Annotated in this window: 48 protein-coding genes and 3 pseudogenes (2 of these 51 running past the window's edge); 17 read left to right on the top strand and 34 right to left on the bottom strand. The window is 74.3% G+C overall.

The window, feature by feature from the left end; genetic code table 11:
• The 5 genes and pseudogenes from Q2K16_RS27710 to Q2K16_RS27690 all read right to left on the bottom strand — a co-directional run.
• A pseudogene (locus Q2K16_RS27710) lies at nt 1-46 on the bottom strand (ArsR/SmtB family transcription factor) (its annotated part extends 281 nt beyond the left edge of the window); the annotation flags it as partial.
• Between the two features lie 245 nt (nt 47-291).
• Complete coding sequence (locus Q2K16_RS27705; protein ID WP_302741089.1) at nt 292-2763, bottom strand: glycoside hydrolase family 2 protein; 2472 nt, start codon at nt 2761-2763, stop codon at nt 292-294.
• Complete coding sequence (locus Q2K16_RS27700) at nt 2760-3605, bottom strand: carbohydrate ABC transporter permease (RefSeq protein WP_302746636.1); 846 nt, start codon at nt 3603-3605, stop codon at nt 2760-2762. The genes Q2K16_RS27705 and Q2K16_RS27700 overlap by 4 nt, the downstream gene beginning before the upstream one ends.
• A gap of 56 nt (nt 3606-3661) precedes the next feature.
• Nucleotides 3662-4675, bottom strand: coding sequence for a carbohydrate ABC transporter permease (locus Q2K16_RS27695; protein ID WP_489671817.1), 1014 nt, complete (start codon nt 4673-4675; stop codon nt 3662-3664).
• Nucleotides 4676-4723: 48 nt separating this feature from the next.
• Complete coding sequence (locus Q2K16_RS27690; protein WP_302741088.1) at nt 4724-6001, bottom strand: ABC transporter substrate-binding protein; 1278 nt, start codon at nt 5999-6001, stop codon at nt 4724-4726.
• A gap of 385 nt (nt 6002-6386) precedes the next feature.
• Here Q2K16_RS27690 and Q2K16_RS27685 point away from each other — a divergent pair, with 385 nt between their 5' ends.
• Nucleotides 6387-7406, top strand: coding sequence for a LacI family DNA-binding transcriptional regulator (locus tag Q2K16_RS27685; RefSeq protein ID WP_302741087.1), 1020 nt, complete (start codon nt 6387-6389; stop codon nt 7404-7406).
• Between the two features lie 28 nt (nt 7407-7434).
• Here the strand turns inward: Q2K16_RS27685 and Q2K16_RS27680 are convergent, their stop codons facing one another.
• Nucleotides 7435-10005 (bottom strand): putative bifunctional diguanylate cyclase/phosphodiesterase, encoded by a 2571-nt coding sequence (locus Q2K16_RS27680; protein ID WP_302741086.1) that lies wholly within the window; start codon nt 10003-10005, stop codon nt 7435-7437.
• Between the two features lie 178 nt (nt 10006-10183).
• Here Q2K16_RS27680 and Q2K16_RS27675 point away from each other — a divergent pair, with 178 nt between their 5' ends.
• Nucleotides 10184-10558, top strand: coding sequence for a PH domain-containing protein (locus Q2K16_RS27675; RefSeq protein WP_302741084.1), 375 nt, complete (start codon nt 10184-10186; stop codon nt 10556-10558).
• A gap of 33 nt (nt 10559-10591) precedes the next feature.
• Here the strand turns inward: Q2K16_RS27675 and Q2K16_RS27670 are convergent, their stop codons facing one another.
• On the bottom strand, nt 10592-11518 hold the full coding sequence (locus Q2K16_RS27670; protein WP_302741082.1) for a 2-hydroxyacid dehydrogenase: 927 nt from the start codon (nt 11516-11518) through the stop codon (nt 10592-10594).
• 167 nt (nt 11519-11685) lie between these two features.
• Between Q2K16_RS27670 and Q2K16_RS27665 the strand changes: the two genes are divergently transcribed.
• The 3 genes from Q2K16_RS27665 (at nt 11686) to Q2K16_RS27655 (ending at nt 16462) form a co-directional block, all read left to right on the top strand.
• A complete protein-coding gene (locus Q2K16_RS27665; protein WP_302741080.1) occupies nt 11686-13491 on the top strand; it encodes a GAF domain-containing SpoIIE family protein phosphatase in 1806 nt (601 codons plus the stop codon).
• 70 nt (nt 13492-13561) lie between these two features.
• On the top strand, nt 13562-14725 hold the full coding sequence (locus tag Q2K16_RS27660; protein ID WP_302741078.1) for a PQQ-dependent sugar dehydrogenase: 1164 nt from the start codon (nt 13562-13564) through the stop codon (nt 14723-14725).
• Between the two features lie 102 nt (nt 14726-14827).
• On the top strand, nt 14828-16462 hold the full coding sequence (locus Q2K16_RS27655) for a metallophosphoesterase (RefSeq protein ID WP_302741076.1): 1635 nt from the start codon (nt 14828-14830) through the stop codon (nt 16460-16462).
• A 42-nt stretch (nt 16463-16504) separates the two neighbouring features.
• Here the strand turns inward: Q2K16_RS27655 and Q2K16_RS27650 are convergent, their stop codons facing one another.
• The 6 genes from Q2K16_RS27650 to ligA all read right to left on the bottom strand — a co-directional run bounded on the left by Q2K16_RS27650 (nt 16505) and on the right by ligA (nt 27324).
• A complete protein-coding gene (locus tag Q2K16_RS27650; protein ID WP_302741074.1) occupies nt 16505-18862 on the bottom strand; it encodes a transketolase-like TK C-terminal-containing protein in 2358 nt (785 codons plus the stop codon).
• A gap of 153 nt (nt 18863-19015) precedes the next feature.
• Nucleotides 19016-20515, bottom strand: a complete 1500-nt coding sequence (gatB, locus tag Q2K16_RS27645; RefSeq protein ID WP_302741072.1) for an Asp-tRNA(Asn)/Glu-tRNA(Gln) amidotransferase subunit GatB — start codon at nt 20513-20515, stop codon at nt 19016-19018.
• Nucleotides 20516-20528: 13 nt separating this feature from the next.
• Nucleotides 20529-22004: an Asp-tRNA(Asn)/Glu-tRNA(Gln) amidotransferase subunit GatA gene (gene gatA / locus Q2K16_RS27640; RefSeq protein WP_302741071.1), complete on the bottom strand. Its 1476-nt coding sequence runs from the start codon at nt 22002-22004 to the stop codon at nt 20529-20531.
• 94 nt (nt 22005-22098) lie between these two features.
• Nucleotides 22099-22404: an Asp-tRNA(Asn)/Glu-tRNA(Gln) amidotransferase subunit GatC gene (gene gatC, locus Q2K16_RS27635; protein WP_302741070.1), complete on the bottom strand. Its 306-nt coding sequence runs from the start codon at nt 22402-22404 to the stop codon at nt 22099-22101.
• Between the two features lie 181 nt (nt 22405-22585).
• On the bottom strand, nt 22586-24997 hold the full coding sequence (locus Q2K16_RS27630) for a putative bifunctional diguanylate cyclase/phosphodiesterase (protein ID WP_302741069.1): 2412 nt from the start codon (nt 24995-24997) through the stop codon (nt 22586-22588).
• Nucleotides 24998-25185: 188 nt separating this feature from the next.
• Nucleotides 25186-27324 carry an NAD-dependent DNA ligase LigA gene (gene ligA / locus Q2K16_RS27625; RefSeq protein ID WP_302741068.1) on the bottom strand — a complete coding sequence of 713 codons (2139 nt, stop codon included), beginning with the start codon at nt 27322-27324 and terminating at the stop codon, nt 25186-25188.
• Nucleotides 27325-27506: 182 nt separating this feature from the next.
• On the opposite strand from ligA, the gene Q2K16_RS27620 reads away from it, so the two are divergent.
• Nucleotides 27507-28019, top strand: coding sequence for a type II toxin-antitoxin system PemK/MazF family toxin (locus Q2K16_RS27620; RefSeq protein ID WP_302741066.1), 513 nt, complete (start codon nt 27507-27509; stop codon nt 28017-28019).
• Between the two features lie 83 nt (nt 28020-28102).
• On the opposite strand, the gene Q2K16_RS27615 is transcribed toward Q2K16_RS27620, so the two are convergent.
• The 7 genes from Q2K16_RS27615 to Q2K16_RS27585 all read right to left on the bottom strand — a co-directional run bounded on the left by Q2K16_RS27615 (nt 28103) and on the right by Q2K16_RS27585 (nt 34649).
• Nucleotides 28103-29116 (bottom strand): ADP-ribosylglycohydrolase family protein, encoded by a 1014-nt coding sequence (locus tag Q2K16_RS27615; RefSeq protein WP_302741064.1) that lies wholly within the window; start codon nt 29114-29116, stop codon nt 28103-28105.
• 66 nt (nt 29117-29182) lie between these two features.
• The gene (locus Q2K16_RS27610) at nt 29183-29551 is read right to left on the bottom strand and encodes a VOC family protein (RefSeq protein WP_302741062.1); all 369 of its coding nucleotides are present in this window, start codon (nt 29549-29551) and stop codon (nt 29183-29185) included.
• Nucleotides 29552-29587: 36 nt separating this feature from the next.
• Entirely contained in the window at nt 29588-30595 is a 1008-nt protein-coding gene (locus Q2K16_RS27605) for a methionine synthase (protein WP_302741060.1), read from the bottom strand.
• 44 nt (nt 30596-30639) lie between these two features.
• The gene (gene mnmA, locus Q2K16_RS27600) at nt 30640-31713 is read right to left on the bottom strand and encodes a tRNA 2-thiouridine(34) synthase MnmA (protein ID WP_302741059.1); all 1074 of its coding nucleotides are present in this window, start codon (nt 31711-31713) and stop codon (nt 30640-30642) included.
• 159 nt (nt 31714-31872) lie between these two features.
• A complete protein-coding gene (locus Q2K16_RS27595) occupies nt 31873-33048 on the bottom strand; it encodes a cysteine desulfurase family protein (RefSeq protein WP_302741057.1) in 1176 nt (391 codons plus the stop codon).
• Nucleotides 33049-33153: 105 nt separating this feature from the next.
• The gene (locus tag Q2K16_RS27590; protein ID WP_302741055.1) at nt 33154-33822 is read right to left on the bottom strand and encodes a class F sortase; all 669 of its coding nucleotides are present in this window, start codon (nt 33820-33822) and stop codon (nt 33154-33156) included.
• A complete protein-coding gene (locus Q2K16_RS27585; RefSeq protein ID WP_302741054.1) occupies nt 33819-34649 on the bottom strand; it encodes a DUF4397 domain-containing protein in 831 nt (276 codons plus the stop codon). Before Q2K16_RS27585 ends, Q2K16_RS27590 begins: the two co-directional genes overlap by 4 nt.
• A gap of 250 nt (nt 34650-34899) precedes the next feature.
• Between Q2K16_RS27585 and Q2K16_RS27580 the strand changes: the two genes are divergently transcribed.
• Both Q2K16_RS27580 and Q2K16_RS27575 read left to right on the top strand, forming a co-directional pair.
• Nucleotides 34900-35502: an RNA polymerase sigma factor gene (locus Q2K16_RS27580; RefSeq protein WP_302741053.1), complete on the top strand. Its 603-nt coding sequence runs from the start codon at nt 34900-34902 to the stop codon at nt 35500-35502.
• The gene (locus Q2K16_RS27575) at nt 35456-36373 is read left to right on the top strand and encodes an anti-sigma factor (RefSeq protein WP_302741052.1); all 918 of its coding nucleotides are present in this window, start codon (nt 35456-35458) and stop codon (nt 36371-36373) included. The genes Q2K16_RS27580 and Q2K16_RS27575 overlap by 47 nt, the downstream gene beginning before the upstream one ends.
• Nucleotides 36374-36525: 152 nt before the next feature.
• Here Q2K16_RS27575 and Q2K16_RS27570 read toward each other — a convergent pair whose 3' ends face one another.
• From Q2K16_RS27570 to Q2K16_RS27555, 4 genes and pseudogenes are all read right to left on the bottom strand, one after another.
• Nucleotides 36526-37485, bottom strand: coding sequence for an electron transfer flavoprotein subunit alpha/FixB family protein (locus Q2K16_RS27570; protein ID WP_302741051.1), 960 nt, complete (start codon nt 37483-37485; stop codon nt 36526-36528).
• An 11-nt stretch (nt 37486-37496) separates the two neighbouring features.
• Nucleotides 37497-38275, bottom strand: a pseudogene (locus tag Q2K16_RS27565) (electron transfer flavoprotein subunit beta/FixA family protein).
• Between the two features lie 202 nt (nt 38276-38477).
• On the bottom strand, nt 38478-38900 hold the full coding sequence (locus tag Q2K16_RS27560) for a hypothetical protein (protein WP_302741049.1): 423 nt from the start codon (nt 38898-38900) through the stop codon (nt 38478-38480).
• Nucleotides 38897-39694 (bottom strand): GNAT family N-acetyltransferase, encoded by a 798-nt coding sequence (locus Q2K16_RS27555; protein WP_302741048.1) that lies wholly within the window; start codon nt 39692-39694, stop codon nt 38897-38899. Before Q2K16_RS27555 ends, Q2K16_RS27560 begins: the two co-directional genes overlap by 4 nt.
• A gap of 11 nt (nt 39695-39705) precedes the next feature.
• On the opposite strand from Q2K16_RS27555, the gene Q2K16_RS27550 reads away from it, so the two are divergent.
• The 3 genes and pseudogenes from Q2K16_RS27550 to Q2K16_RS27540 all read left to right on the top strand — a co-directional run.
• Nucleotides 39706-40128, top strand: a complete 423-nt coding sequence (locus Q2K16_RS27550) for a YidH family protein (protein ID WP_489671816.1) — start codon at nt 39706-39708, stop codon at nt 40126-40128.
• On the top strand, nt 40125-40445 hold the full coding sequence (locus Q2K16_RS27545; protein WP_302741047.1) for a DUF202 domain-containing protein: 321 nt from the start codon (nt 40125-40127) through the stop codon (nt 40443-40445). Before Q2K16_RS27550 ends, Q2K16_RS27545 begins: the two co-directional genes overlap by 4 nt.
• A gap of 27 nt (nt 40446-40472) precedes the next feature.
• Nucleotides 40473-40835, top strand: a pseudogene (locus Q2K16_RS27540) (PLD nuclease N-terminal domain-containing protein); the annotation flags it as partial.
• Between the two features lie 138 nt (nt 40836-40973).
• Here the strand turns inward: Q2K16_RS27540 and Q2K16_RS27535 are convergent.
• The 4 genes from Q2K16_RS27535 to Q2K16_RS27520 all read right to left on the bottom strand — a co-directional run bounded on the left by Q2K16_RS27535 (nt 40974) and on the right by Q2K16_RS27520 (nt 45435).
• Nucleotides 40974-41792, bottom strand: a complete 819-nt coding sequence (locus Q2K16_RS27535) for an ABC transporter permease (RefSeq protein ID WP_302741046.1) — start codon at nt 41790-41792, stop codon at nt 40974-40976.
• Nucleotides 41789-42754 (bottom strand): ATP-binding cassette domain-containing protein, encoded by a 966-nt coding sequence (locus Q2K16_RS27530; protein ID WP_302741045.1) that lies wholly within the window; start codon nt 42752-42754, stop codon nt 41789-41791. Before Q2K16_RS27530 ends, Q2K16_RS27535 begins: the two co-directional genes overlap by 4 nt.
• Nucleotides 42755-42898: 144 nt before the next feature.
• Complete coding sequence (locus Q2K16_RS27525) at nt 42899-44521, bottom strand: acetolactate synthase (RefSeq protein ID WP_302741044.1); 1623 nt, start codon at nt 44519-44521, stop codon at nt 42899-42901.
• A gap of 140 nt (nt 44522-44661) precedes the next feature.
• Nucleotides 44662-45435 (bottom strand): enoyl-CoA hydratase-related protein, encoded by a 774-nt coding sequence (locus Q2K16_RS27520; RefSeq protein ID WP_302741043.1) that lies wholly within the window; start codon nt 45433-45435, stop codon nt 44662-44664.
• A 100-nt stretch (nt 45436-45535) separates the two neighbouring features.
• On the opposite strand from Q2K16_RS27520, the gene Q2K16_RS27515 reads away from it, so the two are divergent.
• A complete protein-coding gene (locus tag Q2K16_RS27515; protein WP_302741042.1) occupies nt 45536-46078 on the top strand; it encodes a DUF6232 family protein in 543 nt (180 codons plus the stop codon).
• 128 nt (nt 46079-46206) lie between these two features.
• On the top strand, nt 46207-46689 hold the full coding sequence (locus Q2K16_RS27510) for a DUF6232 family protein (RefSeq protein WP_145922612.1): 483 nt from the start codon (nt 46207-46209) through the stop codon (nt 46687-46689).
• Nucleotides 46690-46752: 63 nt separating this feature from the next.
• On the opposite strand, the gene Q2K16_RS27505 is transcribed toward Q2K16_RS27510, so the two are convergent.
• Nucleotides 46753-48300, bottom strand: a complete 1548-nt coding sequence (locus Q2K16_RS27505) for an alpha/beta fold hydrolase (protein ID WP_302741041.1) — start codon at nt 48298-48300, stop codon at nt 46753-46755.
• 194 nt (nt 48301-48494) lie between these two features.
• Between Q2K16_RS27505 and Q2K16_RS27500 the strand changes: the two genes are divergently transcribed.
• Nucleotides 48495-49223 carry a hypothetical protein gene (locus Q2K16_RS27500; protein ID WP_302741040.1) on the top strand — a complete coding sequence of 243 codons (729 nt, stop codon included), beginning with the start codon at nt 48495-48497 and terminating at the stop codon, nt 49221-49223.
• 8 nt (nt 49224-49231) lie between these two features.
• Here Q2K16_RS27500 and Q2K16_RS27495 read toward each other — a convergent pair whose 3' ends face one another.
• Both Q2K16_RS27495 and Q2K16_RS27490 read right to left on the bottom strand, forming a co-directional pair.
• The gene (locus Q2K16_RS27495; protein WP_302746633.1) at nt 49232-50131 is read right to left on the bottom strand and encodes a ribokinase; all 900 of its coding nucleotides are present in this window, start codon (nt 50129-50131) and stop codon (nt 49232-49234) included.
• A gap of 215 nt (nt 50132-50346) precedes the next feature.
• Entirely contained in the window at nt 50347-51234 is an 888-nt protein-coding gene (locus Q2K16_RS27490; protein ID WP_302746632.1) for an ABC transporter ATP-binding protein, read from the bottom strand.
• A 75-nt stretch (nt 51235-51309) separates the two neighbouring features.
• On the opposite strand from Q2K16_RS27490, the gene Q2K16_RS27485 reads away from it, so the two are divergent.
• Both Q2K16_RS27485 and Q2K16_RS27480 read left to right on the top strand, forming a co-directional pair.
• The gene (locus Q2K16_RS27485) at nt 51310-52317 is read left to right on the top strand and encodes an ABC transporter ATP-binding protein (protein ID WP_302741039.1); all 1008 of its coding nucleotides are present in this window, start codon (nt 51310-51312) and stop codon (nt 52315-52317) included.
• Nucleotides 52314-53327 (top strand): ABC transporter permease, encoded by a 1014-nt coding sequence (locus Q2K16_RS27480; RefSeq protein ID WP_302741038.1) that lies wholly within the window; start codon nt 52314-52316, stop codon nt 53325-53327. The genes Q2K16_RS27485 and Q2K16_RS27480 overlap by 4 nt, the downstream gene beginning before the upstream one ends.
• Before the next feature lie 99 nt (nt 53328-53426).
• On the opposite strand, the gene Q2K16_RS27475 is transcribed toward Q2K16_RS27480, so the two are convergent.
• A complete protein-coding gene (locus tag Q2K16_RS27475; protein WP_302741037.1) occupies nt 53427-54602 on the bottom strand; it encodes an ROK family transcriptional regulator in 1176 nt (391 codons plus the stop codon).
• Nucleotides 54603-54798: 196 nt separating this feature from the next.
• Here Q2K16_RS27475 and Q2K16_RS27470 point away from each other — a divergent pair, with 196 nt between their 5' ends.
• On the top strand, nt 54799-56259 hold the full coding sequence (locus Q2K16_RS27470) for a glycoside hydrolase family 3 N-terminal domain-containing protein (protein ID WP_302741035.1): 1461 nt from the start codon (nt 54799-54801) through the stop codon (nt 56257-56259).
• Between the two features lie 118 nt (nt 56260-56377).
• Here the strand turns inward: Q2K16_RS27470 and Q2K16_RS27465 are convergent, their stop codons facing one another.
• Entirely contained in the window at nt 56378-56719 is a 342-nt protein-coding gene (locus Q2K16_RS27465; protein WP_302741033.1) for an STAS domain-containing protein, read from the bottom strand.
• 351 nt (nt 56720-57070) lie between these two features.
• Nucleotides 57071-57671: the 3' portion of a GNAT family N-acetyltransferase gene (locus Q2K16_RS27460; RefSeq protein WP_302741031.1), read on the bottom strand. Its footprint extends 62 nt past the window's final position; only the last 601 of its 663 coding nucleotides appear in the window; the start codon falls outside the window, past its right edge — the gene reads right to left on this strand; it ends in the stop codon at nt 57071-57073.

Below are 57671 nucleotides of genomic sequence, written 5' to 3'. Positions count from 1 at the left end.
GGGTGCGGAACAGCTCCGCCTTGGCCTGGTACAGCGGGACCGACACCCGTGGCCTTCTTCCGTCGACAACGTGAACACTTTAGCACTTGCGAAATTATTCAAGTCACCTGTCGCGTGGTTCGTGACTCCCGATTCGTGGCCGGGCCTCGTGGCGTGCCCCGGCAGGTCCGCCGGGGGCACGCCACGAGGGTCAGTCGGATGCCGGGAGCCGTCGGAGTCGGCGCGGATCCGGGCTGTCGAGGGGCGGCCCGCTCTGCGCCGGCCGGGGGCGCCGGCCAGCGACCCTTCCGGTCAGCCCGTCGGGGCCACGGCCGCGTCGTCGACCAGGTCGTTGACGCAACGCAGCACCGGCCTGGTGGTCAACGCCGCCGGGTCCAGCGGGGTGCCGGAACTCACCGTGAACGTGACGGACTCCCCCGGCAGCAGGGTGACCAACGCGGTGTCCACCTCGGCGGCCGGGTCGAGCCGGTCCGGGAACAGGGTCAGGTCACGCAGCACGGTCCGCGCGGTGACCCGGACCCGCTGGCCGCCGTCGACCGGTTCCACCGTGGCCCCGTAGCGGGCCGCCGGCCAGTGCGCGTCCCGGTCCTCGGCGAAGAACCACAGGGCCCGCTCGGCGGTGTCACCGGCCTCGGCGACCAGCAACTCCCGGCGCTCCTCCTCGGCCACCGCCAGGTCCGCCGGCAACGGCACCGTCACCGCCGCGTACGCGGGCACGTCGAGCGGGTACGAGGTCTTCGCCCTCGGCTCGCCGGTCAGGGTGGACCGGGTCACCGTCACCGGGGCCCGCCACGGGACGCCTGTCTCGTTCACCGCGATCAGGACCAGCCCGCCGTCGCGGGGCTGGACGGTGAGTAGCCGGTCGGCGTACGCCCGGCGCAGCGCGTACCACAGGGGTTTGCGGCGGCCGTCGCCGTCGACCGCCGACCAAGAGGTGACCGGCCAGCAGTCGTTGAGCTGCCAGACGATGGTGCCTGAGCAGACGTCCCGGTGCGCGCGGAAGTGTTCCACCCCCAGTTGGATGGCCCGCGCCTGGTTGAGCTGGGTCAGGTAGTGCCAGTCGTCGAAGTCGGCCGGGGCGGGCAGGTGCGCGTCGAGGCCGCGTCGCAGCTTGGCGTCCCCGTCGGCGGCCTTCTGGTGGTGGGCCATCCCCGGCGAGTCGGGCGCGAGCGGATCGTCGGACAACGCCCGGCGCAGCGTCGCGTACGCCGGGGGCGCCTGGTAGCCGAACTCGGCGACGAACCGGGGGACGTACGCGCGGTACTTCGTGTAGTCGTCGGTGTTCCAGACGTCCCAGATGTGCGTGCTGCCGTGCGCCGGGTCGTTGGGGTGGACCGCCTCACTGCCCGACCACGGGCTGCCCGGCCAGTACGGTCGGGTCGGGTCCAGTTCGTCCACCACCCGGGGCAGCAGGTCGAGATAGAAACCGCGCCCCCAACTCCGACCGGCCAGCGGCTCCTGCCAACCCCAGTCGTGCCAGCCCCAGATGTTCTCGTTGTTGCCGGTCCAGAGCACCAGCGACGGGTGCCCGGCCAGCCGGGTCACCTGCTCCCGCGCCTCCGCCTCGACCTCCGTGCCGAACGGCTCCTCCTCCGGGTAGGCCGCGCAGGCGAACAGGAAGTCCTGCTGCACCAGCAGGCCGTGTTCGTCGGCGAGGGAGTAGAAGTCGGTCGACTCGTACCGGCCGCCGCCCCAGACCCGCAACAGGTTGACGTTGGCGTCGGCGGCCTGGGTGAACCGGTGGGCCAGCCGGTCCCGGGTGACCCGGGTCGGGAACGCGTCGTCGGGGATCCAGTTGACCCCCCGGACCAGCACCGGCACGTCGTTGACGTGCAGGGTGAACGGGGTGCCGTGGGCGTCGGGGGTGGTGTCCAGGCGTACCGAGCGGAACCCGACCCGCTGCGACCAGGTGTCCAGCGGGCGACCGTCGGGCGTCGACAGGGTCACCGTCAGCGGGTGCAGCGGCTGTGCGCCGTACCCCCGGGGCCACCACAGCTCCGGGGCGGCGACGGTGAGCGTCAGCGCGGCCGTGCGCCGCCCGGCCGGGACGGTCGCCTCGCCTGTCACGCCGGCGACCTCGGCGCGGACGGTCAGTGGCGTGTCCGTCGCCCGCTCGACCGCGACGTGCAGCTCCACCCGGCCCTGCCCGTCGACGACCGTCACCAGTGGACGAACCGTGTCGAGCCGGGCGGTGGACCAGGCGTGCAGCCTGATCTCCTGCCAGATCCCGGCGGTGACCAGCGTCGGCCCCCAGTCCCAGCCGAAGTTGCAGGCCATCTTGCGGATGAACGGGAACGGCTCCGGGTAGGCGTTGGGCCGGTCGCCGAGCCGGTCCCGCTGCGCCTCGGCGTACCGGTACGCCGAGTCGAACCGGACGGCGAGGGTGTTCTCCCCCGGCCGCAGCGCCGGGGCCAGGTCGAACCGGTACGACCGGTGCATGTTGGCGGTGCGGCCGACCTCGACGCCGTTGAGGGTGATCGTGGCGACCGTGTCCAGCCCGGCGCAGGCGAGGTCGACCCGGTCGTCGTCGCCGGGCCGGTGCACGAACGTGGTCGCGTACTCCCAGTCGGTGCGGCCGATCCAGGCAAGCGTCGTCTCGTTGGCGTCGAGGTAGGGGTCGTCGATCAGACCGGCGGCGAGCAGGTCGGTGTGTACGCAGCCCGGCACGGTGGCGGGCACCGCTCGGCCGGCGACGGCGTCGGGCACCTGCGGCCCGGACACCGCCCGCAACTGCCATCCCTCGTGCAACGCCTGACGGTTCACGACTTCACCGCGCCTTCCATGATTCCCCGGACGATCTGCCGGCCGCCGATGACGAGCATCACCAGCAGCGGGACCGTGGCGACGAACGCCCCAGCGAGCACCCGACGGTAGATGACGTAGTTGCCGCTCGCCAGATCGGAGACGGCCACCATCGAGGTCGGGTAGTCGGTGCCGCTGAGCGTGATCAGCGGCCACTGGAAGTCGTTCCAGGTGGCCACGAAGGTGAGCAGGCCCAGCACCGCCAGGGCCGGACGGATCGCCGGGAGCGCGATGCTGCGGTAGATCCGCATGGTGGTCGCCCCGTCGACCCGGGCCGACTCGACCAGTTCGTCGGGGACGCTGTTGACGATGAACTGCCGCATGTAGAACACCCCGAACGCGGTGACCAGGCCGGGCGCGATGACCGCCAGCAGGGTGCCGTTCCAGCCGAGCCGGCCCATCACGATGTAGAGCGCGACGATGCCGAGCTGGTTGGGCACGGTGAGGGTGAGCACCACGAGCAGCATCAGCGCGTTGCTGCCCCGGAACCGCAGCTTGGCGAAGGCGAACCCGGCCAGCGAACAGAAGAACAGCACCGAGGCGGTCACCACGGTCGACACGATGAAACTGTTGATCAGGGAGGCGGCGAAGTAGACGTCCTGGAGGGAGAAGACCTCCCGCACGTTGGCCAGGAACCGGTCGCCGGGCACCACCGCCGGGGGCAGCTGCGCCAGCGCCTCGTCGTCGCTGGTGGCGATGACGAACATCCAGTACAGCGGGAACGCGGCGAACAGGAAGGTCAACGACAGCAGCAGGTACGTGCCGAGGCCGGCCGGGGTGTCCTGCGGCGCGCGACCCGACAGGGCGGGCCGGTGCCGTCTGCGGACCGGCGCGGTGGGTCGCGGCGGGGCGACGGCGCTCACCGGCGACCTCCCGACAGGCGGTTGGTGAGCAGGGTGTTGAGCCCGGTCACCAGCAGGATGATCAGGAACAGCGCCCAGGACATCGCGGCGGCGAAGCCGAGGTTGAGGTCCTTCCAGCCGACCTTGTAGATGAGCTGGGCGATGGTCTGCCACTCGCCGTTCGGCCCGCCGGTGGCGGCCTGCGCGTTGAGGTCGAACAGCATCGGCTCGGTGAACAGTTGCAGCCCGCCGATGGTGGACAGCACCACCGTGAACACGATCACCGGCTGGATCATCGGCACGGTGATCCGCCAGAGCTGCCGCCACGGGCCGGCCCCGTCGATCGCGGACGCCTCGTAGACGTCGCGCGGGATGGACTGCATGGCGGCCAGGTAGAGCAGGGCGTTGTAGCCGATCCACTTCCAGTTGACCATAGTGGCGACGGCGATCCAGGCGTGCGGCTTGTCGGCCCGCCAGTCGATCGCCGCGTCCCCCGTACCGCCGATGCCCACCTCGGCGAGCAGCCAGTTCGCCATCCCGAAGCTGCGGGAGAAGAACACGCTGAACACCATCGTCGAGGCCACGATCGGGGTGACGTACGGCAGCAGCACCCCGACCCGCCACCAGGTCTGCGCCCGCAGCTTGCGGTTGAGCAGCGACGCGACCACCAGCGCCAGCAGCAGTTGCGGCACCGAGGAGAGCAGGAAGATCCCGACCGTGTTGTACAGCGCGTTCCCGAAGTCCTCGTCACCGGCGAGCCGGGTGAAGTTCGCGAACCCGGCCCAGTAGGGCAGGGTGGGGTCGTCGAGCCGGTAGTTACGCAGCGCGACGACCCCGTTGAACAGCAGCGGGAAGAGCCCGAAGACGCCGAACAGCAGGAAGAACGGCGCGACCATCAGGTAGGGCAGGTAGCGCAGGTCGAACCGGTACAGCCGGTCGCGCCAGCCGGGCGACAGGTCACCGGCCCCGGAGGCGGCACGCTCCGGCCCGGTGCGGTGACTCGACGGCGGCACGGCACGGGTGGTGGACACGGGGCACCTCCAGGGCCGGGGACGGTACGGGGGCGGGGCGGCGTACGGTCAGGAGGTGCGGGCCTTCTCCGCCTCCTTGACCGCCTCGGCCCAGGCGGCGTCCGGCTTCAGGGTTCCGTTCTGCACCCGGGTGATGACGTTCTCCACCGCGACCCGGGTCGGGCCGTTCCTCTTGCCCAGGTACTGCGGGGTGAGCCCCTGCGCCATCTTCGGGAAGATCTGCCCGACCGGCGCGTCGTGGAAGAACGGGTTCTTGAACTCGGCGATCGCCGGGTCGGCGTAGAGCGCCGGCTGCGAGGGCAGGTTGCCGACCTTCTTGAAGATCTCGATCTGCTGCTCCGGCTGGATGAGCCACTCCAGCAGCTCGTACGCCTCGTCGACGTGCCTGCCCTGCTTGGGGATGGTGAGGAACGAGCCGCCCCAGTTGCCGCCACCGCCGGGCACCGTGGCGATGTCCCACTTGCCCCGGGTGCCGGGCGCGGTGTCCTTGATGTGGCCGAGCATCCACGCCGGGCAGGCGAGGACGGCGAACGAGCCGGCGGTGAAGCCCTTGTCCCAGTCGGCCTGGAAGCTGGCCAGGTTGGCCGAGAGACCGGCCTGGACCGCCCTGATCGTGTAGTCGAAGGCGACCTTGGGGCCCTGCTCCATCCGGAGTTGTTCCTGCTCGTCGTAGAAGCCGACGGGCTGCTGGCCCAGGATCGGGTTGAACAGGTTGGTGCCGGAGTCGAGGAACTTCTTCTTCGTCCGGCCGGTGTAGTCCTGGCCGACCTCGATGAACCTGTCCCAGGTGGGCCAGAGGGCGGAGACCTGGTCGCGGTCGGTGGGCAGCCCGGCGGCGGCGAACAGGTCGGTGCGGTAGCACATGGCCAGGCCGCCGACGTCGGTGCCGAGGCCGATCTGGGTCCTGCCGTCGGCCGACAGCGACTGCTTCCACTTCCACGGCAGGTACCTGCTCTCGTACGAGCCGGCACCCTTGTCGAGCAGGTTGACGAACTTGTCGGACTGGCTGCGGAACTGGACCATGAAGCCCTCGTCGATGGCGGCGATGTCGGCCGCCCCGGAGCCGGCGACGAGCTTCTTCTGGAGATCCTCGTGCTGGGCGTTGTACTCGCCCGAGTTGAGTTGGACCTTGATGTTGGGGTGGTCGGCCTCATAGCGGGTCTTGAGGTCCTGGAGACCGAAGTCGCCCCAGAAATTGATCTTCAGGGTGACCTGGCCGCCGCCGTCCGAGCCGGTGGCGCTCTTGCCGCTGCACGCCGCGACCAGCGTCAGGCTGACGACGCCGACCGCCGCCGCGCGGGCCCAGCGGGTCCAGGACCGTGTCATCTCATCCTCCGCGCACGCGATGGAGACGCCCTCGATATCGAGGAACGTCGACTGAACCGGATAAGTGAGGCCACCGTACGGGCCACCCCGCGCACTGTCAACGGCCGGTCAACAGCGCCGCCGACAGGTAACCCGGAGGCGCTCCAGAAGCCCTGCCGAAGCCCTGGAACATGCCTTCCGGCAGGTGGAAGGCTCCCCCGCCACCGGTGGCGTCGCACAACCGAACGGCACACTTAACCGAGCAAGCGAATCAGCCACCACCGTCGACCGGGACGGACCGCGGCCGGGGACGACGGCCGGACCGGGCACCGGTAGCGTGAGGACCGCCGGCGACCCCGGCCCGAGGACGGCCTGCCCAGGCCGCGAGAAGTGGAGGAAACCGCCGGTGAAGCGGCCCACCATCGCCGACGTCGCCCGACGCGCCGGAGTGTCCAAGGGCGCGGTGTCGTACGCGCTCAACGGGCAGCCGGGCGTCTCCGAAGCCACCCGGCAACGCATCCTGGCGATCGCCACCGAGATCGGTTTCAGCCCGAGCAGCGCCGCCCGCGCGCTCTCCGGCGCCACCGCCAACGCCGTCGGCCTGGCCCTGTGCCGACCGGCCCGGATCCTCGGCATCGAACCGTTCTTCATGGAGCTGATCAGCGGCGTCGAGGCCGAACTCTCCGCCCGGTCGTACGCGCTGACCCTCCAGGTGGTGGCCGACCAGGAGGCGGAGATCGCGGTCTACCGCCGGTGGTGGGCCGAACGGCGGGTCGACGGGGTCCTCGTCTGCGACCTGCGGACCGACGACATCCGGGTGCCCGCCCTGGAGGAGCTGCAACTGCCCGCCGTGGTGATCGGCGGGCCGAGGCACACAGGCACGCTGGCCCACGTCTGGTCGGACGACGCGGCGGCGCTCGCCGAGGCGGTGGAGTACCTGGTCGCCCTCGGCCACCGCAAGATCGCCCGGATCGGCGGGCTGCCGTCGCTGCTGCACACCGAGATCCGTACGGACGCCTTCGCCGAGGTGTGCGGCCGGCTCGGGCTCACCGACGCGGCGACCGTGTGGTCGGACTACACCGGCGAGGAGGGGGCCCGCGCCACCAGGCGGCTGCTCAGCTCCGCCCAGCGCCCCACGGCGGTGATCTACGACAACGACGTGATGGCGATCGCCGGGCTCGCCGTGGCCCAGGAGATGGGCCTCGGCGTTCCCGCCGACCTGTCCATCGTGGCCTGGGACGACTCCCCGCTCTGCCAGCTGGTGCACCCGCCGCTGACCGCGCTCGGCCGGGACATCCCCGCCTACGGCGCGCACGCCGCCCGCCAGTTGCTCGCCGTCATCGCCGGTGAACCGGTGCGCGGGCTCCAGGACGAGACGGCGCACCTGACTCCGCGGGGCAGCACCGCGCCACCCCGGGCCAGGTGAACCGGTTCATCTCGATCCGGTCCCGCCGTCAGCGGGACGTCGTCGGAAACTCCTCGAAGTACGCCTCGACCCGCTCGGCCGTGGCCGGACGCGCCAACGCGAACCCCTGGCCGTACCGGCAGCCCGCCCGGGTGGCCCGCGCGACGTCCGGCTCCGACTCCAGCTCCGCCATCACCACGGTCACCCCCAGCCGCTCCCCCAGACCCACCACCACGTCGATCAACGGGCAGGACTCCTCGTCCGGGTCGACCGGCCGGGGCTGCACCTTCAACAGGTCGATCGGCAGCCGACGCAGCTGGGCCAGGGAGGCGTGCTCCGCCCGGAAACTGTCCAGCGCGGTGCGTACCCCCAGCGACCGCAGGCCGGCCAGCCGGGCCACCACCGTGGGCAGGTCGGCCCCGAGCCGCGGCTCGGCGATCTCCAGCACCAGTCGCTCCGCCGGGACGCCGTACCCGGCCAGCACCGCCGCCACCCGGGGCACCAGATCCGGTGCCAACAGCTCGGCGAGGGTGACGTTGACCGCCAGCCACAGCTGCCGACCCCCGGCCGACCAGTCGGCGAGCTGCCGGCAGGCCCGGTCGAGCACCCACCGGCCCAACTCCCCCAGCAGGCCGAGATCCTCGGCGACCGGCAGGAACTCGGCCGGCAGCACGGTGCCCAGCACCGGGCTGCGCCAGCGCACCAACGCCTCGATGCCGGCCGGTCGCCGGTCGGCCAGCGCGAGCACCGGCTGGTAGACCAGATCCAGCTCGCCCCGGGCCGCCGCCCCGGGCAGCTCCCGTTCCAGGTCCAGCCGGCGGACCAGCTCCTCCTCCAGGCAGACGTCATACCACTCGACCCGGTTACGGCCGAGCTGGACGGCCCGGCGGCGTGCCAGGTCGGCCTGGCGCACCGCGTCCTGCGGTGACGTCGCGGCCAGCTCGGTCAGGCCCACGCCGACCCGGAGCCGGCCCATCCCGGTCGGCACCGGGCACGGCTCGGTCAACGCGGTCAGCAGCCGCTCGCCCAACGCGTACGCCGGGACCGCACCGGTGTCGGTGACCACCGCGAACTCCTCCCCGGACAGCCGGGCGACCAGGTCCCGGGGGCCGACCACGTCACGCAGCCGGCGGGCGGTGGCGACCAGGAGCGGGTCCGGGTCGGCAGCATCCCGGGCCGGGCCGAGGCCGTGCACGTCCACCAGGAGCAGCGCGCCGGGGGTGCCGCCCCGCTCGTCGAGGACCCGCAGCAGCTCCCGCCGGGTGGACAGGCCGGTGAGCGGGTCGGTGGCCGCGGCCCGACGCCGCTCCCGCTCCAGCCGGTGGCGGTCACCGACGTCGCGGACGTGCAGCACCACCGCGGCCACCTCCGGCACGGTCCGCTGGTCACTCACCGTCGACTCGGTCTCCCGCCAGCCGCCGCCACCGGTACGCATCCGGGCCACCAGCAACGGCGCGACGGCGTCGCCCGGCGGCCCGGCCAGCCGGGCCAGGACGCCCGGCGCGTCGTCCGGATGCAGCAGATCGGCCAGCGCCCGTCCGCACACCGCCTCCCGCCGCAGCCCGAACCAGCGTTCACCGGCCGCCGAGAGCCAGCGCACCCGCAACCCGTCGTCGAGGACGAGGACCAGGTCACGACCGCCGGCGACCAGCGTGCGGAAGTACGCCTCGCGGGCGGCCAACCGCCCGGCCCACCGCCGCTGGTCGGCGGCGGAGATCAGTTCCCGGGCCACCAGCGGCGGAATCACCGCCAGCCCCAGCACGACGGCGGTCGGGGTGAAGCCGCCGACGAACGCCAGATGGCCGGCCGCCGCCACGGTCGCCACCGCCGCCGGTGCGGTCACCCGGGGCCAGGCCGGCGGCGGACCGGTCGGACCCGCCGGATCGCCGGCCACGACCCGGGCCATCCCGGAGGCCGTCAGCAGCGCCCCGCCGACCAGCAGCGGCACCGCGGTCAGCAGCGTCACGGTGGGGGTCCGGTAGGCCAGCAGCACCACCAGGCCGGCCAGGCCGAACAGGACGGCCGCCGCCCCGAGCAGGCACCGGGCCGTGTCGGGGCGGCGACGGTGCCCGGCCAGCGCGCCCACCAGCAGCCCGGCCAGGACACCCGCGCCCGCCACGGTGACCACCCGGACCACCGGTGGCACCGGGCCGGGCGGGACCAGCACCCAGCCGGCGAAGAGCAGGGCGGTGCCGAGGCCGAGCACGTCGACGCCACGCCGCCACCGGGCCCGGGGCGTCAGCCGGGAGTGGCCCGGCAGCAGGAACAGGCCGACCGCGTAGGCCAGCGTGGCCGCGCCGAGACCGGCCGCCGCGACCCCGGCCCGTCCGGACGCCGGTGCCAGCGGCAGCACCGCCACGCTCATCCCGACCACGGTCACCGCGATGTTGAGCAGGACGGCGGCCCGACGGCGGCGGTGGGCACGACGGTCCCGCCCACCGTCGGCGGTGAGGCGGAACAGCCGGGCGGCGGCCACGGCACAGCCGCCCGCGCCGGCCATCGTGGTGGCGGCCAGCGGCGGGACGGCGTCGACCAGGCCGGCGGTGACGAGGAGCGCGACCAGCACCGCGAGCACGACGGGTGCGGACGGTGGGCGACGCAGGGGGTGAGCGACGGTCACAGCGGTCGCCTTCGTGAGGGGGACACGGCGCGGTGCGACAGGGGGGTTAGCGATTCAACGCGGCATCAGCCTCCCGGTTACGCCCTACGGCCGTGACCTGCGTCACCAGTCAGCGTCGGTCGGGGCCGGTCCGCCGCCCGCCCGGCGCCGCCCCGGCCCCGGGTGGAATCATCGGGGGGTGAGTCGCGCCGACACCATCCGCTTCCGGCACAACCAGGCCATCCTGGTCGCGGCCGTCATCGCCACCATCGGCGCGCTGCCCCTGGCCGCCGCCCGGTGGTACCTGCTGCCGGTGCTGCTGGTCCCGCTGACCGTCGCGGTCTGGGCCTGGCGTTCCGGCACCGACGCCGACCCGCGCGGGCTGCGGCTGCGGGCCCTGGCCGGGGGCCGGCGCATCCCCTGGGAGCAGGTCGTCGAGCTGGCCGCCGACCCGCGCGGCCGGGCCGTCGTGCGGCTCACCGACGGGCACCAGCTGCCACTGCCCGCCGTCCGGGGCGTCGACCTGCCCCGGCTGGTCGCGGTCACCGGGCAGGCCCTACCGGACGCGCGCTGAGCGGGGCACCCACCGGCGGCCGACCTCCACCTGTCAGTAGCCGTCGACCACCGTGTTGATCAGCGGCGACCCCGCGACGAACCGCCGCACCTGCTCCCCCACCAGCCGGTACGCCCGGGGCAGCAGCCCGCGTACCGAACCGCCGACGTGCGGGGTGAGCAGCACGTTCGGCAACTCCCAGAGCGGATGGTCGGCCGGCAGCGGCTCCGGATCGGTCACGTCCAACGCCGCCCGCAGCCGCCCCGAGGTCAGCTCAGCCACCAGCGCCGGCGTGTCCGCCACCGGGCCCCGGGCGGCGTTGACCAGCAGCGCCCCGTCCGGCATGGCGGCGAGGAACGCGGCGTCGACCAGCCCCCGGGTGGCGTCGGTCAGCGGCACCAGCAGCACCACCACGTCGGCCTCCGGCAGCAGGCGCGGCAGCTCGGTCACCGCGTGCACCTCCTCGTCCGGCCGGGCGGTCCGGGCGACCAGGGTGAAGGTGACGTCGAACGGGGCCAGCCGGGCCCGGACGGCCGCGCCGATCGAACCGGCCCCGACGATCAGCACCCGCCTGCCGGTCAGCTCGTCGGTCGGCGCGACCCGGTCGTACGCCCACTCCCGGCGGGCCTGCGCGCGGGCCAGCTCGGGGAACCCGCGTAGCTGGGCGAGGATCGCGGTGACCACCCACTCGGCGGTGCCGGCGTCGTGCACCCCCCGGGCGTCGCAGAGGGTGACCCCGGCGGGCACCCGCCCCGTCCAGGCGTCCGCCCCGGCGGAGAGCAGCTGCACCACCGCCAGGTCGGGCAGCCGGTCCAGCATCGCCGTGGTGTCCACCCCGGCCAGGAACGGCGGCACCCAGAACCGGACGTCGGCGGCGTCACCTGGCGGATTCGCCGGGTCGGTCCACGGCTGTACCGTGACACCGGCCGGAACGCGACCGAGCAGCTCGACACCGGCGGGGTGCGGAATCCATACCTTCACACGTGCCGACGATAGCCCTGCGGCGACGGGCCGCGCCGACGGCCCGACCGTCCCCGCCGCACCTGGCGACGTCGCCCACGGACACGGGTGACGGCCACGCGGGACGGGTATAGGCGGGGGTCGGAACGCCGAACGGTGTCCTCCCCATGACGGCAGACAGGTGGTCGATGACCGAGCGCACCGGACGGCCGGACATGGACATCGCCGCGCTGGCCGATCCGGCCCGGCTGCGCTCGCTGACCGAGACCGGCCTGGACGCCGCGCCGGACGAGGCGTTCGACCGGTTCGCCAGGCTGGTCAGCGATCTGCTCGACGTGCCGGTGGCGCTGGTGTCGCTGGTCACCGAGACCCGGCAGTTCTTCCCCGGCGCGGTCGGGCTGCCCGAGCCGTGGGCCGCCCGCCGGCAGACCCCGCTGAGCCACTCGTTCTGCCAGCACGTGATCGACACCGAGATCCCGCTGGTGCTGCCGGACGCCCGGCTCTACCCCCGGGTACGGGACAACCTGGCCGTGCCGGAGCTGGGCGTGGTCGCGTACGCCGGGATGCCGCTGACCGACCTGGACGGCCGGGTGCTCGGCTCGCTGTGCGCGATCGACAGCAAACCCCGGGCCTGGACGAAGGCACAGCTGCGGACGCTCGCCGACCTGGCGGCGGCCTGCTCCTCGGAGTTGCGGCTGCGGATCGCGCTGGACGCGGCCGAGGCGGCCCGCCGGCTCGTCGAGCAGGCACACGAACGGCTCAACCTGCTCGCCTCGCTGAGCGAGGAGCTGACCGGGACGCTCGACGTGGAGACGGCGGTGGGGCGGTTGGCCGACGCGGTGGTGCCCCGGCTGGCCGACTGGGCCATGGTGACCCTGATCGACCAGGGCGGCACGCCCCGCTGGGTGACCGCCGTGCACCGCGACCCGGCCCGCGCCGCCGACGTCGCCCGGTTCGGCGAGGTGGCGCTGCGCCGCCTCGGCCCCGCCTCGGTCACCCGGACGGTGCTGCGCACGGGCCAGCCGGTGCTGCGCGGCGTGGCCGACCTGGACGACGTCAGGCGGGCCAGCGACGCCCCGGAACTGGTGGCCCTCGCCGGGCGGCTGGGCTTCGCCTCGCACCTGACGGTGCCGGTGCCGGCCCCCGGCCGGGGCACGGTGATGGGCGCGGTCACCCTGGTCAACGGGCCCGACCGGCGGGCCTTCGACGACGACGACCTGGGCACCGCGTTGGAGATCGGCCGCCGCGCCGGCCAGGCGGTCGGCAACGGCTGGATCTACGGCGAGCAGCGGCACGTCGCCGAGGTGCTGCAACACAGCATGCTGCCGCAGTTGCCGCAGAGCCCGTGGGTGGAGCTGGCGGCCCGCTACCAGCCGGCCGCCGACCGGGTGGAGGTGGGCGGCGACTGGTACGACGCCTTCGTCCAGCCCGACGGCGACCTGGTGGCGGCGATCGGCGACGTCGCCGGCCACGACATCGAGGCCGCCGCGACCATGGGGCAGCTGCGCAACCTGGTGCGGGGCAACGCGTTCGGTCGGGACGACCCGGTCGAGGAGCTGATGCGGCGGTTGGACGCCACCATCTCGGGGTTGCGCATCCCGACCGCCGCCACGGCGGTGCTGGCCCGGCTGCGGCCGGTCGCGGGCGGCGTGGCGGTCACCTGGTGCAACGCCGGCCATCCCGCGCCGCTGCTGGTCACCGCCGACGGCACGGTACGGCTGCTCGACGGCCGGCGGGAGCCGCTGCTGGGGCTGACCCGGCCGACCCCGCGTACCGGGGCGGAGGTGCTGCTCGCCCCCGGGGACACCCTGCTGCTCTACACCGACGGGCTGGTGGAGCGGCGGGACCAGTCGATCGACGAGGGGATGGCCCAGTTGTGCGCCCGGGTCGCCGCCGCCGGGGCCCGTCCCGCCGCCGACCTGTGCGACCTGCTGCTCGGCTCCGAGCAGCGGCGCGAGGACGACGTGGCGCTGCTGGCCCTGCGGGCCCGCTGAGGCGTCCACCGGCCGGTGAGCCGTCCCCGGTGGCCCGGCCGGTCCGGATTCGCGGGCTAGGCTGGGGCGGGTGAGCGCCCGTCTCCCGTACCCCCGCTCCGTCCGGGCCCGCGCGGCCCTGGCGGCCTCCGGTGCCGCGCTGCTGCTGACCGGGTGCAGTTTCGGCCCGCCGGAGCCCGATCCGGCCGGTGAGCCCCCCAACCTGCCGACCCCGTCGGCGTCGGCGGACGCCCCCGAGCAGCAGGTGGTGGCCACGGTGCTGGCGAAGGGGTTGCGGGTGCCGTGGGGCATCGCCTTCCTGCCCGACGGGGCGGCGCTGGTCACCGAGCGGGACAGCGGCAGGATCCTCAGGGTCGGGCCGGAGTCGGGGCCGCAGGGGTTGACCGTCAGCCCGGCGCAGACCGTGCCGGGGGTGGCCGCGTCCGGCGAGGCGGGCCTGCTCGGCATCGCCGTCTCCCCGGCGTACGCGCAGGACCGGACGGTCTTCGTCTACTACACCACCGCGCAGGACAACCGGGTGGCCCGGTTGACGCTGGGCGGCACGCCCACGCCGGTCCTGACCGGCATCCCGAAGTCCGGCAACCACAACGGCGGCGGGCTGGCGTTCGGCCCGGACGGGCAGCTCTACGTCAGCACCGGCGACGCCGGTGACCGGGACGCCGCCCAGGACCGGGCCAGCCTGGCCGGCAAGATCCTGCGGATCACCCCGGACGGCAAGCCGGCGGCGGGCAACCCGTTCCCCGGCTCGCCGGTCTGGTCGCTGGGGCACCGCAACGTGCAGGGTCTGGCCTGGGACGCCGGGAAGCGGATGTACGCCACCGAGTTCGGGCAGAACACCTGGGACGAGATCAACAAGATCGACAAGGGGGCGAACTACGGCTGGCCGACGGTGGAGGGGCAGGCCGGCGACGGCAGGTTCGTCGACCCGGTCGTGCAGTGGGGCACCGACGAGGCGTCCTGCTCGGGGCTGGCGACCGCGGGCCGGCTGCTGGCCGCCGCCTGCCTGCGCGGCGAGCGGCTCTGGCTGGTGGAGCTGACCGACGCCGGCACCACGCTCGGCGCGCCCCGGGAACTGCTCGCCGGGAAGTACGGCCGGTTGCGGGCGATCGCCGCCGCCCCGGACGGTTCGCTCTGGGTCTCCACCTCCAACCACGACGGGCGGGGTCAGCCGACGCCGGAGGACGACCGGCTGCTGCGGCTGGTCTTCGCCGAGGGTGGGGCCGGCCGGAGCTGACGACACGCCGACGGGCCGGACAGCCGGGCAGGTACCGGGCGGATCGGCCGCCCGTCCGCCGGGTTTGCCAAGATCTTTCACGGGGCAGGTCAGAATCTCATCATGGGTGGTCAGGAGAACGAGCAGCGCGGGCCCGGGGAGACGGACCTCCCCACCCGGCGTGAGCGGCGCTGGCGGACCTGGTGGTCGGCCGTGCGGTCGGCCCGGGTCCGACGGTTCGGCGTGGTGCTGGCGGTGCTGCTGGTGGCCCTGACCGGAACGGTCGTCGGGGTGCTCGCCGGTGGCCGGGTCAGCACCGACATCGGCCCGTTCCGCGCCGACCTGACCCTCGCCCCGGCGGTGCGGGGCGGCACCACCGTCGACATCCCCCCGCTGGGCGCGCTCCAACTCGACAGCCACCAGGGCCCCACCCACCTGACGGTCGGGCTGGGTGCGCTGGACCAGCGCAAGACCGAGGCGCTGATCGACGACCCGGCCAGCATCAGCCGGGCCAGCCAGTCGGCGGTGACCGACGTCCGCAACGGGGTGCTGCGGCTCGGTCTGCGTACCCTCGGGGCGGCCGTGCTGGTCACCCTGCTGCTGGCCGCGCTGGTCTTCCGGGACACCAGGCGGACCGCCTGGGCCGGCGGGGTGGCCCTGGTGGTCACCGCCGGCAGCCTCGGCCTGGCCGCCGGCACCATCCGCCCGCAGGCCATCGAGGAACCCCGGTACGAGGGCCTGCTGGTCAACGCCCCGGCGATCGTCGGTGACGCGCGGCGGATCGCCAACGACTACAGCCGGTACGCCGAGCAGTTGCAGCGGCTGGTCGGCAACGTCAGCCAGCTCTACACCACCGTCTCGGCGCTGCCGGTGTACGAACCGGCACCGGGCACCACCCGGGTGCTGCACGTCTCCGACATGCACCTCAACCCGACGGGCTGGCAGTTGATCCGCACCGTGGTCGAACAGTTCGGCATCGACGTGGTGATCGACACCGGTGACCTGACCGACTGGGGCAGCGAACCCGAGGCGTCGTACGTCGGCTCGATCGGGCTGCTCAAGAAGCCGTACGTCTACATCCGGGGCAACCACGACTCGCCCCGGACGGCGGCGGCGGTGGCCCGGCAACCGAACGCGGTCGTGCTGGACAACTCGACCACCACCGTCGCCGGCCTCACCATCGCCGGCATCGGCGACCCCCGGTTCACCCCGGACAAGGAGACCTCCCCGGCCGGCAGCGGGCTCACCGCGCAGGTCGCCAACCAGGTGATCGGGGCCGGCGAGACGCTCGCCACCACCGTCCGCGACTCGCCGCGGCCGGTGAACATCGCGCTGGTGCACGACCCGGCCTCGGCCGGCCCGCTCTCGGGCACCTGCCCCCTGGTGCTGGCCGGGCACACCCACGCCCGGCAGATCTCGAAGCTGCCGCAGGTGCCGGGCCAGCAGCCGACGCAACTGATGGTGGAGGGCTCGACCGGCGGTGCCGGGCTGCGCGGCCTGGAGGGCGAGAAGCCCACCCCGCTGTCGATGACGGTGCTCTACTTCGACCAGCAGAAGCTGCTCCAGGCCTACGACGACATCACCGTCGGCGGCACCGGGCAGGCCCAGGTGAACCTGGAGCGGCACGTGATCCGGGACCCGGCGAAGGGCGCAGACGTCCCGGTCACCCCCACCCCGACCCGGGGCGACCCGGAGTCCCCGTCCCCCTCCGGGACCGCGCCGACCCCCACCCCGCCGACCCCCAGCCCGACCAGCTGACCCACCAGCTGGCAGACAGGCGGGGCGGAGGCGGGACGGCGGTCAGCGCAGCGACAGGGCGGCCAGGGCGGCGTTGACGATGCTGCCGGGAAGCAGGTCGTGCAACTCGTACAGCTCGCGGACGCTGCCGGACTGGCCGAACTCGTCCACCCCGAGCGGCACCGCCGGCACCCCGAGCGCCGAGCCGAGCCAGGCCATCGTGTGCGAGGCGGCGTCGTGCACGGTCACCAGCGGGGTCCGGTCCCCGAAGGCGGCCCGCAACGCCCCCGGCACGCTCGGCACGGTCGCCGTGCGGACGCCCTGGCGCAGGGTGCGCTGCCAGGCCCGGTAGAGCCGGTCCAGGCTGGTCACGTCGACCACGTGCGCCGCGATGCCCTCCTCGGCCAGCTCGGCGGCGGCGGCCAGCGTCTCCGGCAGCACCGCCCCGGAGGCGGCCAGGGTCACCACCGGCGCGTCGGCCAGCTGCGGGTGCGCCTGGTGCGCGTCCACCAGCCGGTACGCCCCGGCGACCACCTGCCGGCGCAGCACCGCGTCACCGAGGCGGACCCGGGCCGCCTCGAACGGCGTCTGGTCCAGCGGGCGGGTGCTCAACCGGAAGTAGTACGCCCCGTCCTCGGCGGGCGCTGCGGTGGCGGCCGGCGCGGCACCCTGCGCGATCTGCCCGAGCGCGTCGCAGAGCAGCCAGTCGAGGCTGGTGGCGTAGGCCGGCTCGCAGAGGGTGACGCCGGGCAGTTCCAGGCCGACGGAGGCGGTGATGGTGGACTGGTGGGCACCGCCCTCCGGGGCCAGGGTGACGCCCGACGGGGTGCCGGCCACCACGAACCGGGAACCCGAGTAGGTGCCGTAGAGGAACGCGTCCAGCCCGCGCAGCACGAACGGGTCGTAGACCGTGCCGACCGGCAGCAGCGGCTGCCCGGACAGGTCCCAGGACAGGCCGAGCTGGCCCAGCAGCAGGAACAGGTTCATCTCGGAGATGCCCAGCTCGATGTGCTGCCCGGCGGGGCTCTCCGTCCAGCGCAGCATCCGGTCCTGCGACCAGGACCGCCGCTCGGTCGGGGCGAACACCCCGGTCCGGTTGATGAACCCGGCCAGGTTGGTGGAGGTGGCCACGTCCGGCGCGGTGGTGACCAGGTGGGGCGCCACCTGCGGGTCCCGGGCCAGCTCCACCAGCACCCGGCCGAAGACCTCCTGGGTGGAGACCGGCTTGTGGGTGCGTACCCCGGTGGCCTCGGGGACGGTGACCCCCAGCGACCGGTGCCGGGGCGCGCGGGCCAGCGCCTCGCGGCGCGCGCCGGCCCGGATGCCGGCCGGGCTCGCCGGGTCGAGCCGGTCCCACTCGGTCGCGGCGGTCAGGCCGTGCGCCGCCCGCAGCGCGTCGACCTGCGCCGTGGAGAGCAACGCCGAATGGTTGCGCGGGTTGCCGGCGATCGGCAACCCCCACCCCTTGACCGTGTACGCGAAGACGACGCTGGGCCGGTCGGTCACCGCGTCGCACTGGGCGTACGCGTCGAGCATCGCCTCCAGGTCGTGCCCGCCGAGGTCGGTGACGAGCGGGGCCAACTCCTCGTCGGTCAGGTCGGCGATGAACCCGGCGATGCCGTCGGGCGCGCCGTCCAGGAACTGCCCGCGCAGCGCCGGCCCGGTCAGCCCGAACAGCGACTGGTACTGCTCGTTGGGCATCCGGTCGATCCAGTCGCGCAGCGCCGCCCCGCCCGGCCGGGCGTACGCCTGCGCGAGCCGGCGGCCGTACTTGACCTCGACGACGTGCCAGCCGGCGGCCTCGAACTGCCCACGCCACTGGTCGATCCGGATGCCGGGCACCACCCGGTCCAGCGACTGCCGGTTGAAGTCGACGAGCCACATCACGTTGCCCAGGCCGGTGGTGGCCGGGTCGGCGACCGCCTCCCAGATGTTCCCCTCGTCCAGTTCGGCGTCACCGATCAACGCGACGAACCGCGAGTGCGGGCGGGCCCCGAAATGGGCGTCGACGTAGCGGCGGGTGACCGCGGCGAACAGCGGGGCCGCCGCGCCCAGCCCGACCGAGCCGGTGGAGAAGTCCACCGCGTCCGGGTCCTTCGTCCGCGACGGGTACGACTGCAACCCGCCCCGCGCCCGCAACCGGGGCAGGTACGACCGGTCCAGGTTGCCCAGCAGGTACTGGATGGCGTGGAACACCGGGGAGGCGTGCGGCTTGACCGCCACCCGGTCCTCGGCGTCCAGGTGGGCGAACCACAGGGCGGTCATCGCGGTGACCAGGGAGGCGCTGGACGCCTGGTGCCCACCGACCTTCACCCCGTCGCCGGTGTCCCGGTCGTGGTTGGCCGCGTCCACGATCCGGGTGGCGAGCCACAGCACCCGTCGCTGAATCTCGTCGAGGACGTCGAGGTCGTGTTCGTTCACGGGAACTCCATCCGGGCGTCGCCGTTGACGCCCTCGGTCGGGGGTGGCGCGGGTCGCGCGCGTACCCCGGGGGAGGGGTGAGGGCCACCGTCGGGTCACGCCGGCAGCCCTCACGGGTCGCGGGCGGGAAGCAGCGGCTTCCCGCCCGCGCGGTCAGCCCTGGACGCCGAGGCGCTCCAGGACCAGGTCACGGACGGTCTTGGCGTCGGCCTGGCCACGGGTGGCCTTCATCACCGCGCCGACCAGCGCACCGGCTGCGGCGACCTTGCCGCTGCGGATCTTGTCGGCGATGCCCGGGTTGGCGGCGATCGCCTCGTCCACGGCGGCGGTGAGCGCGCCGGTGTCGGAGACCACCTCCAGGCCCCGGTTGGTCATGATCTCGGTCGGCGAGCCCTCGCCGTCGACCACGCCCTCCAGCACGGTACGGGCCAGTTTGTCGTTGAGCTTGCCCGCGTCGACCAGCCCCTGCAACTCGGCGACCTGCGCCGGGGTGGCCCCGATGTCGGCCAGCTCCGTGCCGGTCTCGTTGGCCCGACGGGACAGCTCACCCAGCCACCACTTGCGGGCCGCCGCCGGGGTGGTCCCGGCCGCCACGGTCGCCTCGATCAGCTCGACCGCACCGGCGTTGAGCACCGACTGCATGTCGAGGTCGGACAGGCCCCACTGCTCCTGGAGCCGGCGCCGGTGCAGCCGGGGCAGCTCCGGCAGGGCCGCCTTCAGCTCGGCCACCCAGGCGGTGTCCGGGGCGAGCGGCACCAGATCCGGCTCCGGGAAGTACCGGTAGTCGGTGGCGGTCTCCTTGGAACGGCCCGGCGTGGTGTCCCCGGTGTCCTCGTGGAAGTGCCGGGTCTCCTGGGTGATCCGGCCGCCCGCGTCCAGCACCGACGCCTGGCGCAGGATCTCCGAGCGGACCGCCCGCTCCACCGACCGCAACGAGTTGACGTTCTTGGTCTCGGTGCGGGTACCCCACTCCTCGCCCGGCAGGTTGAGGGAGGTGTTGACGTCGCACCGCAGCGACCCCTCCTCCATCCGGACGTCGGAGACGCCCAGCGAGCGCAGCACGTCGCGCAGCTCGGTCACGTACGCCTTGGCGACCTCGGGGGCGAGCGCGCCGGTGCCGGGGACCGGCTTGGTGACGATCTCGACCAGGGGGATGCCGGCCCGGTTGTAGTCGACGAGCGACTCGGTCGCACCGTGGATGCGGCCGGTGGCCCCGCCGACGTGCAACGTCTTGCCGGTGTCCTCCTCCAGGTGCACCCGCTCGATGCCGATGCGCACCAGCTCGCCGTCGACCTCGACGTCCAGGTAGCCGTCGAAGCACAGCGGCTCGTCGTACTGGCTGATCTGGAAGTCCTTCGGCATGTCCGGGTAGAAGTAGTTCTTCCGGGCGAACCGGCACCATTCGGCGATGGAGCAGTTCAGCGCCAGGCCGATCCGGATCGTCGCCTCGATCGCCGCCCTGTTCGCCACCGGCAGCGAGCCGGGCAGGCCCAGGCACACCGGGCAGACCCGGGTGTTCGGCTCGCCGCCGAAGTCGGTCGGGCAACCGCAGAACATCTTGGTGTTCGTGCCCAGCTCGACGTGGGTCTCCAGGCCGATCACCGGCTCGTAGCGCGCAACGACCTCGTCGTACGCGGGCAGTGTCGTCGTCATCTGAACTCCAGCCTCACAGTGCCGGTGGGGTGAACGTGCCGACCACGGACTCCAGCGCGGCGGCGACCCGGTACATCCGGTCGTCGGCCATCGTCGGGGCCATCACCTGCAGACCGACTGGCAGCCCCTCGGACAGGCCACACGGCACCGAGATGCCCGGCCCGCCGTACAGGTTCGTCGGGATGGTGAACAGGTCCGCCAGGTACATCTGGTACGGGTCGGCGGTGCGCGCCCCGATCGGGAACGCCACGAACGGCGTGGTGGGCGAGATCAGCGCGTCGACCTGCTCGAACGCCGAGGTGAAGTCCCTGGTGATCAGGGTACGGACCTTCTGCGCCTGCCCGTAGTAGGCGTCGTAGTAGCCCGACGAGAGCGCGTACGTGCCGACCATGATCCGCCGCTTGACCTCGGCCCCGAACCCGGCCTCCCGGGTCAGCGACATGACCTCCTCCAGCGACCGGTTGCCGTCGTCGCCGACCCGCAGCCCGAACCGGACCCCGTCGAACCGGGCCAGGTTGGAGGAGCACTCGCTGGGCGCGATCAGGTAGTACGCCGGCAGCGCGTACCGGAAGTGCGGGCAGGACACCTCGACGATCTCCGCGCCCAGCTTGGCCAGGGTGTCCACCGACTCGCGGAACGCGGCCATCACGCCCGGCTCCGCGCCCTCACCGGTGAACTCCCTGACGATGCCGAGCCTCACCCCGGTCAGGTCGCCTGTCGCACCGAGCTTCGCGGCGGCCACCACGTCCGGCACCGGCTGCGGGATGGAGGTGGAGTCGCGCGGGTCGTGCCCGCCGATGACCTGGTGCAGCAGCGCCGCGTCGAGCACCGTACGGGCGCACGGGCCGGGGGTGTCCAGCGAGGAGGAGAACGCGACCAGGCCGTACCGGGAGGTGCCGCCGTAGGTGGGCTTCGCGCCGACGGTGCCGGTGACCGCGCCGGGCTGGCGGATCGAGCCGCCCGTGTCGGAGCCGATGGCCAGCGGTGCCTCGTACGCGGCCAGCGCGGCGGCGCTGCCCCCGCCGGAGCCGCCCGGGATCCGGTCGGTGTCCCACGGGTTGTGGGTCGGGCCGTACGCCGAGTATTCGGTGGAGGAGCCCATCGCGAACTCGTCCATGTTGGTCTTGCCGAGCATCACCGTGCCGGCCGCGCGCAGCCGCTGCACGATCGTCGCGTCGTACGGCGGACGCCAGCCTTCGAGGATCTTGGAGCCGACGGTGGTCGGCACGCCCTTCGTGGTGAGCACGTCCTTCACCGCCACCGGCACCCCGGCCAGCGGCCCGAGCTGCTCACCGGCGGCCCGGCGCTCGTCGACGGCGCGGGCGGCGGCCAGCGCCCCCTCGGTGTCGACGTGCAGGAACGCGTGCACCCGGTCGTCGACGGCGGCGATCCGGTCCAGGTGGGCCCGGGTCACCTCGACGGCGGAGGTCTGCCCCGAGGCCACCAACCCGGCCAGGTCGGTCGCGGTCATTCTGGTCAGGTCGGTCATGCCGTCGCCTCGCTCCGCTCACCGGTGCCCCGGGCAGCCGGCGCACTGGGCTCGATGGTTCGCCTGTCATGCCCGGTGTCAACTACACATCCGCTCACGACGCCACGTCCTCGTCCAGGATGCGCGGGACGCGGAACCGCTGCTCGGCGACGTCGGGGGCACCCGACAGCGCCTCCTGCGGGGTCAGTCCGGGCACCACCACGTCGTCGCGGAGCACGTTGGTCAGCGGCACCGAGTGGGAGGTCGGCGGAATCTCCGCCGCCGTGACCTCGCCGACCTGCGCGACCGACTGGAGGATCACGTCCAGTTGACCGGCGAAGGTGTCCAGCTCCTCCTCGGTGACGGCGAGCCGCGACAGTCGCGCGAGGTGCGCGACCTCCTCGCGGGAGATGGCGGCCATCGGTGCCCCCTTCGTGGCTGTGCTGCTGCGGGCGGGTGGGCCGGCCGCGACGTCGACGGGATGACGCGCGGTGACCGGAGCGAGTCTATTGTCCTGCGCCGAGCACGACGCCCCCGACTCCCCCTGCCCTCGGGCCGCCGGGCCGGTCCGGGCCCGCCCGCCCGGGGTGTGCCGGGGACCGTCAGCGGGCGTGCCGGCGGGGGATCTCCGCGTCCGGGCTGGGGACGGGGCTCAGCGGCCGGTAGCGGGCCAGCCAGGCGGTCAGCTCCTCGGCGGGCATCGGGCGGGCGTAGAACCAGCCCTGCGCGGCGTCGCAGCCGGCCGCGTACAACAGCCGCCAGGTCCGCTCGTCCTCCACCCCCTCGGCCACCACCCGCAGGCCGAGCGCGCCGGCCAGCTCGATGGTCGACCTGACGATCGCCGCGTCGTCGGCGTCCCCGGCCATCCCCAGCACGAACGACCGGTCCACCTTCACCTCGGACAGCGGCAGCCGGCGCAGGTGCTGCAACGACGAGTAGCCGGTGCCGAAGTCGTCGAGCGAGATGGCCACCCCGAGTTGGTGCAGCCGGGTGATGGTGGCGAGCACCCGCCGGGGGTCGGCCATCAGCGCCCCCTCGGTGATCTCCAGTTGCAGCCGGTCCGGGCGTACCCCGTAGCTGGCGAGCCGGTCGGCGATCCGGTCGACGATCTCCCCGGTGTGCAGGTCGCGGACGCTGACGTTGAGGGCCGCCCGCAGCGTGGTGCCGGCGGCCGACCACTTCGCCAGCTGCGCCACCACGTCGTCGATCACCCGGTAGGTGAGCAGGCGCATCACGGCGCTCTGCTCGGCGACCCGGATCAGCTCCTCCGGGTCGACCATCCCCCGGCGCGGGTGCCGCCAGCGCAGCAGCGCCTCCACCCCGACCACCTCGCCGGTGGCGATGGCGACCTGCGGTTGGTAGTACATGGTGATCTCGCCGACCTCGGCCGCCGGGGCTTCGGGCGTCGGCTCGGGCCCGGTGTCCGGGGCCGGCGCGGGTGTGCGGTGCTCCGGTGCGGTGCGGTGGCGGCGGACCGGGTCGGCGCCGGTGAGGATGCGGTTCAGCAGCTCGTCGGGGTGCGCCGGGGCCGGCCGGGGGCGTCGCCGGGGCAGCCACCACCTGCCGGTGCCGCCCGTGCCGGTGCGCATGCCGGGGCCGGGGGCCGGTCCGGCGTCGGGGCGCGGGGCACGGCCGGGTCCGTCGTCGGGGGCCAGCCGGGGTGGCAGCGCCGCGCCGTCACCGCCCCGCACGGTCTGCCCGGCCGGTGGCCGGTTCTCCAGTACGCGCCGCAGGTCGGCCAGGAGCGCCAGCCGCTCGGCGGAGTTGTGGTCGGACTCGGCCGCGTACACGGCCACGGTGTCGTTGCGGTGCTTCGCGTCGTACATGGCGACGTCGGCGTGGCGCATCAGGGTGGCGTAGTCCTCGCCGTGGTCGGGGAAGAGCGCGATGCCGATCGAGCCGCCGACGTCCAGCGGCAGGCCGTCCAGCGACACCGGCTCGGTCAGCGCGGCGACCACCCGTCCGGCCAGCTCACGGGCCTCGTCGACGCCGTCGAGCCCGCCGGCCACGATGGCGAACTCGTCCCCGCCGAGCCGGGCCAGCAGGTCCCGGTCGCCGACCACCCCGGCGAGCCGGGCACCCACCTCCACCAGCAGCCGGTCGCCGACGGCGTGGCCGAGCGCGTCGTTGACGTTCTTGAACCGGTCCAGGTCGATCAGCAGGAGCGCCACCTGCGCCCCCGGTTCACCCCGGGCGACCCGCTCGGCGTGCCGGTGCACCTGCTCGGCCACCTCGGCGAGCAGCGCCTTGCGGTTGGGCAGGCCGGTCAGCGGGTCGAGGGCGGCGAGCTGGACCTGTTCGTCGGAGAGGTGGGCCATCCGGTAGACCGCGAACAGCGGCACCAGCACCAGCGGGATCAGCGCGGCGCTGGCCCGCGCGGCGGTGACCAGGACGGGGGCGAGCAGCAGCAGCGAGCCGGTGGAGAGCAGCTCGAACGGCAGCCCCTGCCGGACCGCCGGCCACCACCGGCCGCCGAAGCGCAGCCGCAGCGCGGTGCTGACCAGGCCGTAGTTGACGACGAACCAGGTGAGGGTCGCGCCGCCGACGGCGAGCACGTCGGTCCAGCCCAACCGGTCGCCGTCGAACAGGCCGCCCGGCCCGAGCCGGAGCACCAGGTACGCGGCGGCGAGCGCGCAGGCGTACTGGGCGGCGTTGAACGTGGTCCGCCAGGGGGCGTGCCGCAGCCGGATGCCGGACACGGCGACCGCGACGGCCTGCACGAGCACCGCCGGGCCGAGGCCCCAGCCGAGCAGGATGGCGAAGGTGAAGCAGGTGGACGGGAAGACCGCGGAGGTCTGCCGGCGGCCGGAGGGCACGAAGGGGCGGGCGTCGCAGCCGACCGCGAGCACCGCCATCGTCCAGAAGGCCGCCGGCAGCCCGTCCGGCCGGTCGACGAGGTCGACCAGCGACGCGACGGTGGCCAGGGCGGCCAGGCCGACCACCCCGGCGACGAGACCCAGGAACGGCCCCTCCCGCCCACCCGGGAACGAGTTGCGGAGGTCGGCGGTCTCCATCGCACCTCCCGGGCACGCCCATCAGGGTGTACGCCTGCCGCACACCTGCCACCATGAAACGCCCTGGGTGTCGGTGGACCCACACGACAGCCGCGAATCGGTCGTAGTCGTGACTAAGTTGGAATACAGGCCAAGATTCACCTATGGGGGCAGCGGGACAGGCGACGCGGAACCGGGTGGTCGGACGGTCAGCTCTCGTCGACCCGGGCCACCTCACGGGCCGCGTCCGGGCCGGCGTCGAGCAGCACCCGGAAACCGTCCTCGTCGAGCACTGGCACCTTGAGGCCGGCCGCCTTGTCGGCCTTGGCACCGGGGTTGTCGCCCACCACCACGAAGCCGGTCTTCTTGGAGACCGAGCCGGTGACCTTGCCGCCCCGGGTCTGGATCGCCTCGGCCGCCTGGTCCCGGCTGAACCCGGCCAGCGTGCCGGTCACCACCACGGTGACACCCTCCAACGGGCGGGGCCCCTCGTCGACCGCTTCCTCGGCCATCCGGACGCCCGCCTCGGCCCACTTGCGGACCACGTCGCGGTGCCAGTCGACGGCGAACCACTCCTTGACGCTGGCGGCGATGGTCGGGCCGACCCCGTCGACCGAGGAGAGTTCCTCCTCGGCGGCCGCCTCGATCGCCTCGACCGAGCGGAAGTGCCGGGCCAGGGCCTGCGCGGCGGTCGGCCCGACGTGCCGGATGGAGAGCCCCACCAGCACCCGCCACAGGTCGCGTTCCCGGGCCACGGCGAGGTTGTCGAGCAGCTTGGTCGCGTTGGTGCCGAGGCTGCCGTCCTTGTTGACGAAGAACGGCGAACGGGCGAGTTGCGCGGCGTCGAGGGCGAACAGGTCACCCTCGTCACTGATGATCGCGGCGTCGAGCAGCGCGGCAGCCCCCTTGTAGCCGAGCACCTCGATGTCGAACGCGCCCCGCCCGGCGAGGTGGAAGACCCGCTCCCGCAGCTGCGCCGGGCAGCTACGGGCGTTCGGGCAGCGGATGTCGACGTCGCTCTCCTTGGCCGGGGCGAGCGCCGTGCCACAGGACGGGCAGTGGGTGGGCATGACGAACGGGCGGGCGTCGGCGGGACGCAGCTCGACCACCGGGCCGAGCACCTCGGGGATCACGTCGCCGGCCTTGCGCAGCACCACCGTGTCGCCGATCAGCACCCCCTTGCGTTCGACCTCGCGGGCGTTGTGCAGGGTGGCCTGGGCGACGGTCGAACCGGCGACGTGCACCGGCTCCAGCACCGCGTACGGGGTGATCCGGCCGGTCCGCCCGACGCCGACCTCGATGTCGAGCAGCCTGGTGTTGACCTCCTCCGGCGGATACTTGAAGGCGATCGCCCACCGGGGCGCCCGGCTGGTCGAGCCGAGCCGACCCTGGATGGGCACCGGGTCGACCTTGACCACCACCCCGTCGATCTCGTGCTCGACGTCGTGCCGGTGCTCGGCGTAGTGGGCGATGTACCCCACCACGCCGGCCAGGTCGGGCACCACCCGCCAGCGGTCGCTGGTCGGCAGCCCCCACGCCCGCAGCGCCGCGTACGACTCGGACTGGGTGGCCGGCCGGAAGCCGGTGCGGGCGCCGGTGCCGTGCACCACCAGCCGCAGCGGCCGGGACGCGGTGATCCGGGGGTCCTTCTGGCGCAGGCTGCCGGCGGCGGCGTTACGCGGATTGGCGAACGGCGCCTTGCCCTGCTCGACCAGGCTGGCGTTGAGGTCGGCGAACCCGGCGACCGGGAAGTAGATCTCGCCCCGCACCTCCAGCAGCTCCGGCACGTCGGGGAACTCGTCGGACGGGGTGAGCCGGGCCGGCACGCTGCGGATGCTGCGGACGTTGGCGGTGACGTCCTCGCCGGTGCGCCCGTCGCCCCGGGTGGCGGCGCGGACCAGCCGGCCCTTCTCGTAGGTCAGGTTGATGGCCAGGCCGTCGACCTTCAGCTCGCACAGGTAGGGCACCGGGCCACCGGCGTCCCGCTCGACGCGTTCGGCCCAGGCGGCCAACTCCTCGTCGGCGAACGCGTTGTCCAGCGAGAGCATCCGCTCGGCGTGGGTGACCGGGGTGAAGTCGGTGGAGAAGGTGCCGCCCACCCGCTGCGTCGGCGAGTCGGGGGTGCGCAGCGCCGGGTACTCCGCCTCCAACGCCTCCAGCTCCCGCAACTGCCTGTCGAACTCGGCGTCGGTGATGGTCGGCGCGTCGAGGACGTAGTAGCGGTACTGGTGTTCGGTCAGCTCCTGGCTCAACGTGGCGTGCCGCTCCCGGGCCCCGGGGGTGGGCTCACCACCGGCAGCCGCCTCCTGGGCGGCGCTGACCTGCTGGGGAATCTCTTCTTCCGACACCCTGTCGCCTCCGGACACCGTGCGAACCTCCCCCGTGATCACGCTACGGGAGCACGGTAACCGGCCGGTAGGACATTCCCCTGCCTCCCCCCACCCCGCCCGCCGGGCGGCCGACCTCGCGGCGTGCGACGATCGCCGCACGTCGGCGGCGGTGGCTGCCGCAGAGGGATTCGGAGGTATCGATGCCGCAGTGGTTGCTGTGGGGGTTGCTGATCGTCCTGGCGGTCGCCGCCGGGTGGGTCTGGAACGAGTGGCGACGCCGGGGCGGCCGCCCGTCGAGCGGTGGCGGGCGCACCCGACCGGAGCGGGGCACCCCGCCCCGGGACCGGGCCCGGCCGACCGCGCCACCCCACCCCCGCACCCCCACCGGCACGCCCCGGCCCGGTGACATCTGGTGGGCGGACGTGCCGTTCCACGACGGCACCGGCTCGAAGGTCCGGCCCTGCCTGGTGGTGCGCGCCGACGACCGGGGCGTCGAGGTCCTGAAGATCACCAGCCAGGACAAGAGCGACCGGGACGACCACGTGCCGATCCCCACCCGGGACTGGGACCCGGACGCCGGACACGACAGCTGGCTGGATCTCGCCGAGCCGCTGCGTATCCCGGCCGACGCCTTCTCCCGCCGGGCCGGCAGCTGCGACCCGGCCCTGTGGCGTCAGGTGAAGCGCCTGCACGGGCGGCGCAGCCCGGCCTGAGCACCGCACCGGCCCGGGCGGTGCCGGCACCGCGACGGGGGTGCCGGCACCGCCCGGGCCGGTGTCGCGTCCGGCCGTACGGGTCAGTCCCAGGTCGCGCCGAGGGTGGCGAGCTGGTCGGCGTACTCGATGCGGGTGGACCAGTCGGCCGGCCAGCCGGACATCCCGTGGGCCGCGCCGAGGAACGCGCCGGCCAGCGCGGCGATCGAATCGGAGTCGCCGGCGGTGGTCGCGCCCCGGCCGATCGCGGCCACCGGGTCGTCCGGATGCCGCAGCACGCACAGCAGCGCGGTGGCCAGCGCCTCCTCGGCGATCCAGCCCTCACCGGTGTGCCGGCACGGGTCGTCGCCGTCGTCGGGCCGGCGCAGCGCGGCGGCCAGCCGGTCCAGCACCGACAGGCACTCGTCCCAGCCGGCGGCGATGAACTGCGCCGGGGAGCCGGCACCGGCCCGCTGCCACAGGTCGCCCAGCCAGTCGTCCCGGTAGGTGACCCGCTGGCTGCGGGCCCGGTCGGCCAGCAGGCCGGGCAGTCGCGCCGGTGCCGCGCCGTCACGCAGCACCCGCACCGCGTACGCGGTCAGCTCGCTGGCGGCCAGCCCGGTCGGGTGACCGTGGGTGAGGCCGGCCTGGAGCTGGGACAACCCGGCGAGGGTGTCCGGGTCGACGTCGAGCAGCCCGACCGGGGTGACCCGCATGTTCGCCCCGCACCCCTTCGAGTCGACCACCGTCGCCTGCTGCCAGGGCAGCCCCCGGCCCAGCTCGCCGCAGGCCCGCAGACAGGTCATCCCCGGGGCCCGGTTGTTGTCCGGGCTGACCGCCCAGTCCAGGAAGCGTCGCCGCAGCAGCGGCTCGACGGCTGCCGGGGTGTGCTCCGGCGCGTCGTGCAGCGCCCACGCGACCGCGAGCGCCATCTGGGTGTCGTCGGTGACCAGCACCGGATCACCGACCAGTTCCCGTGGCCCGGCCGGGCCGTACCGGCGGTGGATCTCGGTGACGGTGAGGAACTCGGTCGGCTTGCCGAGCGCGTCGCCGTAGGCGAGCCCGAACAGCGAACCGGAGGCGCGGCGCAGCGAGGGGTCGGTCACGGACCCGATCATGCCCCGCCGGCACCACCCCGGCACGTCGGCCGGGCCGGGCCGACGCCCGACCCGCCCGACGGAGGGTCAGTCCCAGCAGAGGCAGAACGGGTGGCCCACCGGGTCGGCGTAGACCCGGAAGCCCTCACCCTCGCCGGGCAGCCGCCGGCCGCCCAGGGCGAGCACCGCCTTCTCGGCCACCTCGATGTCGTCGACAGTGACGTCGAGGTGGAACTGCTGCGGACGCGCCGGATCGGGCCAGGCCGGGGGAACCAGGTCGGTCGCCTGCTGGAAGGCGAGCCGGGGCTGGTGCCCGACCGGGCCGCCGAGCACCACCCACTCGTTGCCGTCGGAGTCCTCCTCGGCCAGGGGCAGGCCGAGCAGCTCCGCGTAGAAGGCGGCCAGCGCCCGGGGGTCGGGGCAGTCGATGGCCACGGAACGCAGTTGTCCAATCATGGCCGTCATCCTGCCCACCGGGTACGACGGGAAACCTCACCCCTCGTGCAGCCGCCGCCCGGCGTCCCGGCAGGCGGTGAGGACCGCGCGGGCGTACCCGGGGGTGGCCCCGGCCAGGCCGCAGGCGGGGGTGACCACCACCTGTCCGGCGAGTTGGCGACGCGGAAAGCCGAGGCGGTCCCAGAGTCCGCGTACCCGGTCGGCGAGCTGTGCCGAGGTCGGCGCGACGCCGGCCGCCGGCGGCAGGGTCGGCGCCACCCCGGCCAGCAGGCCGAGGCCGGCGTCGATCGCCTCGCCCAGCGGGTCCAGGTCGGTGAGCAGGGCGAGATCCAGCGCCGCCCCGACCGCCCCGGCGGTGCGGATCAGTTCCAGCGGCACGTCCGGCGCGCAGCAGTGCACCACCGTCGGCACCCCGACCGCCGTGATCACCTCACCGAGCAGGGTACGGGCGACGGCCGTGTCGACCGGTCGGTACGTGCCCAGGCCGCTCTCGGTGCGTACCCGGCCGGCGAGCGCCGCCGGCAACGACGGCTCGTCGAGTTGGAGCAGCACCGACGCCCGGGGCAGCCGACGGGCCACCGCCGCGACGTGCAGCCGCAACCCCTCGGCCAGGGACGCGGTCAGCTCCCGCACCGCGCCCGGGTCACGCAGCAGCGCGCCGCCGACCGGCAGCTCCACCGCCGTGGCCAGGGTGAACGGCCCGGCCGCCTGCACCTTCACCGGCCCGGAGTACGCCTCGGCCTGCTCGGCGAGCTGGTCGAGGTCGCGTTCCATCAGGTCCCGGGCGCGGCGCAGGTCCCGGCCGGGGCGGGGGGCGATCCGCCAGCGCGCGGCGTACAGCTCGACCGGCAATTCCACGAGCAGCCCGCCGGTACGCCCGACCAGGTCCGCGCCCGGCCCCCGGGCCGGCAGCTCCGGCAGGTGGGGCAGGGCGGGCAGTTCACCCAGGACGATCCGTTGTGCCTCGGCGATGTCGGTGCCGGGCAGCGAACCGATGCCGGTCGCCGCGCCCGCCGGCCAGGGCCACACCTGCTGTTGGGTCACGGCCGAAGGGTAACCGGCCCCGGTCGGCGCACCCGGCCGGTGGGTCAGCCGGTGATGGTGGCGGAGCCGAGCACCACGTCACCGGCCGGGTCCGGCCGGTACGCCACCACGGCCTGCCCGGCGGCCACCCCGCGTACGGGGCGGCGCAGCTCGGCGGTGAGGCCGTCGCCGTCCACCCGCACGGTGGCCGGTACGACGTCGCCGTGCGCGCGCAACTGCACCTCGCACCCGATCGGCACCGTCGGCGGATCCCCCCCGGTCCAGACCGGACGGGTGGCGCGGACCAGGGAGACCTCCAGCGCCTCGGCGGGGCCGACGGTGACCGTGTTGGTCTTCGGGGTGATGGAGAGCACGTACCGGGGCCGCCCGTCCGGGGCCGGCCGGTCCAGGTGCAGGCCGCGCCGCTGGCCCACCGTGTAGGCGTACGCGCCGGTGTGGCTGCCGACGACCGCGCCGGTCAGCGCGTCGACCACCGCGCCGGGCGTCTCGCCGAGCCGCCCGGCGAGGAACCCCCGGGTGTCGCCGTCGGCGATGAAGCAGATGTCGTGCGAGTCGGGCTTCTCGGCCACCGCCAGGTCACGCCGGGCCGCCTCGGCCCGGACCTCGGCCTTGGTGGCGTCGCCGAGGGGGAACATCGCCCGGTCGAGCTGCGCGCGGGTGAGCACCGCCAGCACGTACGACTGGTCCTTGGCAAGGTCGACGCTGCGGCGCAGCAGCCCGTCGGGGCCGAGCCGGGCGTGGTGGCCGGTGACCACGGCGTCGAAGCCGAGGGCCACGGCCCGGTCCAGCACCGCCGCGAACTTGATCTTCTCGTTGCAGCGCAGGCACGGGTTCGGGGTACGCCCGGCCGCGTACTCGGCGACGAAGTCGTCCACCACGTCGGCGTGGAACCGCTCGGCCATGTCCCACACGTAGAAGGGGATGCCGATGACGTCGGCGGCCCGGCGCGCGTCCCGGGAGTCCTCCAGCGTGCAGCACCCCCGGGCCCCGGTACGGAAGGTCTGCGGGTTGCGGGACAGCGCCAGGTGCACCCCGGTCACGTCGTGCCCGGCGTCCACCGCCCGCGCCGCCGCGACGGCGGAGTCCACCCCGCCCGACATCGCCGCCAGAACCTTCACCAGCCCACGCTCCCTTCCCCCGTCGAGCCTACCCACCCCGCCCGCTCCACCCCTCCTCCCGCCCGGCCCCTCCCCTCTCCGCCCGGCTGCGCCCCGCCCGGGACGGGGGCATGGGCCGGGTGGTGCGGAAGGGGGCGGGTGGGGCGTGGGCGGGAGGGGTCAGCGGGGGGTGCGGAGGGCGGCGGCCCGGCGGGCGCGGTCGACGGCGGCGGGGAGGGCCGCGATGAGGGCGTCGACGTCGGCGGGGGTGCTGGTGTGGCCGAGGGTGAAGCGCAGCGAGGAGCGGGCCCGGTCGTGGTCGGCGCCCATCGCCAGCAGCACGTGGCTGGGCTGGGCCACCCCCGCCGAGCAGGCCGAGCCGGTGGAGCAGGCGATGCCCTGGGCGTCGAGCAGGAGCAGCAGGGCGTCCCCCTCGCAGCCGGGGAAGGAGAAGTGCGCGTTGCCGGGCAGCCGGTCGTCGGGGTCGCCGTTGAACACCACCTCGGGCACCGCCTCCCGCACCCGCCGCACCAGGTCGTCGCGGAGCGCCGCCACCCGGGCGGCGTACTCCTGCTGGCCCTTGACCGCCGTCTCGACGGCGACCGCGAAGGCGACGATGCCGGCGGTGTCCAGGGTGCCGGAGCGGACGTCGCGTTCCTGCCCGCCGCCGTGCAGCAGCGGGGTGGCGGCGACGTCCCGGGCGAGCAGCAGCGCGCCCACCCCGGTCGGGCCGCCGAGCTTGTGCCCGGTCACGGTGAGCGCGGAGACGCCGCTGGCCGCGAAGTCGACAGGCACCTGGCCGACCGCCTGCACCGCGTCGGTGTGGAACGGCACCCCGTGTTCGGCGGCGACGGCGGCCAGCTCGGCCACCGGCTGCACCGTGCCGACCTCGTTGTTGGCCCACATCGCGGTCACCACGGCGATCCGGTCGGCGTGCGCGGACAGCTCGGCGCGCAGCAGCGCCGGGTCGAGCTTGCCGGCGGCGTCGGTCGGCAGCCAGGAGACCTCGGCGTCCTCGTGGTCGGCGAGCCAGTCGACCGCGTCGAGGACGGCGTGGTGCTCGACCGCGCTGGAGACCACCCGGAGCCGGTCGGGCCGGGCGGCCCGCCGGGCCCAGAAGACGCCCTTGACGGCGAGGTTGTCGCTCTCGGTGCCGCCGCCGGTGAAGATGACCTCGGACGGGCGGGCGCCCAGCACGGCGGCCACCCGCTCGCGGGACTCCTCCACCCGACGCCGGGCACGCCGGCCCGTCGCGTGCAACGACGACGCGTTGCCGACCTCGCGGGCGGTGGCGACGTACGCCGCCAACGCCTCGTCGAGCATCGGGGTGGTCGCCGCGTGATCCAGGTATGCCATCACCGTTCAGCGTAACGGCCAGCGCACGGCGCGTTGGATGCCGGACCACCCGTACCGAAGCGTGGATGGGGGCGGGCCGGGACCGGATCGGCCCCGACCCGGTCCTCAGGCCGGTACGGCGGTGACGACGATGTTGTCCCGGTAGTGCCGGGTCTTCGGGTCGAACGGCCCGCCGCAGGTGATCAGGGTCAGCCGCGGCTTGCCGTCCCGGGCGAAGTACCGGTCCAGCGGGATCTTCGTCTTGGCGTACTCCTCGCGGGCGACGACCCGGTAGTCGCGCTGCTTCCCGTCGGAGCCGGTGGCGGTGACGGTGTCCCCCCGGTCGAGTTCGCGGAGCCGGAAGAACGCCCCCTTGCCCTGCTCCGAGCTGTCGACGTGGCCGGCGATCACCACCGAGCCGGCGTCGGTGTCCAGCCCGGGGCCGAACCGGTACCAGCCGATCTGGTCCACGCTCGGCGGGACGTCGAACTCGTCGGTGCGGGTGTCGATGCCCACCGGGTCGACCGTGGCGGTGACGTCGATCGCCGGGATGCGCAGCTGCACCGGCGGCACGGTCCGTTCGGCCGTGGGCAGGTCACCGGCGGTCACAGGCACCGACGGGCCGCCACCGGTCCCGGTCGTCGGGCTGGGCGGGCTGCTGCTGGCCAGCGCCGCCGCCTCGTCCGCGCCGACGTCCTCGGCCGGCTGCGAGCCGCAGGCCACGACGGTGGCGACGGTGAGCGCGGCGACGCCGGCGGCCATCGCCGCCAGCGCCCCGCGGTGTCGCACCGTCACCGGCGACCGGTCCGGGTGGCGGCCACCCGCGTCCCGCCGCCGGCCAGCAGCAGTACGCCGGCGCCGGCCAGCACGTACCACCAGGTGTCCACGCCGGTGTCGGCCTGACCGCCGGTGCCGCTGGGCACGCCGCCCGGGGCGGAGTGCAGACCGGTGATGGTCTGGGCGACCAGGTCGAGGTTCTTGGCCTCGGCCGAGCCGATCGCGTAGACGATGGTGGCGGTGCCCTCCCTGAGGTTCAGGTCCGCCGGGCCGATCGCCACGGTGTCGGTGCCGGCCAGCACCACGTCGGCCTTGACCGTGCCCGCGTCGACGTCGGCCTTGGCCTCCCTGGGATTGCTCAGCCCCTCGAAGACCGGCTTGCCGCCGGCCCGGACGTCGACCGCCGGGGCGGCGGCGGTGTGCCGGACGATCAGCCGGGCCTTGCCGACGGCCAGCTTGGCGGTGTCGTTGACGAACGGGGTGATCTGCGGCTTGCCGTCCGCGCCGAGGTGCGCGGCGAGGCTGATGTCGGCGCCGCCGGGCACCTCGGCGTCGTCGACGGAGAGGATCGCGCTGCCGACCGGCTCGCCCGGCTTGGTCAGGGCGATGTCGTACTCGCCCTCGGGCAGGGTCAGCGGGCCGGCGACGTCACCGGGCTTGAAGTTGTCGAGGGTCTTCTTGCCGTTGACGTAGACGTCGACCGGGGTGTCCGGGATGCCGTGCACGACGGAGACCTTGGACGAGGCGGCGTACGCCGGGCTCGTGGTCGCGGCGCCGACGCCCGCGAAGGCCAGAGCGGCCACCGCGCCGCCTGCGGCGACCCGACGGAAGATGGCGAGCTGCATGTCTGCCTCCTGGTGATTGGTGCTGGTTCGTCAGGTCTGGCTTGCAGAACGGGTTACGCCACCCGTCGCACCGCCGGATGCAGCCCGACACCACTTTCTTTTTCTTCGCGGGGGCTGCATCCGGGGCCGGTTCCTGCGACGAATATCTGGTGAGACGAGTGGAGGCGGACCGGACCAGGAGAGTGGGGCGGAGGCTGTGGGCGTTACAGTCGGGCATGCCCCAGGGAAGGCGACCCGCCCGGTGACAGCGGTGGGAACAGCAGGACACGAACCCGAACCACCCCCCGACGAGTTGGCCGCACGCTTCCGGGCGGGCGACGAAACCGCGCTGCGGGAGGCGTACGACCGGTACGGCCGGGCCGTGCTCCACCTGGCCACCAGCACGCTGGCCAACCGCAGCGACGCGGAGGACGTGACCCAGGCGACGTTCGTCGCCGCCTGGCTGGGGCGGGAGACCTTCGACCCGGCCAAGGGCTCGCTGATCGGGTGGCTGCTCGGCATCGGCCGACGCAAGGTGATCGACAGGCTGCGCGCCTCGGCCCGGGAGGCCCGGGTGGTGGAGACGGTGCGGCAGCTGCCCGAACCGGTCGGCACCGGCGTGGACCCGGACACGGTGGTCGACCGGCTGGTGGTCGCCGACGAACTGGCCCGGCTCCCCGACGACCAGCGACGGATGTTGGAGCTGGCCTTCTACGACGACCTGACACACCAACAGATCGCGACGGTGACCGGGGTGCCGCTGGGCACGGTCAAGAGCCACATCAGGCGGGGCATGGCGAGCTTGAAACGCAGATGGGAGGTGGACGGTGCAGCACCTGGACCACGACCGGCTGGTATTTCTGGCGCTCGGTGAGAGCGAGGCGGACCACGGCGAGACCGACCACCTCGGTGGCTGCGTGACCTGCCGGCACGAGCTGGAGTCCCTGCGGCACGTCGCCGGGCTGGGCGCGGGCACCCAGGGCCTGCACACCCTGCCCGACCCGCCGGCCCACCTCTGGGCGGGCATCCTGGCCGAACTCGACGCCGTCGAGCAGATGCCGTCGCTGGCCGAGGCGCACCGGCAGGATCTCGGGCCGGATCCGACGCGGGCAGGTCCGGCGGCCGGGGACGACGTCGGCCCGGCGTACCGGGAAGCGCCAGCGGGGACCGGTGACCGCCATCCGTCGGCGGGAACCGGTGACGGGAAACCGGCGGCGGTCAGCGGTGACCGGCCGAAGTCCCGGCGGCGGTCGTCGTCCCCCGGCGGCGGGCGCGTCGCCCGACCGGCGGCGGGCCGGTCACGGCGTTGGCCGCGCTGGGCGACCACTGTCGTCTCGGCGACCGCCGCCGCCGTGATCGCGGTGCTCGGCACCGTTCTCGTGCTCGGCGACCGGGGGGCAACGCCGCAACAGGACGTGCTGGCCAGCGCGCCGCTGGCCGCGTACGGCAGCACGCCGAAGGACGCCCGGGGCGACGCCCGGGTCTTCGCCGACGGACGACTGCACCTGCACGTCGCGAATCTCCCGGACGTTACGGGGTACTACGAGGTCTGGCTGATCAATCCGACGACCATGGAGATGTTCTCGGTGGGTGTGCTGCGGGGTAGCTCCGGCGACGCCCTGCTGCCCCTGCCCCCGAACGTTGATCTTCGGGCATACTCGGTGGTCGACGTCTCCGCCGAGCAGTACGACAACCAGCCCGCCCACTCCGGCGACAGCCTGCTGAGGGGCACCCTGACGGGCTGATCGGCGGGCCGGCTCAGCTCCCCGGCCCGCCGATCAGCTCCCATCGGCGCACCCTCGCGCGGACCCGGCGGGCCGGGCACGACGACCGGGCGGGGACGACGGAGCCGCCGCCCGGCGGACCGGACGGCGGCTCGGTGCGGACCCGCGACGGGTCACTTGCGCTTGCGGATCTCCTCGGCGGCCTGCGGCACGACCTTGAACAGGTCGCCCACCACGCCGTAGTCGGCCAGCTCGAAGATCGGGGCCTCGCCGTCCTTGTTCACGGCGACGATCGTCTTCGAGGTCTGCATGCCGGCCCGGTGCTGGATCGCGCCGGAGATGCCCAGCGCGACGTAGAGCTGCGGGGAGACGGTCTTGCCGGTCTGCCCGACCTGGAACTGGTGCGGGTAGTAGCCGGAGTCGACCGCCGCCCGGGACGCCCCGACGGCACCGCCGAGCAGGTCGGCCAGCTCCTCGACCAACTTGAAGTTGTCGGCGTTGCCGACCCCGCGCCCGCCGGAGACGACCACGGACGCCTCGGTCAGCTCCGGGCGGGAGCCCTTCTGCTCGGCGACCCGCTCGACGACCTTCGCCAGCCGGTCGGTGTCGGTGACCGACACGGTGAGCTGCTCCACGGTCGGGCTGGCCACCGCCGGGGCCGGGGTGACCGAGTTCGGCCGGACGGTGACCAGCGGCAGCCCCTTGGTGACCTTGGACTTGACGATGGTGGAGCCGGCGAAGGCGACCTGGGTGGCGGTGCCGTCGGCGTCGAGACCGACCACGTCGGTCAGGATGCCGTTGTCCAGCTTGACGGCCAGCCGGGCGGCGATCTCCTTGCCCTCCTGGGCCGAGGCGAGCAGGACGGCGGCCGGCTGCACCCGGTTGACCAGTTCGGCGAGCACGGTCGCCTTGGGGGCCACCAGGTAGCCGTCGATCTCCTCGCTCTCGGCGGCGTAGATCTTCTCCGCGCCGTACTCGCCGAGCTTGGCGGCGAGCGCCTCGGCGGCACCGGGGCCGCCGAGCACCACGGCGCTCGGGGTGCCCAGCTCACGGGCGAGGGTGAGCATTTCCAGGGTGACCTTCTTGACGCCGAATTCCCTGGTGGCTTCGACGACGACGAGTACCTCAGCCATGTTCGGACCCCTCACACGAACTTCTCGGTGGCGAGGAACTCGACCAGCTGGACGCCGCCGGAGCCCTCATCGGTGATCTTGGCGCCGCCGGAGCGCGGGGACGCCTGGTGTGCTCGACGACGGCGCTGGTGGCGCCCTCGAAGCCCACCTCGGTGGGTGCGACGCCCAGGTCGGCCAGGGACAGCGTCTTCACCGGCTTCTTCTTGGCGGCCATGATGCCCTTGAAGGAGGGGTAGCGCGGCTCGTTGATGGTGTCCCAGACGGAGACCACGGCCGGCGTCGCGGCGGTGACCACCTCGTAGCCCTCCTCGGTCTGCCGCTCCACGGTCAGCGTGCCGCCGTCGACGGTGAGCTTGCGCGCGCCGGTCAGCGCGGCGACCCCCAACCGCTCGGCGAGCATGTGCGGCATGACCTGGACCCGGCCGTCGGTCGACTCGGCGCCGCAGAGCACCAGGTCGGCATTGAGCTGCCCGAGGGCGGCGGCGAGCACCTTCGAGGTGGCCACGGCGCAGGATCCGTGCAGGGCGTCGTCGAGGACGTGCACGGCGGCGTCCGGGCCCATCGACAGCGCCTTGCGGATCGACTCGGTGGCCCGGTCCGGTCCCATGGTCAGGACGGTGACCTCGCCGCCGTGCGCCTCCTTGATCTTCAGCGCCTCCTCGATGGCGTACTCGTCCATCTCGTTGATCACGTTGTTCGCCGAACCGCGGTCGACGGTGTTGTCGTCAGCACGCAGGTTGCGGTCCGCGCCCGAATCAGGCACCTGCTTGACGAGTACGACGATGTTCATCGCGATTCGACAACCCTCCTGTTGGTGGTGTGCGATCTGCTCGCCCGGTTAAGGGCGGAGCTTTGCGCGTCGTTGACACCCGGTCAACCGCAGGCTGCTGTGCAGTTGCCCACGAACGCAATGTTACCTGCCAGTAGGTTACCCCTCCCGGCCACCCACGGTGACACACCTCACCGCGCTGCGGCCGGGCCCCGGACCTCCGTCAGGCCGGACCGGCGGGGTCGGCCAGGGCGGTCCTGATCCGGGCGATGGCGTCCTCCTCGGCCGGCGTCACCCCCCGGTGCGCGCGGGCCACCTCCGCCGCGGCGGTCAGCACCAGCTCGCGGTACGCCGACACGTCGGCCGGGGACTTCTCCCGCAGGATCTCCACCGCCCGCGTCAGCGCCGGCAGCACCACCGACTCGACGTCCAGGGCCGAGTCGCGGGGCAGCCGGGGCAGCCCACCGGCGCCGAGCGCCTCCTTCACCAGCCCACTGGCCCCGGCGAACGCCCCGGACGCGGCGAAGCTCTCCCGGATCATCGCGAACACCCCCGGGTCGGCGTTCGACACCAGGAAGACCGCGCCGAACGCGCCCGTCTTGAGGACCTGCTGCTCGTCGTCAGTCAGCCGCTGCTCCATGATCACGGAGTGTAGACGTACGGGGTGGTCGTGGTGACCGGGACGAAGCCGAGTCGCTCCAGGATGGGCCGGCTGTCCTCCGAGGCGTCCACCTGCAACAACGTCTTGCCGCGCTGGTCGGCCAGGCGGGCCCGGTAGACCACCAGCGCCCGGTAGACACCCCGGCGTCGCCACTGCGCCAGCGTCGAGCCGCCCCACAGGCTGGCGAAGCCGGTGCCGTTGAGGTAGCGCACCCAGCCGGCGCTGACCACCGTCTCCCCCGCCTCGGCCACCACCACGGTGATCGACTGCGGGTCCGCCTCGATCTCCCGGAGCAGGCCGGTGACCAGGTGGGAACGGTCGCTGCGCCAGACCTCCTCCTCCATCGCGGCGATCCGTTCCAGGTCGTCACGGCCGGTGACCTCGCGCAGCCGTACCCCGTCGGGGGGCACCGGCACGGCGGCGGCCAGGGGCGCGACCGGCCCGACCAGGACGGTCTCCCGCTCCTCCGGGACGAAGCCGGCGGCGCGCAGCCGGTCCGGCAGGTCGGCGGGCTCGTCGTGGCTGTTGTGCTTCCACTCCACCGACTCGCCGCGCTGCCGGAACAGCTCGACCTGGCGGGCGATCAGCGCGTCCAACTCCGGCCCGGCCAACCCGTCCAGGGTGCGGTAGGTGAGGAAACCGCCGTGGTCCAGACCCAGGATGCGCACCAGCGGCCCGTCGTGTTCGACGGTCACGCCGGCCGGGACCGGGTCGGGGATCTCCGGCCGGAGCTGCCGGTCGTAGGTGTCGCGCAGGGTGGTGGCGTCAAGATCGGTCATCGGTCCAGGCTATGCCTGTGACAAAGCGGATAATCGGCGTCGTGTGGCAGGCGATCAGACGGTGGTTCGACCCGTCGGACCTCGACTCCGTGGGCAGCACCCCCGACTACCGCTTCTCCCTGGCCAACGAACGGACGTTCCTGGCCTGGCTGCGCACCGGGCTGGCGCTGATCGCCGGCGGGCTGGCCGCCGCCCAGTTCCTCCCGCCGCTGCCGCTGCGGCACCTGCGGGAGGTGATCGCGGTGACGCTGCTGCTGCTCGGTGGCACCGTCGCCGTCCGGGCGGTGGACCACTGGTCCCGCACCGAACAGGCCATCCGGCTCGGGCGACGCCTGCCGGCCTCCCGGTTCCCGGCCGTGCTCGCCCTGATCGTGGCGGTGGGCGCGCTGCTGCTGGTGGTGGCCGTCCTGGCCCGTGGGGTGAGCGGCAGGTGACCGGGGAACCGGCGCACGGGACCGGCGATCCCGGCCTGCAACCCGAGCGCACCCGGCTGTCCTGGCGGCGCACCGGGCTGGCGTACACGGTGGTGGCGGTGCTGGCCGTCCGGCTGGCGCTCACCGGCGACGTCGCCGGGGCGCTGCTCGCCGGGGCCACCGTACTGGCCTGGTGGGCGACGCTGGTGGTGGGCTGGGGACGGGCCACCGGCCGCCGGCAGTCCCGCCTCGACGCGCGGGCCGTCCCGCTGGTGGCCCTCGGCACGGCCGGCCTGGCGCTGCTGTGCGTGTCGCTCGTGCTGCGCGGGGTGTGGTGACGCGCACGGCTGAGCCATGATGGGTGCATGGCCCGGCTCTATGTGCTGTTGTTCCTGCTCCAGGTGGTGCTCGCCGCCTGCGCGTTGATCGGTTGCCTCTCCGCCGAGGACGGGACGGTCCGTGGGCTGCCCCGGTTCGCCTGGGTGGTGGTCATCCTGTTCTTCCCGCTGGTCGGCTCGATCGCCTGGTTCCTCGCCGGCCGCCCGGTCGCCGAGGGTGACCGCCGCCAGGGCTGGGCGGCGGCCAGCCGGCGGCCCGTCGCGCCCGACGACGACCCCGAGTTCCTCAAGTCGATCGACGAACGCGTCCGCCGCGACGACAACGCCCTCTTCCAGCGGTGGGAGGAGGACCTGCGCGGCCGGGAGGACGACCTGCGCCGCCGCGACGGCGGCCCGTCCCCCGACGGCACCGCACCCCCGGCCGGCCCGGCGTCCACCGACCGCACGTCGCCCCGGGAGGACGCCGCTCCCCGGGAGGGGGAGCGGCCCCGCGACGGCGAGCGGCCCGAACTCTGACGGCGGCCGGGATCACACCCGCCGGCGCAGGCCCCGCACCGCGAGCGGGGCGAAGACGGCGGCGATGGCCGCCGCCCAGAGCAGCGACTGGAGCACCGGCCCGGCGACCGGCCCGCCGACCAGCAACCCCCGCAGCGCGTTCGCCAGGATCGTCACCGGGTTCACCTCGACCCAGTGCTGGAGCCAGGACGGCATGGTCTCGGTCGGCACGAAGGCGTTGCTGGTGAAGCTCAGCGGGAAGATCACCGTGAAGCCGAAGATCTGCACCTTGTCCGGCTCACTGACCAGCACCCCGACCAGCACCGACATCCAGGCGGCGGCGAGCGAGAAGACCAGCAGCAGGGCGAACGCCCCGAGCAGGCCGAACACCCCGTTGCCGAGCCGGAAGCCGAGGATCATCCCGACGCCGAGCAGCAGGGTCAACGACCACGCCTGCTTGACCGTGTCGGCGACGATCCGGCCGGCGAGCGGGGACCAGCGGGCCACCGGCAGCGACCGCAGCCGGTCGAACACGCCCTTGGTCAGATCCTGGTTGAGACCGAAGCCGGTGGTCATCGTGGCGAAGAAGGCGTTCTGCACGATGATGCCCGGCAACGCGAAGGTCAGGTACTCCCCCGGGCTGCCGGAGATCGCCCCACCGAAGACGTACGTGAAGAGCAGCACGAACATCACCGGTTGGATGCTCAGGTCGAGCAGTTCCATCGGGTTGTGCTTGATCTGCACCAGGCTGCGCCAGGCCAGCGTGCCGGTGTGCCGCAGGCCGGCGGTCAGGCCGAGCCGGCGGGCCGGCGTGGCCGGGGCCGACGGGGCGGCGACGGTGGCGGCGGTCATGCCGGGCTCCCTTCCAGGGCTGCGGTCTCGTCCTCGGCCCGGTGACCGGTGAGGGAGAGGAACACCTCGTCGAGGCTGGACCCACGCAGGGCCAGCTCGGCGACGTGCACCTCGGCGTCGTCGAGCCGGCGGACCACGGCGGGCAGCGCGCCCGGACCGTTGACCGGCGCGCTGACCGTGGTCTGGGTGACCTCCGGATCGACCCCGGTCACCTCGCCGACGACGGCGAGCACGGTGGGCAGGTCGGCGGTCTCGACCGGCCGGACGGTCAGCACCTGACCACCGGTCTTGGCCTTCAGCTCCTCCGGCGTGCCCTGGGCGATGACCCGCCCGTGGTCGACCACGGCGATCTCGTCGGCCAACTGGTCGGCCTCCTCCAGGTACTGCGTGGTCAGCAGCACGGTCACCCCCTCGGCCACCAGACCCCGGACGATGTCCCACAGGTCGTTGCGGCTGCGCGGGTCGAGGCCGGTGGTCGGCTCGTCGAGGAAGAGCACCTGCGGTCGACCGACGAGGCTGGCCGCCAGGTCGAGCCGGCGGCGCATGCCCCCCGAGTAGGTCTTGGCGGCCCGGCCGGCGGCGTCGGTGAGCTGGAACCCGGCCAGCAGCTCGGCCGCCCGGTCCCGGGCGTCCCGCCGGGACAGGCCCAGCAGCCGGCCGATGAGCAGCAGGTTCTCGGTGCCCGTCAGGTTCTCGTCGACCGAGGCGTACTGGCCGGTGAGGCCGATCAGCTGGCGGACCCGGTGGGCGTCGCGGCGGACGTCGTACCCGCCGACGGTGGCGTGCCCCTCGTCGGCGGTGAGCAGGGTGGCGAGCACCCGTACCGCGGTGGTCTTGCCGGCACCGTTGGGGCCGAGCAGACCGAAGACCGTGCCGGCCGGGACCGCCAGGTCGACCCCGGCCAGGGCGGTGGTGTCGCCGAACCGGCGCACCAGCCCCTCGGCGCGGATGGCGTATGTCATCAGAACTCCCGTCGTTATCGCTGGATCGTCCAACGATGGGCGAGGGGTCTGACGTTACGTGCGTCGCCGCTGACATTCCGCCGATTTATCCGCTCGGCAGAACGCGACAGCCGCCGGGTCCGACGGCGGTCGAGGGCCGCGTGTTCAGGCCAGGTTGGACGAGCGCGGGTACGCGTCGGCCGGGTCGGTGAGCACGTTGACCAGGTACGGCACCCCGGCGTCGAACGCCCGCCCCAGGGCCGGACCCAGGTCGGCGGCCTTCGCCACCGTCTCCCCGGCACCGCCGAGCGCCTCGACCACCTTGTCGTAGCGCAGTTCGGGCTGGAGGTCGGCGGCGACGTCGTAGCCGTACATGGCCCGCATCGGGTGCTTCTCCAGCCCCCAGATGCCGTTGTTGCCGACCACGATCACCACCGGCAGCCGCTGCCGGACCAGCGACTCCACGTCCATCAGCGAGAATCCGGCCGCGCCGTCACCCATCAGCACGCAGATCTGCCGGTCGGGGTGGCTGACCCGGGCCCCCATCGCGTAGCCCGTCCCGGTGCCCAGGCAGCCGTACGGGCCGGGGTCGAGCCAGGTGCCGGGCTGCGACGGCTCCAGGTAGCGCCCGGCGTACGAGACGAAGTCGCCACCGTCGCCGATGGTGATCGCGTCCGGGGCGAGGGCCCGGCGCAGCTCGCCGTAGACCCGGGCGGGGCGGATCGGGTCGGTGTCGGCGGCCATCTCGGCGGCGTCGCGTGCCCGCGCCGCGTCCTCGGCGGTGCGCAGCCGCTCGATCCAGTCGGCGTGGTCGGCCCGGTCGCCGGTGTGGTCGGCGAACGCGGACAGGATCAGCCGCAGGTCACCGGCGGGGCTGGCGGCCGGCTGGACGTGCCCGGCCCGCTGGGTGGGGGCGTCGACGACGTGCACCACCGCCGCGTCGCCGAAGTCGCCGAAGCTGAGCCGGAAGTCCAACGGGGTGCCGACGACGACCACCACGTCCGCGTCGCCGAGCGCGACCCGGCGGGCCTTGGCGAAGGCGAGCGGGTGTTCCGGCGGAAGCGCGCCGCGTCCCATGCCATTGGTGAAGACCGGCACCTGCAACGCCTCGGCGGCCTCGCGGAGCGCGGCGACGGCGTCCCCGGCGTACACGTCGGAGCCGGCGATGATCACCGGGCGGGCGGCGGCGGCGATCAACCGGGCGGCCTTCGTCACCTCGTCCGGGTCGGGTTCGACCGGCGCGACGGGCGTCGGGGCGGGCAGGTCGGCGTCGCCCACGGAGAAGATCGCCTCCAGCGGGAAGTCGAGGAAGACCGGGCCCCGGTGCGGGGTGAGCGCGGTGGTCAACGCGGCGCAGACCGCGCGGGGGATGTCGTCGGCGGTGAACACCGTCTCGGCGTGCTTGGTGACCGGGGCGACCAGCGGCAGGTGGTCCATCTCCTGGAGGCTGCCGGAACCCCAGCGGAACTGCGGGGCCCGCCCGCCCAGCACCAGCACCGGCGAGGCGTTGAAGAAGGCGCTGGTCAGGCCGGAGATGCCGTTGGTGACGCCGGGGCCGGCGGTGAGCACGGCGAGGCCGGGACGGCGCTGGAGCTTGGCCACCGCCTCGGCGGCGAAGACGGCGGACTGTTCGTGCCGGACGTCGTAGAGCGGGAAGTCTGAGGTGTGGGCGGCGTCGTAGAGCGGGAAGACGTGCCCGCCGGAGAGGGTGAACATCTCCCGTACGCCGTACGCCCGCAGTGCCGCCAGCGCCAGCGCTCCGCCGTGGCCCTCGACCCGTTCCGTCATCGCCGCTCCCCTCGTCCATGACCGGAGTCACACGCTACTGGCCGGTAGCCGAGATGTGAACAGTTCTCGGCACGGTGCCGGCGGCGGGACGGTGGTCCGCCCCGGGGGCCGACGGATCGCGGCCCCCGGGTCGGGGCGGGTCAGCGGCCGGTGAAGTCGGGCTTGCGCTTCTCGACGAAGGCGGCCATCCCCTCGCGCCGGTCGTCGGTGGCGAAGAGCCCGGCGAAGAGCTGGCTCTCCCAGGCCAACCCGGAGCCGAGGTCCATGTCCAGCCCGGCGTCGACCGCCAGCTTCGCCGCCCGCAACGCCTGCACCGGCCCGGTCAGATACGGGCGCACCAGCGCCACGGCGGTGTCGTAGACCTCGGCCGCCGGGGCGACCCGGTCGGCCAGCCCGATCCGCAGCGCCTCCGCCGCGTCCACCATCCGGCCGGACATGATCAGATCCTTCGCGCGGGCCGGACCGACCAGCCGGGCCAGCCGCTGGGTGCCGCCCGCGCCGGGGATGACGCCGAGCTTGATCTCCGGCTGGCCGAGCTTGGCGTCCTCGGCCACCACCCGCCAGTCACAGGCCAGCGCCAGCTCGCAGCCGCCGCCGAGGGCGTACCCGGTGATCGCGGCGACCACCGGCTTGGGGATCCGGGCGAGCGCGCCGACGGCGCTGGACAGATCGGCGGCCCGCTCGGCCATGTCCACGTAGGACATGTCGGCCATCTCCTTGATGTCCGCCCCGGCGGCGAAGACCTTCTCCCCGCCGTACACGATGACGGCGCGGACGGCGGGGTCGGCGGCGGCGGCCGTGGCCGCGGCCCGCAGCTCCTCCTGGACCTGGCTGTTGAGCGCGTTCATCGGTGGCCGCTCCAGCCGGATGGTGCCGATGCCGTCCCTGGTCTCCAGCCGCACGAACTCGCTCACGCTGCCCTCACTTCCTCGTCGAAGTCGCGTGCCAACCTTACGACCCGGGTCGTTGGGGTACGTAGTCTGGTGTTCGCCACCCGCGCTCGGGAGTCCAGCGATGATCACGTACTACGACGACCGGTCGGTGCAGGTCACCTCCGCCGCCATCCGGGTCGACGGCCGGGCCTTCCCGCTGGCCGAGATCGGCCTGGTCTGGCACCGCCGGGGCAGCCGCTCCTGGCGGGTGCTGGCCGGGCGGGGCGCGATCGGGGCCGCCCTGGCCGGCCCGCTGGTGGCCGCGGCGGTCGGCGTCGCGGTGGCGGTCTGGCTGCACCGCTCCCCCACCGTCACGCTCGCCATCGTGGGGGCGTCGGTGCTGGTCGGGCTGGCCGTCGGGCCGGTCGCCGACTTCCTCTTCAACCACCTGGACCGCTCCTACGACCGGGGCAGCCGGCAGCGTGAGCTGTGGGTCCGCTGGCAGGGTCGGCCGGTGCTGCTGCTGCGCACCGGCGACGCGCTGCGCTTCGGCCGGATCTACCGGGCGGTGCAGCGGGCGATGGAGAACGCCGCCCCGCCCCGCCTGCCCGGCGGATCAGCGACGCGGGCGACGGGGCCGACCGCGACCGGCCCGGCCGGGCAGGGGACGGGCAGCAGGCGGTGACCGCCGGGGGCGGACGCTGAGTCGGGGCACAGGACGGGACCGTCGCCTCGACCGCCGGCCGGTACCCGGCAGCGCGATCCGTCGGCCACACAGCGGCACCGGTCGCCTGCGAACGGTTAGGGTTAGTGATGACCCTCTATTACCGGGACGACACGGTGCAGGTGACCTCCGAGTCGATCCGGGCCGGTGGGCAGGTCGTACGGATCGCCGACGTCGCGTACGTCTGGCACGCACGCGGGGCCACCACGATGGCCGTGCGGTCCCGCGTCCTCGGGCGCGGGGTGCTGGTGCTGCTGCTCTCGCTGCCCCCGCTGATCGCGCTGATCTGTGTGGTCTCGCTGGTCTGGTCGGCGCAGGACCGGGGCGAGTGGAAACCGGCCCTGCTCGTCCTGGCCGCCTGCGGCGTCGGGGTGCTCGCCCTGCTGCCCTTCCTGGAGCTGCCGCTCGGCTGGCTGGACCGGTCCTACGAACGCGGCAACAAGGTCAACGAGCTGTGGGTGCAGCACCTGGGGCAGGAGGTGATGCTGCTGCGGACCCCCGACGCGCTGCGCTTCGGGCAGATCTACCGCGCCGTCCAACGTGCCGTCGAACAGCAGGGGGAACCCCGGTGACACCGGTCGCGGCGGTGGGCCCCGACCGGGCGGTCGGCCCCGTCCCGCCCCGGCGGCTGCGGATCAGCTCAGCGGCAGCGCGGTGGCGACCGGCCAGGCCACCACGACCGCGCCCACCACTGCCGGTGCCCACCGGGGCGCACCGACCCGCCGCAGCACCGCCGCCCAGGCGGCCTGCCAACCGAGCAGCACCACGAACAGCGGCACCACCAGCAGTACGAAACCGGGGGCCAACCCCGCCACGGCCGCCCCGCCCAGCGCCGGTACGGCGAGCGCGCCGACCGCCGCGTACCGCCAGCTCCGGCCCTGCGTGAGCACCTCCGTGCCGGCCAGGAACACCAGGCAGCCGGCCGCTACCACCGGCAGCAGCCACCACCGGGCACCCACCGGCAGCGCCCAGGTGAGGCCGAGGTGGATCGGCACGGCGACGGCGGCCACGGCGTACCCGGTCAGCAGCAGGGCCGCGACCACCGGCCGCAGCGGCGCGCGCCCGCCGGTGGCCGGGACGGACCCACCGCCCGCAGCCGGCGCGACGAGGGTGGGACCGGTGGCGGACAGGCGCAGCGGCCAGTGCCGGGCGGCCGCCAGCAGGACACCGGTGACCAGCAGGAAGCCGGTGAGGTAGCCGCCGACCGCGAGCGGCAGCCGGGTGGTCGGCAGCACCGGGGCGAACAACACCCCCAGCCCGGTGGCGGCCGTCCCCACCGCCAGCACGACGGGTGCCGGGGCGACGGGTCGCCCGCGCCGGGGACGCGGCGGACGGTGGCCGGTCAGCACGGCCGCCAACGGGGCGAAGCCGAGCCCGAGACCGAGCAGCAGCAACCCCGCCGGGACCAGTCGGGCGGCCGGACGCGGTGCCGCGCCGCCGGTGCCGCCTACCCATGCGGCGACCTCGCGGTGGGTACGACCGGCGAAGAGCACCGAGATGTGCTCGACGCCGGGGACGACCACCACCCGTCGCCCGACGCCCCGCCGGGCGGTCGCCTCGGCGGTGGCCCGGAAGGCGGGGAACTCCAGGCCCCCGACGATCAGCAGCAGCCGCTCCGGCCGGGCGTCGGGCAGGTCACCGGCGTCGGGAAGGGAGATCGCGACGGTGCCGGCGATGTCGGGGTGGCCGGCGGCGTACCGGGTCACCGCCCCCGCGCCCATCGAGTGTCCGACCAGGACGATCCGCGTCGGGTCGACGTCGGGCCGGCCCCGCAGGTGGGCGACGGCGACCGCCAGGTCGTGTGCCAGGGTGGCGCGGGACGTGGTGTCGTCGCTGCCCGCCCCGGGCAACCCGGCCGGGTTGCCGCCGTGCCCGGCGAAGTCGAGCAGGAGCGCGACCGCGCCCCGCCGGGCGACCGTGTCGGCGAGCGGACGCATCAACCGGGCCGAACCGGCGAACCCGTGCGCGATCACCACCCCCTGCCGGCGCACCGCGCCCGCCCCGTCGTCGTCGGCCCGTACCTCGGTCAGCGGAACCCCGTCGACGGTGACCTGCCGGGCGGTCAGGCCGGCGTCCGCCCGGAACAGCCCGTGGCCGCCGAGCACCAGGGCGAGCACGGCGAGGACCGTCAACGCCGCGCGGCCCCGGCCGGCCGGCGTCAGGCCGGGGGGATGGAGCGACATGCCGGCACCCTACCGCCCGTCCGGGCACGAACCGGCACCCGTTTGCCCGCTGTCCCGGGACCGGCCCCGTACCCCGGCCGGTCCGCCGACCGCGCTCCCCCGGGCCCGCGACCCCTCGGCCGGCCGGGTCGGACCGGCCTGCGGCGACCGGTGCCGGCGGGCGGCACTGGCCGACCCGGCGCACACTTGGTGACATGGCCATCCCCCTGCCCCGACCGGCCGACGTCGTCGGTCTCACCCGCTCCGCCCTCGACCAGGCGTTCGGTTCGGCCGCCTCGTTCGCCGCCGTGCCGGCCCGCGCCTTCGCCGTGCTCGACGGGGTGGAGGCGCTGCTGGCCCGGATCAACGGGGTGGTGGACCGGATCGAGGGCACCCTGGACCGCACGGACCGGATGCTCACCGACGCCGAGGAGGCGGTGCGGGAGGTGGCGGTGATCAGCGCGGCGGCGACCACTGCCATCACCCGGGCGACCGACGTCGCCGACGCGGCGGCCGGGGTGGTGGCCGGGGCCGGGCAGGTGTCCCGGGCGGCCGGCGTGGTGGTCGCCGAGGCCGGGGCGGTGGCTGGCCGGGCCGCCGGCACGGTCGCCACCGCCGAGGGCGCCGCCACCATCGCGGCCGAGCTGATGACCGCGTACGAGCCGGCGTTGCGGCGGGGTGCGCCGATGGCGAACCGGTTCGTGGCCGAGCTGAGCCACGAGGAGGTGGCCGCGGCGATCCGGCTCGTCGACGAGTTGCCGAAGCTCAAGGAGCACCTGACCTCGGACGTGCTGCCGATCCTGGCCACCCTCGACCGGGTCGGCCCGGACCTGCACGACCTGCTCGACGTGACCCGTGACCTCAAGCTCGCCGTCGCCGGCATCCCCGGCCTGGGCATGCTGCGCCGCCGGGGGGAACGGCTCAGCGACGACCCGGCCGACTGAGCCGCCGGTCAGTCACCGGGGGTGTAGAGGGCGTCGATCTCGGCACGCCCGGGCAGCGCCACCGACGCGCCGAGCCGCCGGACGCACGCCGCACCGGCCGCCGCCGCCCAGCGCACCGCGTCGACCACCGTCCGGCCCTCACCCCAGGCCACGGCCAGGGCGCCGGTGAACGCGTCCCCGGCGGCGGTCGTGTCGACCACGTCCACCGCGACGGCGGGTACGTGCACGGCGGGGGCGTCCCGCTCGACGTACCAGGCGCCCCCGCCGCCGAGGGTGAGCACCGCCCGGGGCACCAGCGCCAGCAGCGCCCCCGGATCGTCCCGCCCTCGGCCGGTCAGCAGGTGCGCCTCGGTCTCGTTGACCACCAGCAGGTCCACCGCCGCCAGCAGTTCGGCGGGCACCTGCCGGGCCGGTGCGGCGTTGAGGATCACCCGGGTGCCGGCGACACGGGCGGCCACCGCCGCCTCGGTCACCGTCTCGACCGGGATCTCCAACTGGGCGACCAGCACGTCCGCCCCGCGTACGGCGTCCAGCTCGGCGGCGGTGAGGGCGGTGAAGGCGGCGTTCGCGCCGGGGGTGACCAGGATGGCGTTCTCCCCGGCCGCGTTGACCATCACCAGCGCCACCCCGGACGCCCCGTAGACCACCCGCAGGTGGGTGGCGTCCACCTGGGCGGCGGTGATCCTGGCCCGCAGGGTGACGCCGAAGGAGTCGGAGCCGAGCGCGCCGAGGAAGGTGCAGGCGGCACCGGCCCGGGCGGCGGCGATGGCCTGGTTGGCGCCCTTGCCCCCGGGCACCATCACGAAGTGGCTGCCGAGCACGGTCTCCCCCGGCCGGGGCAGCGTCGGGCCGGCTCCGACCACGTCCATGTTGGCGCTGCCCACCACGACGATCCGGCTCTGCCGCACTCCACCTCCCACCGCCACCACAACCTCCCCACCGCCCGCCCGCCACGACCACGACGAGTCTAAATCCCCACCCCACCCCGCCCATCCCGTCGATCATGGACTTATGGTGGCCGCAAAAGGGGCATGGGAGGATCTTTCCCCCACCACAATTCCTTGATCGACGCCGGGGTGGGGTGGGGGTGGGGGTGGGGTGGTGGGAGGGGGAGGGGTGGGGGTTAGGCGGCGCGGGCGGTCCAGCGGTTGTTGCGGCGTTCGACCAGCAGGGGCAGGCCGAAGGTCTTGCTGAGGTTGTCGCCGGTCAGGGTGTCGGCGAGTAGGCCCTGGGCGACCACCGCGCCGTCGCGCAGCAGCAGGGCGTGGGTGAACCCGGGCGGGATCTCCTCGACGTGGTGGGTGACCAGCACCAGGGCCGGGGCGTCCGGGTCGTGGGCCAGCTCGGCGAGCCGGCCGACGAGGTCCTCGCGCCCACCCAGGTCGAGCCCGGCGGCCGGCTCGTCGAGCAGCAGCAGTTCCGGGTCGGTCATCAGGGCGCGGGCGACCTGCACCCGCTTGCGCTCTCCCTCGGAGAGGGTGCCGTACGTGCGGTCCGCCAGGTGGCCGACGCCGAGCTGCCCGAGCAGGGCGCGGGCGCGGGCCTCGTCGGCCTGGTCGTAGCTCTCCCGCCAGCGGCCGACCACCGACCAGGCGGCGGTGAGCACGACGTCGCCGACCCGTTCCTCGGCGGGGATGCGCTCGGCCACGGCGGCGGTGGTGAGGCCGATCCGGGTGCGCAACTCGGTGAGGTCGGTGCGGCCGATCCGCTCGCCGAGCACGTGCGCGACGCCGGTGCTCGGGTGGAGTTGACCGCAGGCGAGGTTGAGCAGGGTGGTCTTGCCGGCGCCGTTGGGGCCGAGCACCACCCAGCGTTCGTCCAGCTCGACCCGCCAGTCGACGTCGTGCAGCAGGGCGGTGCCGGATCGCCGGACGGCGACGCCGTCCAGGCTGACCACCAGATCCGCGTCCACGGTCGAGGGGGCGGCTGCGGCGGGGAACGGGTCACCAGTCACCGCTCCATCCAACCACGCAGCCCGAGACCGCCCCCCACGGGCGGGTGGCCCGGCCATAGGGTGGGGCACCGTGTCGTTGGTCACCATCCCGGGAGGACGGCCCATGCCCGTACGAGACGAGGGGCGGTGCGGATGAGCGCGGTCATCGAGATCGCCGGTCTGCGCAAGACGTTCCGCACCATGCGGCGGGGCAGGCGGGTGGCGGTGGACGGTTTCGACATGGTCGTCGAGGCGGGCCAGGTGCACGGCTTCCTCGGCCCCAACGGCTCCGGCAAGACCACCACGCTGCGCGCCCTGCTGGGGCTGGTCAACGCCGACGCCGGGGAGTTGCGGGTGCTGGGTGCGCCGGCCCCGGAGCAGTTGGGTCGGGTCACCGGGCGGGTCGGCGCGATCGTGGAGAGTCCACAGTTCTTCGGCAACTTCACCGGGCATCGTACGCTGCGGTTGCTGGCGGTGGCCGGCGGCGTGCCGACGTCCCGGGTGGACGAGGTGCTCGACCAGGTCGGCCTGCGGGACCGGGGCGAGGACCGGGTGAAGAGCTACTCGCTGGGCATGAAGCAGCGTCTCGCCGTCGCGTCGGCGCTGTTGAAGAGCCCGGAGCTGCTGATCCTGGACGAGCCGGCGAACGGGCTGGACCCGGCCGGCATCCGGGAGATGCGGGACCTGATGCGCACGCTCGCCGGGTCCGGGGTGACCGTGCTGGTGTCGAGCCACATCCTGGCCGAGATCCAGCTGATCTGCGACCACGTCACGATCATCGCGCGGGGCCGTCGGGTGGCGGCGGGCCGGGTGGACGACGTGCTGGCCGGGCACGACCCGCACGAGTGGCGGGTCCGGGTGGCCGAGTCGGAGCGGGGCGCGGGGCTGCTGCGGGAGGTCGGTTTGACGGTCGCCGTCCACCCCGACGACGTGCTGGTGGTCGGTGGCGTGCCGGAGCCGGAGCTGATCAGCAGCACCCTGGGCGGGCAGGGCCTGTGGGTCCGCGAGCTGACCCCGGTCCGGCCGGACCTGGAGAGTGTCTTCCTCGACCTCACCGCCGGGACGGCCCCGCCGGAGGGGCCGGACGGCACCGTCGCGGGTGACGCCGGCGAACCGCTGATCGAACCGGACCGGACCGACGGTCGGAGGGTGGACGCGTGAACCTGGTCCGTGCCGAGGTGGAGCGGCTGACCGCCCGCCGCTTCGTCCAGCTGATGGTGCTGCTGCTGGCGGTGGCCTTCGCGGTGACCACCGCGACCACCCTGATCGGGTCGCACCGGCCGACGGCGCCGGAGATGTCCGCCGCGCAGGAGCAGGCCGCGCAGGCGGTGGCCGCGCTGGAGGCGGAGCACACCCGCTGCCTGCGGGTCCGGGCCGGCGAGATCCCGATCACCGAGGACGCCGGATACGTGCCAGCCGACTGCGCCGAGGTGGACCCGGCGCGGATGGAGCGGCTGCCGGTGGCCACCGACTACCTCACCTCGGTCTTCGTCTTCTCCCAGGAGGCGCGGGGGCTGCTCTACTTCCTGATCGCGTTCCTGGTGCTGTTCGGCTTCCTGGTGGGCGCGTCGTACATCGGTGCCGACCTGAACTCGGGCGGGGTGGTGAACCTGCTGTTGTGGCGTCCGGGCCGGCTGACCGTGCTCGGCACGAAGCTGGGCACCCTGGTCGGGGTGGTGGCCGCGCTCGCGGTGCTGGCGTCGGTGCTCTACCTGGGCACGTTCTGGACGATCGGGCAGACGGCAGGTGTGCCGGGCCCGCTGGACGGGCAGTTCTGGGGCGGGCTGGGGGCCATCTACGGGCGTGGCCTGCTGCTGGTGCTGCTGTCGACCGTGCTCGGCTTCGGGATCGCCACGCTGGGCCGGCACACCTCGGCGGCGCTCGGGGCGGTCGCCGCGTACGCGGTGGTCTGGGAGATGGGCGCCCGGCTGGTGTTGCAGATCCTCGACGTGGCCCGGGCGGACCTGCTGATGCTCTCCAACTACCTGGGCGCCTGGCTGTCCGGCCGGTTGGAGTTCTGGGACGACCGGGGTTGCCCGCCGGGCAGCGGCGTCTGCGACGGCGGCGTCTACGCGATCACCTGGGGGCCGGCGCTGCTGGTGCTGCTGGCGCTGACCGGTGCGGTCACCGGTTCCGCGTTCGTCGCGTTCCGCCGCCGCGACCTGGTCTAGGGCGACCCGGTCCACCGACGCCGGCCACGGCAACATCTTGCCGTGACCGGCGCAGTGGTGAAGTATTCCTTCATGACGACGAGCGGGCGGGGTGGTCGGTCAGCCGACGGTCGACCCGAACACCTCGTCGCGTACGGCGTCCAACGCGGTCCGCAGCGCCCCCCGCAGGATCGGCTCCTCGGTCAGCCCGGTGGGCACCACCCGGGGCCGGACCAGGGTGATCGCGGCCACCTCGTGCTGCACCCGTTCGGCGAGCGCCGCCCCACCGGCCTGCCCCACCTCACCGGCGAGCACCACCAGCGGCGGGTCCAGCACCACGCAGGTGCTGGCCACCCCGAGGGCGAGCCGTCGGGCCAACTCGTCGAGCAGCGGGCCACCGGCGGTGCCGGCGGCGATGGCGGCCCGAACCGCACCGGCCGCGTCGGGCGCGTCGATGCCGTGTTCCCGGGCCACCGCCTGGACCGCGTCAGCCGCGGCGAGCTGCTGGAACGCCGGTTTCGCCCGGCGCGAGACGTCCCGGGGGATCGGCACCCCCGGCACCGGCAGGTAGCCGATCTCGCCCGCCGCGCCGCTGCTGCCGTGGTGCAGCCGGCCACCCAGCATGATCGCCAGACCCACCCCGGCACCCACCCAGACCAGGACGAAGTCCGCCAGCCCCTGCGCGGCCCCGGACTGCGCCTCGGCGACGGCGGCCAGGTTGACGTCGTTCTCGAAGACGACCGGGGTGTGCAGGTCCTCGCGCAGTGCGGCGAGCAGACCCCGGTGCCAGCGGGGCAGGTTGAAGGCGAAGGTGATGTCCCCGGTGGCCGGGTCGACCAGACCCGGGGTGCCGAGCACCACCCGCCGTACGCTGTCCAGCTCCGCGCCGGCCCGGCTGGCCGCCTGCACCACCGCCGTGTGCACCACGCCGACCGGATCGTCGGTGTCCCGGGTGGACTGCTCGACCTGACTGACGACCGCGCCCGTGATGTCCGCGCAGGCGGCCACCACCCGTTCCGCGCCGACGTCCACCCCGACCACGTACGCGCTGCCCGGCCGGACGGCGTAGAGCTGCGCGTTCGGCCCCCGCCCACCGGCCTGCTCACCGACCCGGGCGACCAGTCCCCGCTCCTCCAGCCGCTCGACCAGCTGCGAGGCGGTGACCTTGGACAGGCCGGTCAGCTCGCCGAGCCGGGCGCGGGTGAGCGGGCCGCGTTCGAGCAGCAGCTCCAGCGCCGCACGGTCGTTGAGCGCCCGTAACAGTCGGGGGGTTCCGGGCAGCCGGGTCGCACTCATGCCATGTCCTCTGGTTTTCGTAAACTCTGCTAGCCGAATCGCGTTGATCAGGGATGTCCGTAGCGTATCGGCCGCCCCGCGGCGGGGAACTCGGACGACCCGGCCGCCCGTGCCGACACACGTGCCGTCCATCGGCACACACCGACGGCCGGCCGGTCCGCCACCGGCGCGGATCCGGGCGGGAGAGGGGGTTCAGGTGGGGGTTGATCCAGGACTGCGCCGGCTGGCGCTGGGCACGCTGCTGGCCGCGTACCCGGGGCCGGTGCCGCCGGACTGGGCGGTCGCGCTGGTCGCCGAGGGGCTAGCCGGGCACACCCTGTTCGGCGGCAACGTGCACGACCCGGGCCAGCTCGCGGCGAGCACCGCGGCGCTGCGCGCCGCCCGACCCGACGTGCTGCTCGCCATCGACGAGGAGGGGGGCGACGTGACCCGGCTGGCGCACGCCACGGGCAGCCCGTACCCGGGCAACGCGGCGCTCGGCGCGGTCGACGACACCACGCTCACCAGGGAGGTCTACGCGGCCATCGGCGGCGACCTGGCCGCCGTCGGCGTCACCGTCGACCTGGCCCCCACTGTCGACGTGAACACCGCCGACGAGAACCCGGTGATCGGCACCCGCGCGTTCGGGGCCGACCCGGGCCGGGTGGCCGCCCACACGGCCGCCGCCGTGGCGGGTCTCCAGTCGGTGGGGGTGGCGGCCTGCGCCAAGCACTTCCCCGGTCACGGCGCGACCGTCGCCGACTCGCACCACGAGCTGCCCACCGTGGACGCCGACGCGGCGTTGCTGCGGGCCCGCGACCTGCCTCCCTTCGCGGCGGCGGTCGACGCGGGCGTGCAGGCGGTCATGACGGCGCACATCCGGGTGCCGGCGCTGACCGGGGACGGGCCGGCCACCTTCAGCCGGGCCGTCCTGGTCGACCTGCTGCGCGGCGAGTACGGCTTCACCGGAGCGGTGGTCACCGACGCGTTGGAGATGAAGGGCGCGGCCGTCGCCGCCGGTGGGGTGGGGCCGGCCGCCGTGCGGGCCCTGGCCGCCGGGGCGGATCTGCTCTGCCTGGGCGCGAAGGTCGACGCCGCGTTGGTCGAGCGGGTGGTGGCCGAGATCGTCGGGGCGCTCGGGGACGGTCGGCTGGACCGGGCCCGGGTGGAACAGGCCGCCGGTCGCGCCGCCGCGCTCGCCGCCTGGACCGGTGCCGCCCGCCCGTCCGGTCCCGCCGGCCCCGTCGAGGTCGGTCTCGGGTACCGGGCCGCCCGCCTGGCGGTGCGGGTGGAGGGCGACCCGACCGGGCCGGCACGGCCGCTCGTGGTGCAGGTGTACGCCGCCGCCACCGTCGCGCAGGGCCGGGTGCCCTGGGGGCTGGGTCCCCACCTGGCCGACGTCGAACAGCTCCGGGTGGTCGCCGCCGAGGTCGACCCGGCCACCGTACGGCGGCTCGCCGGGAACCGGCCGATCGTGCTGGTCGGGCGGCATCTGCACCGGCTGCCCGGCGGTCCCGCGCTGGTCGCGGCGCTGGCCGCGACGCATCAGGTGACGGTGGTGGAGATGGGCTGGCCGGGACGGTGGCGGCCGGCCGGGGTACGGTCCTTCGTCACCACCTACGGCGCGAGCCACGCCAACGGTCGTGCGGCGGCGGAGGTGCTCGGGCTGACCGGCTGACGGGCCGCCCCGGCGGGCGGACCCACCTGCGCGGAAGAGCCCACCGGGCCGGCGACGTGCCGCTGTCCGGTCCGCCTCGACGCCGGGCGGGACTGGACAGGTCGGCGGCGTGTGGCGATCAGCGACGCCAGGGGGCCGGGTCGCCGTGGTCGTCGGGAAGGCCGAGCAGCCGGCCGACCGCGGTGATCCGCAGGACCCGGGACACCACGGGTTGCGGGTCGACCAGGCGCAGGGTGGCCCCCCGACCGACCGCCTCGGCCGCTCCGCGCAGCAACGCGGCCACCCCCGTCGAGTCGAGGAAGGTGACGGCCGTCAGGTCGACGACGATCTCCAACAGACCGGGCCGGCACAGCGCCTCGTCGAGGTCGCGTTGCAGCCCGGGGACGGTGGCGATGTCCAGGTCACCCACCGGCGCGAGGACCACCCGCCCGTGCCCCTCGCCCGAAGTCGGCAGCTGCATGTCCGTCCACTCCTGCCAACCGGCCGTCCCGACCGCGCGCCGGCCCTCGGCGCGACGCCCGACCCTACCGGTGGTCCCTGACACCGCTCTGCCGGGCGGCTGCGGGAGCCGGCAACGAGCACGTTGCGTCACCGGGCTCCGGGGGCGGATTCTTCCTTAATCCCAGCTCAAGTCCACTACTGGACAGAGTCAACCCGCCGCCCGCCCCTTGCCGAGCGGGCATCCAAGTACGTAGCGTGACCGACACCGAGGGTCGACCGGTGGACACCGGTCACGGCGGGGCCTGGGGCAGACAGCGGACCGTGGATCCGGCCCGGGATCCACGGTCCGCGCCGCACACCTGTCGCGCCGTCACGGCGGATAGACGCCGTACGTCGACCAGCCCCGGTCGGTGAATCCGGCCGCCTCGGCGACCCGGGCGGAACCGGTGTTCGCCGGATCGTGCCGGTAGGTGGGGACGGCGCCCTCGTCGAGCACCCGACGGGCGGCCTGCGCGACGAGCCGTCGGGCCAGCCCCCGACCGCGCGCCGCGGGCACCGTACCGACGGCCAGCTCGTGCCCGTACGCGTCGTGCCGCTTGATCCCGACACCGGCCAGGTAGCCGCCGTCGGCGTCCCGCACCACGAGCACCTCGCGGTCGAACAGGTGCAGCCAGGGCGGCAGGGCGGGGTCGGTGGGGGCGGTCCAGGCACCGACGTCGGGCAGCGCGGCCGGCGCGAGGCACCACCGGAACACGTCGTCGTGGGCCACCCAGGCGGGTTGCCCGACCAGCGCCGGCAGTGCCCCGTACAGCGCGGACCGGGGCCCGGCGGCCACCGCCCGGACGGCCGCGACCAACCCGGGTGGCACGGAGAGCACGGTGCTGCCGGCGACCCGGACCGCGAGGGCCGGGCGGACCCGGCCGTCCCAGGCCGGACGGGTCCGCCGCCACGAGCCGACCACGTGCAGGCCG

Origin of the sequence: Micromonospora cynarisoli (assembly GCF_030518815.1) — a bacterium.
Classification (GTDB): Bacteria; Actinomycetota; Actinomycetes; order Mycobacteriales; family Micromonosporaceae; genus Micromonospora; species Micromonospora wenchangensis.
This window is presented reverse-complemented; position numbering and strand designations above follow the sequence as displayed.

Coding starts and splice junctions, on each gene's coding strand:
- Q2K16_RS27690 (WP_302741088.1), bottom strand. CDS start 6,001: ATGACACGGTCCTGGACCCGCTGGGCCCGCGCGGCGGCGGTCGGCGTC.
- Q2K16_RS27665 (WP_302741080.1), top strand. CDS start 11,686: ATGACCGAGCGCACCGGACGGCCGGACATGGACATCGCCGCGCTGGCC.
- Q2K16_RS27655 (WP_302741076.1), top strand. CDS start 14,828: ATGGGTGGTCAGGAGAACGAGCAGCGCGGGCCCGGGGAGACGGACCTC.
- gatB (WP_302741072.1), bottom strand. CDS start 20,515: ATGACGACGACACTGCCCGCGTACGACGAGGTCGTTGCGCGCTACGAG.
- gatA (WP_302741071.1), bottom strand. CDS start 22,004: ATGACCGACCTGACCAGAATGACCGCGACCGACCTGGCCGGGTTGGTG.
- gatC (WP_302741070.1), bottom strand. CDS start 22,404: ATGGCCGCCATCTCCCGCGAGGAGGTCGCGCACCTCGCGCGACTGTCG.
- Q2K16_RS27630 (WP_302741069.1), bottom strand. CDS start 24,997: ATGGAGACCGCCGACCTCCGCAACTCGTTCCCGGGTGGGCGGGAGGGG.
- Q2K16_RS27620 (WP_302741066.1), top strand. CDS start 27,507: ATGCCGCAGTGGTTGCTGTGGGGGTTGCTGATCGTCCTGGCGGTCGCC.
- Q2K16_RS27615 (WP_302741064.1), bottom strand. CDS start 29,116: ATGATCGGGTCCGTGACCGACCCCTCGCTGCGCCGCGCCTCCGGTTCG.
- Q2K16_RS27610 (WP_302741062.1), bottom strand. CDS start 29,551: ATGATTGGACAACTGCGTTCCGTGGCCATCGACTGCCCCGACCCCCGG.
- Q2K16_RS27595 (WP_302741057.1), bottom strand. CDS start 33,048: ATGGCATACCTGGATCACGCGGCGACCACCCCGATGCTCGACGAGGCG.
- Q2K16_RS27585 (WP_302741054.1), bottom strand. CDS start 34,649: ATGCAGCTCGCCATCTTCCGTCGGGTCGCCGCAGGCGGCGCGGTGGCC.
- Q2K16_RS27570 (WP_302741051.1), bottom strand. CDS start 37,485: ATGGCTGAGGTACTCGTCGTCGTCGAAGCCACCAGGGAATTCGGCGTC.
- Q2K16_RS27555 (WP_302741048.1), bottom strand. CDS start 39,694: ATGACCGATCTTGACGCCACCACCCTGCGCGACACCTACGACCGGCAG.
- Q2K16_RS27550 (WP_489671816.1), top strand. CDS start 39,706: ATGCCTGTGACAAAGCGGATAATCGGCGTCGTGTGGCAGGCGATCAGA.
- Q2K16_RS27535 (WP_302741046.1), bottom strand. CDS start 41,792: ATGACCGCCGCCACCGTCGCCGCCCCGTCGGCCCCGGCCACGCCGGCC.
- Q2K16_RS27530 (WP_302741045.1), bottom strand. CDS start 42,754: ATGACATACGCCATCCGCGCCGAGGGGCTGGTGCGCCGGTTCGGCGAC.
- Q2K16_RS27525 (WP_302741044.1), bottom strand. CDS start 44,521: ATGACGGAACGGGTCGAGGGCCACGGCGGAGCGCTGGCGCTGGCGGCA.
- Q2K16_RS27515 (WP_302741042.1), top strand. CDS start 45,536: ATGATCACGTACTACGACGACCGGTCGGTGCAGGTCACCTCCGCCGCC.
- Q2K16_RS27510 (WP_145922612.1), top strand. CDS start 46,207: ATGACCCTCTATTACCGGGACGACACGGTGCAGGTGACCTCCGAGTCG.
- Q2K16_RS27505 (WP_302741041.1), bottom strand. CDS start 48,300: ATGTCGCTCCATCCCCCCGGCCTGACGCCGGCCGGCCGGGGCCGCGCG.
- Q2K16_RS27500 (WP_302741040.1), top strand. CDS start 48,495: ATGGCCATCCCCCTGCCCCGACCGGCCGACGTCGTCGGTCTCACCCGC.
- Q2K16_RS27490 (WP_302746632.1), bottom strand. CDS start 51,234: ATGGCCGGGCCACCCGCCCGTGGGGGGCGGTCTCGGGCTGCGTGGTTG.
- Q2K16_RS27485 (WP_302741039.1), top strand. CDS start 51,310: ATGAGCGCGGTCATCGAGATCGCCGGTCTGCGCAAGACGTTCCGCACC.
- Q2K16_RS27475 (WP_302741037.1), bottom strand. CDS start 54,602: ATGAGTGCGACCCGGCTGCCCGGAACCCCCCGACTGTTACGGGCGCTC.
- Q2K16_RS27465 (WP_302741033.1), bottom strand. CDS start 56,719: ATGCAGCTGCCGACTTCGGGCGAGGGGCACGGGCGGGTGGTCCTCGCG.